This is a genomic window from Streptomyces sp. E-08 (assembly GCF_049913095.1).
Classification (GTDB): Bacteria; Actinomycetota; Actinomycetes; order Streptomycetales; family Streptomycetaceae; genus Streptomyces.
Genome location: NZ_CP183971.1, coordinates 6,853,267 through 6,906,128, shown reverse-complemented (window position 1 = coordinate 6,906,128; position 52,862 = coordinate 6,853,267). Strand labels below are relative to the sequence as shown.

Sequence of the window (52,862 nt, the reverse complement as noted above, 5' to 3'; positions counted from 1 at the left end):
GCCGACGTGGCGGGCGGGGTCGATCTCGGGGTGACCGAGCCGCTTCAGGAGGGCTGTGGTGGTGGCGCGGGCGGCGCGGGTACGGACGAAGCCGGCGGTGGTGGGCTCGTGTCCGAGGTGGACGTTCTCGGCGACGGAGAGTCCTTCGACGAGGTCGAGCTCCTGGTAGATGGTGGCGATGCCGAGGCGGACGGCGGCGCTCGGGGAGCGGAGCCGGACGGGTTCGCCGTCCCAGGTGATGCGGCCGTCGTCGGGCTGGTGGGCACCGGCGAGGACCTTGATGAGGGTGGACTTTCCGGCGCCGTTCTGGCCGAGGAGGCAGTGGACCTCGCCGGGGGTGACGTCGAGGTTCACGCCGTCGAGGGCGCGGACGCCGGGGAAGGTCTTGGTGATGCCTTCCATCGTGAGCAGGGGTGGGCGTTGTTCTGGGGCCATGACGAAGTTCCCCTCGGCGGGTGCGGGCGGCGGGCGGCCTCCGGCGGGCGCGGGTGTGCCTTGGCGGTGGGGTACGACGGTGGGGCGCGGGGTCGGGTACGACGGTGGGGCGCGGGGTCGGGTACGACGGTGGGGCGCGCGACGGTGGGGCGCGGGGGTGGTCGGCGGGCGCGGCCCGGTGGGCACGCGTCATCGACCGAGGGGGCGAACCGCGCGAGCGTGTTACGCCGGCGAGAAGAGGTGGTCGCTGATGAGGCGGGCCGCGCCGGTGACTCCGGCGGTCTGGCCCAGTTCTCCGAGGACGATGGGGAGGTTGCCGGTGGCCAGGGGCAGGGACTGCCGGTAGACCTGGGTGCGGACACTGGCGAGGAGGTTGTGACCGAGGCCGGTGACTCCGCCGCCGATCACCACCAGACCGGGGTTGAAGAAGCTGACGAGTCCGGCGATGACCTGCCCGACCCGGTTGCCGCCCTCGCGGATGAGGGCGAGCGAGGTGGCGTCGCCCGCGGCGGCGGCCGCGGCGACGTCGGCCGCGGTGAGGTGTCCGGCCGCCGCGAGGCGGGCGGCGAGCTCCTCGGACCGGCCGGCGCGCGCCGCGTCCTCGGCGTCGCGGGCCAGGGCGGCGCCGCTGAAGTGGGCCTCCAGACAGCCGTTGTTGCCGCAGGCGCAGGGGCGGCCGTCGGGTTCGACCTGGATGTGTCCGATGTCGCCGGCGCTGCCGGTCGTACCGCGGTAGACCTCGCCGCCGACGACGATGCCGCAGCCGATGCCGGTGCCGATCTTGACGCAGAGGAAGTCGCCGACGGAGCGGGCGACGCCGGCGTGCTGCTCCCCCATGGCCATGAGGTTCACGTCGTTGTCGACCATGACGGGGCAGCCGAGTTCCTGACTGAGTGCCTCCCGTACGGGGAAGCCGTCCCAGCCGGGCATGATCGGGGGTGCGACGGGGACGCCCTCGGGGAAGCGGACGGGGCCGGGGACGCCGATGCCGGCGCCGTCGAACCCTTCCGCGATGCCCGTGGAGCGGAGCTTCGCCGCCATCGACAGGGCCTGTTCGAAGACGGCGACGGGGCCCTCGCGGACGTCCATGGGGTGGTTGAGGTGCCCGAGCACCTCCAACTCGGCGTTGGTGACGGCCACGTCGATGGACGTGGCGCCGATGTCGACGCCGAGGAAGCGGAGTTCGGGCGCGAGGCGGATGTTGTGCGAGCGGCGGCCGCCCCGGGAGGCGGCGAGGCCGTCGGCGACGACGAGGCCGGTCTCCAGGAGCCGGTCGACCTCGACGGCGAGCTTGGAGCGCGAGAGGTCGATCTGGTCTCCCAGCTGTGCGCGGGAGTTGGGTCCTCCGTCGCGCAACAGCCGGAGGAGTCGCGCCTGGTGCCGGTTGGCAGGTCGTGCCGTCATGCGCCTCACGCGCCCCTCCCTCTCGTACACGCTCGTGTGCGGGCTTTCGAGGGGAACGTAGCAGTGGCGTACCGGGGTGGGAAGAAGTCGAGCAGGAATCCGCCCCTACTTTTTCCCGGTCGAGGACAAAGACGGGGGTAGCTGGGGAGAAGGGGTGGTCAGCGCACCTCGACGAGACGGGCCGAGACCACCACGTTGCCGGCGTAGCCGCTCTCCTCGGTGAAGGTGCCGCCGCAGGTGATGAGCCGCAGCTCGGGGACGCCGGCGTCCCCGTAGACCCGCTCGGCGGGGAATCCCTCCTTCGGGACGACCTCGACCCCGTACACGGCGAAGACCGCGGTCCTGCCGTCACGGCGGTCGATCTCCACCCGGTGCCCCTTGCCGAGGGCGCCGAGGTCGTAGAAGACGGCCCGCCCGCCCGGGGTGTCGACATGGCCGACGACGACGGCCGTGCCGCGCTCGCCGGGGGTGACCGCGCCGGTGAACCAGCCCGCGAGCCGCTTCTCCCCGGGCGGCGGGGCCTCGATCCAGCCGTCGGCGTCGAGCCCGACCCGGGTGACGGGCGCGTCGACGCGGACGGCGGGCACACGGACCCGGACCGGGGGCGAGGCGGGCAGCGGAGCGGGTGCGGGGAAGGGAGCGAGGGCGGAGAGGCCGGCCCGGGTCCCGTCGGGCGCGGCGGCGGCGAGGGGCTGGGGCGGGCCGGCGGCCTGGAGCTCCCCCGTACCGCCGCGTACGAGGTGCACCCCGATGAGGAGGACGACGGCGACGACACCCCAGGCGCCGCGCCGTCCGGTACCGGGAGAGGAGCCGGCCTCGGCACCGGCGTCGGTGCCGATGGCGGTACCGGTCGCGCTGTCGTCCACCCGCTCCCCCGCCTCCTGCCCGTGCCTCACGTCCACTGCCCTCCTCACGCCGCTGCGGCGGTGCGTCCCGCCCCGCCGCCGCTCACCCCATGCTGGCGCCCCTCCGCCCCGGACCTCGTCACACCGGGGCGGAGGGGCCGTTTCGGACGCCCCGGGGTCCCGGCCGTCAGGCGCGGCCGCCGGCGCGGCGGCGGGTCAGCACGACGGCGGCACCGAGCGCTCCGGCGATCAGCAGGACGCCCGTGACGGCCTGGGTCACCCCGAGCCCGGCGGTGTCCGTGCCGGCGGCGGTCCCGTAGCCGGCCTTCACGCCCTTGTGCGCTCCGGTGTGCGTGCCGGTGTCGCCGCCCTGGGCGATGGTGAGCGGGGCGGTGCCCCGTTCGCCCTTGCAGTCGAAGGTGATCTCGTACTGGGCTCCGGCCTTGGCGTCGACGTCGACGGTCGCGGTGCCCGGGCGGCCCTCGTTGAGGGTCACGGTCTCGAACACGCCGGAGGTGACGGTCACGGACGGCACTTCGCAGCCGTCCGAGGTGAGGGTGACGGTGCCGCCGGGGGCGATCGTCGCGGGAGTGACGGAGAAGCCGAACGACGTGATGTCGTGGTTGCCGTCGCCGGCCGCCAGGGCCACGGGCGCGACCGCGACGACGGCGACGGCGCTGAGCAGGGCGGCGGAAGCGGCACGTATCGCGCGCATGGCGGTCCTCCAGATCACGGGAGGGCCCCGGCCGCGGAGCGATTCCGCGTCGGGAAAGGGACGACCCTCACCGCGATCGAAGCTAGGTCCGCCCCCGGCGTGCCGCCACCGGGCTCCGCCGAACGGGGCACGGCGGACCACGGGACTACGGGACCCGGATCACCTGACCGGCGTAGGACAGGTTGCCGCCGAAGCCGAAGAGGAGGACGGGGGCACCGGAGGGCAGCTCGCCGCGTTCGACCAGCTTGGCCAGGGCCAGGGGGATGGAGGCGGCCGACGTGTTGCCGGAGTCGACGACGTCGCGGGCGACGACGGCGTTGACGGCGCCGATCTTCGCGGCGAGCGGCTCGATGATCCGCAGGTTGGCCTGGTGCAGGACGACACCCGCGAGGTCCTCGGGGGCGATGCCGGAGCGCTCGCAGGTCTGCCGGGCGAGGGCGGGCAGCTGCTGGGTGGCCCAGCGGTAGACGGACTGGCCCTCCTGGGCGAAGCGGGGCGGGGTGCCCTCGATGCGGACGGCGTGGCCCATCTCCGGGACCGAGCCCCACAGGACGGGGCCGATGGCGCCGGTGTCGGTCTCCGTGGCCTCGACGATCGCGGCGCCCGCCCCGTCACCGGTGAGGACGCAGGTGGTGCGGTCGGTCCAGTCGGTGATCTCGGTCATCTTGTCGGCGCCGATGACGAGTGCGCGGCGGGCCGCCCCGGCGCGGACCGCGTGGTCGGCGGTGGCGAGCGCGTGGGTGAAGCCGGCGCAGACCACGTTGAGGTCCATGGTGGCGGGCGAGCCCATGCCGAGACGGGCGGCGACCCGGGCGGCGGTGTTGGGCGAGCGGTCGATCGCGGTGGAGGTCGCGACGAGGACGAGGTCGACGTCGGCGGCGGTGAGACCGGCTGCGGCGAGGGCCTTGCCGCCCGCGTGGGCGGCGAGCTCGTCGACGGGTTCGTCCGGTCCGGCGACGTGCCGGGTGCGGATGCCGACCCGGCTGAGGATCCACTCGTCGCTCGTGTCGACCAGCTCGGCCAGGTCGTGGTTGGTCAGCACCTTGGCGGGCTGGTAGTGCCCGAGCGCGGCAATGCGAGTGCCCGTCATACTCGGGACCCCCTAGGTGGTTCGTTCGTCCGGCAGGATCCCCCAGTCTTGCCAGCGACTGATCAGTAACCGGTGACGTAAACCACCAACATTCCCCCGAATCGCTTGGCCGACCGTGACAACGGGCCTGGCGGGAGCGGGTGCGCGCACGGGCGCGCGCGTGGCGGAGAATGGGGCGGTCAGGGCCTTCCCGGCCTTCCCTGCGGAGAGAATCGAGTGCGGTCACGATGGGACGGGTCACCGAGCGACGGCGTGTCCTGCGGATCCGGGGCGGTGCGGTCACCACGCGGCCCGACACCCTGGTGGCGGAGGAGCCGCTGGAGATCCGGCTGAACGGACGGCCGATCGCGATCACCATGCGCACTCCGGGCGACGACTTCGCGCTCGCGGCCGGTTTCCTGGTGAGCGAGGGGGTCCTGGCGGCGGCGTCGGACGTGCGGAACATCGTGTACTGCGCGGGCGCCACCGAGGACGGCCGGAACACGTACAACGTGGTGGACGTGCAGCTCGCGCCAGGCGTGGAGGTCCCGGACATCTCGCTGGAGCGGAACGTCTACACGACGTCCTCGTGCGGGCTGTGCGGCAAGGCCAGCCTCGACGCGGTCCGCACGACGGCCCGCTTCCCGATCGCCGACACTCCCCCGGTCCGGCTGACCCCGGGTCTCCTCTCGCTGCTCCCGGAGCGGCTGCGGGCGGCGCAGCGGGTCTTCGACTCGACGGGCGGGCTGCACGCGGCGGCGCTGTTCACGGAGGACGGCGAGCTGCTCGACGTACGGGAGGACGTGGGCCGGCACAACGCGGTGGACAAGCTGGTCGGGCGGGCGCTGCGGGAGGGGCTGCTGCCGCTGGAGCGCGCGGTGCTGCTCGTGTCGGGGCGGGCCTCGTTCGAGCTGGCGCAGAAGGCCGTGATGGCGGGGATCCCGGTGCTCGCCGCGGTGTCGGCGCCGTCCTCGCTCGCCGTGGACCTGGCGGCCGAGACGGGCCTGACGCTGGTCGGCTTCCTGCGGGGGCCGGACATGAACGTGTACGCGGGCGAGCACCGGATCGACGTGAGGACGTCCTAGGCCGGCCTGATCGGCAGGCCCCCTAGTTCTTCGGCGGGTCGATCATCTGGAGGGCGAGGGTGGCCGGCGGCGGGCTGACGCCGGGGCCGCCGGCCTCGGTCCAGGCGAGGACCTCGTCGAGGCAGTCGTCGTCCGCGCTCCAGCCGATCCAGGCGGCCCGGCCGCCCCGGCGCCGTCCCTCGGTGGAGGGCTGGACGACGAGGACGTTGGCCTGGGCGCAGGGGCCGAGGCAGTCGCTGGTACGGACGATCAGGCGGCCCCCGGAGGCCGCGGCGGCCGCGCGCAGGCGGGCCAGCTGGCCCGCGTGGTCCATGCCCGGGTTCTTGCGGGCGTCGCCGCAGCAGCAGCCCCGGCAGACGACGAGGGAGCAGGGCCGGGCCCCGTACCGTATCGGCACCGGGGTCACTCGGCGCCGTCCAGGGAGATCTCGGAGACGGGGGCGACCGTGCCGAGGCGGGGGAAGTCGAGGTCGACGGAGGCGCGGTGCTCGTCGGCGGTGAGGGCGGACATGGCGTCCTCGGCGAAGACCAGCTCGTAGCCCAGGTCGCAGGCGGCGCGGGCGGTGGACTCGACCCCGAGGTTGGTGGCGATGCCGCCGAGGACGAGGGTGGTGGCTCCGAGTCCGGAGAGCAGTTCGTGGAGTCCGGTGTCCTGGAAGCCGCCGATCGTGCGCTTGACGACGACGGGGTCTCCGTCGTGGACGAGGTCCGGGACGAGCTCGCTGCCGGGCGGCTGGGCGTCGACGTTCGGCCGCTCGACGCGGATGTGGACGACGGGCGCGCCGGCGGCCCTGAAGGTGTCGGCGAGCCGCGCGGAGGCGGCGAGGACGTCCGTGCCGGGGCGGGGGGCGAGGGGCAGCGCGACGATGCGTTCCATCAGGTCGACGAGGACGAGCGCGGTGCTGCCGGGTGCGAGTGCGGGCATGGGAGCACCGTAGCGGCCCGGATGATCATCACGTGCCGGGAGTGGACGTGATCCGGCCGACAGACCGCGCACCCGGTCACGTGCCGGTCGACGGGACCTCGGGGGCGTGTACGGGGGCGGCGGCGGTCGCGGGTGAACGGGCGGGCGCCGGGTCCTCCGGGTCCGCCGGGTCCGCCGGGTCCTCCGAACGGCGCTTCGCGAGGACCGCGCAGACCATCAGCTGCATCTGGTGGAAGAGCATCAGCGGGAGCACGGCGAGGGAGGCCTGCGGGCCGAAGAGGACGCTCGCCATCGGCAGCCCGGCCGCCAGGCTCTTCTTCGAGCCGGCGAACTGGATCGCGATCCGGTCGGCCCGGTCGAAGCCCATGCGCCCGGCCCCGTACCAGGTCAGGGCCAGCATCGCCGCGAGGAGCACGGCCTCGACGGCGAGCAGCGCGCCGAGCCGGGCGGGGGTGACCAGGTGCCAGATGCCGGCGACCATGCCCTGGCTGAAAGCGGTGTAGACGACGAGGAGGATCGACCCCCGGTCGACGTGGCCGAGGACCTTCTTGTGCCGGACGAGGAAGCCTCCGACCCAGCGGCGCAGGAGCTGCCCGGCCAGGAACGGCACGAGGAGCTGGAGCACGATCTTCAGGAGCGCGTCGGCGGACAGGCCGCCCGCGCTGTTGCCGAGGAGGAGGGCCGCGAGCAGCGGGGTGAGGACGATGCCGGCGAGGGAGGAGAACGAGCCGGCGCAGATCGCGGCGGGCACGTTGCCCCGGGCGATCGACGTGAACGCGATGGAGGACTGGATGGTGGACGGCACCAGGCAGAGGAAGAGGAACCCGCTGTAGAGCTGGGGGGTGAGGACGCCCGGCACGAGGCCACGGGCGGCGAGGCCGAGGAGCGGGAAGAGCAGGAACGTGGCGCCCAGGACGGTGAGGTGGAGCCGCCAGTGCTTGAGGCCGTCGAGGGCCTCGCGGGTGGAGAGCCGGGCGCCGTAGAGGAAGAAGAGCAGGGCGACGGCCCCGGTCGACGCGCCCTTCGTGACGGTCGCGGCGGCCCCGGAGGCGGGGAGGAGCGCGGCGAGCGCGACCGTGCCGAGCAGGGCGAGGACGTACCCGTCGACGGGCAGCCGGGACGGCAGGCGGAGGGTACGGCGTGCGGTACGGCCGGGCGTACGGGGGGTCATGGGCTCCAGGGCTCCTACGGGGGATCGCGCCCGTCCATCCTGCTCCACGACCCGGTGATCGGGAATCCCGTACAGCGCTCTGACTGTCATCGCGATTCGCGATAACGTCGGGGCGTGTACGAGCCCACCCAGCTGCGCACCTTCCTCGCCGTGGCCCAGACGCTGAGCTTCACACGGGCGGCGGAGCGGCTCGGGCTGCGCCAGTCGACCGTCAGCCAGCACGTGCGGCGCCTGGAGGAGGAGGCGGGCCGTCCGCTGTTCGCCCGGGACACCCATCGCGTGGAGCTCACGGAGGACGGCGAGGCGATGCTGGGCTTCGCGCGGACGATCCTCCAGGCGCACGAGCGGGCGGCGGCCTTCTTCGGCGGGACGCGGCTGCGGGGGCGGCTGCGGTTCGGCGCGTCGGAGGACTTCGTGACGACGCGGCTGCCGGAGATCCTGGAGTCCTTCCGGCGCGAGCACCCCGAGGTCGACCTGGAGCTGACGGTCGAGCTGTCCGGGACGCTCCAGGCCCGGCTGGCGGCGGGGCGGCTCGATCTGATCCTGGCGAAGCGGCGCGGGGCGGAGAGCGAGGGCCGGCTCGTGTGGGAGGACGCGCTCGTCTGGATCGGGGCGCCGGGGCTGCGGATCGATCCGGACCGTCCGGTGCCGCTGATCCTGTACCCGCCGCCGGGGATCACCCGGGCGCGGGCCCTGGAGGCCCTGGAGGCGCAGGGCAGGGCGTGGCGGATCGCGTGCACGAGTTCCAGCCTGAGCGCGAACGTGGCGGCGGCCCGCGCGGGGCTCGGGGTCATGGCGCACACGCGGGGCCTGGTGCCGCAGGGTCTCGTCCCGGTGCCGGCCCGCGCGGGGCTGCCGGAGCTCGGCGACGTGGGGTTCGTGCTGCGCAGGGGGCGCCGGGGCGGGGAGACGCAGGAGGCGGCGGACGCCCTGGCGGAGGCGATCCTGGCGGGCGGCGACCGCCTGCACCGCCCGCGCTGAGACGGGCGGCGACCGGTGGTGACGGGCCCGCTGAGCGGATGGCGAGAAGACGCCACCGTGGCCGGGCGGGGGCGGGGCGTGAGCGGGCCGTACAGATTCCGTGGAGATTCACCCCCGAAGGACGTACCGTCCGGTCAGTAACCAGCCCGAGTCGCGACCGACTTGGCCGGCCAACCCGCCCTGACCTGTGAGAACGCGGAATGTCCCGGCTTGGTGAAGGCCCTCCCACGGGCCGGTCCCGTGGGGTACCGTCACCGGCGCCGTACGGAGTGCGACAACGGGCTTTTCCAGCCACCGGGCCGTCGAAGCCATCGAGCCGTCGAGGAGCAGGTCAGTGCGCGAGTTCACCGTGCCGCCCGTCGAGGCGGCGCCTCAGGTCGGCGGTCTGGCGGACGCCGTGTTCGACCACGCCCTCGCCGAGCCCGGCCGGATCGCCTTCGGCCGCAAGGGCCCGGACGGACAGTGGCACGACGTGACCGCCGCGCGGTTCCGGGACGAGGTCATGGCGCTCGCGAAGGGGCTGATCGCGGAGGGCGTGCGGTTCGGCGACCGGGTCGCGATCATGGCCCGGACCCGGTACGAGTGGACGCTGTTCGACTTCGCGCTGTGGACCCTCGGCGCGCAGCCCGTACCGGTCTATCCGACCTCCTCGGCCGAGCAGGTCTTCTGGATGCTGTACGACGCCGAGGTCACGGCCTGCGTGGTGGAGCACGAGGACCACGCGATGACGATCGGCTCGGTGATCGACCGGCTGCCCCGGCTCCAGCGGCTGTGGCAGCTGGACGCGGACGCGGTGGGCGAGCTGACCGCGGCGGGCGCGGAGATCGACGAGGAGGTCGTGCACCGGCACCGGCGGGCGGTGACCCCGGAGACGGTGGCGACGGTCATCTACACCTCCGGGACTACCGGCCGTCCCAAGGGCTGCGTGATCACCCACGCGAACCTGATGTTCGAGACGGACATGGTGATGGGCCGCTGGGAGTCGGTGTTCCGTTCCCGGCCCGACGAGCAGGCCTCGACGCTGCTGTTCCTGCCCCTGGCGCACGTCTTCGGGCGGATGGTGGAGGTCGCGGCGGTCCGGGGCGGGGTGAAGCTGGGGCACCAGCCGGTGATGGCGGCGGCCGAGCTGCTCCCGGACCTGGCGGCGTTCCGGCCGACGTTCGTCCTGGCCGTGCCGTACGTCTTCGAGAAGGTCTTCCACGCGGCCCGCCGCAAGGCGGAGGGCGAGGGGAAGGCGGGCCCGTTCGACAAGGCCGTGGAGGTGGCGGTCGCGTACGCGGAGGCGCTGGAGCAGAAGGCCTTCGGGACCGGTCCGGGGCCGTCGGCGGCGCTGCGCCTGCAGCACCAGTTCTTCGAGAAGACCGTGTACGTCAAGGTGCGCGCGGCCCTGGGCGGGCGGGTGCGGCACGCGATGTCGGGCGGCTCGGCGATGGCCCGCCGGCAGGGGCTGTTCTTCGCGGGTGCGGGGGTGACGGTCTTCGAGGGGTACGGGCTGACCGAGTCCTCGGCCGCCGCCACGGCGAACCCCCCGGGGCGGACCAAGTACGGCACCGTGGGTCAGCCGGTGCCGGGGACGACGGTGCACATCGCGGAGGACGGCGAGGTGTGGCTGCACGGCGGCCAGGTCTTCTCCGGCTATCTGAACGCGCCGGAGGCGACGGCCGCCGTCCTCAACGACGGCTGGCTGGCCACCGGGGACATCGGCGCCCTCGACGCGGACGGCTACCTGACGATCACCGGGCGGAAGAAGGAGATCCTGGTGACCTCGGGCGGCAAGAGCGTCTCCCCCACCGCGCTGGAGGAGCGGGTGCGGGCGCATCCGCTGATCTCCCAGTGCATCGTGGTCGGCAACGACCGGCCGTACATCGCGGCCCTGGTGACCGTCGACCAGGAGGCCGTGGACCACTGGCTCGCGATGCAGGGGCGGGCGCCGCTCGCCGCGGCCGAGCTGGTGCGCGACCCGGCGCTCGAGACGGAGATCCGCCGGGGGGTGGTGGCGGCCAACACGCTCGTCTCGCAGGCGGAGTCGATCCGGACGTTCCGGATCCTGGCGCATCCGTTCAGCGAGGAGCACGGGCTGCTGACCCCCTCGCTGAAGCTGAAGCGCAAGGCGATCGAGCGGGCGTACGCGGCGGAGGTCGCGGCACTGTACGGCTGACGGAATGCGGGGCGGTCCGTGATCGTTGACGCTGGGAAGTACCCGCGTACCGAACAACCCGTACGACCGCGACGACGTAAGGAACCACCCCACGTGAGCACGGACACCACCGTTCCCTCGATCACCCTGAACAACGGCGTGAGCATGCCGCAGCTGGGCTTCGGCGTCTGGCAGGTGCCGGACGACGAGGCGACGGCGGCCGTGACGACGGCCCTGGAGGCCGGGTACCGCTCGATCGACACCGCCGCGATCTACGAGAACGAGCGGGGCACCGGCCGCGCCCTCGCCGACTCGGGCATCGCCCGCGAGGAGCTGTTCGTCACCACGAAGCTGTGGAACAGCGAGCAGGGGCACGACTCGACGCTGCGCGCCTTCGACGCCTCCCTGGACAAGCTGGGCCTCGACTACGTCGACCTGTACCTGATCCACTGGCCGGTGCCGGCGAAGGACGCGTACGTCGACACCTACCGGGCGTTCGAGAAGATCCTCGCGGACGGACGCGCCAAGGCCATCGGCGTCTCGAACTTCCTCCCCGAGCACCTCGACCGGCTGATCGGCGAGACCTCGGTCGTGCCGGCCGTCAACCAGATCGAGCTGCACCCCCAGCTGTCCCAGGCGGAGTCGCGCGAGGCGCACGCCCGGCACGGCATCGCGACCGAGGCGTGGTCGCCGCTCGGCCAGGGCAAGGGGCTCCTGGACGTCCCGGCGATCGTCGCGATCGGCCGCAAGCACGGGCGGACGCCGGCCCAGGTGGTGCTGCGCTGGCACCTCCAGCTGGGGAACGTCGTGATCCCGAAGTCGGTCACCCCCTCGCGCATCCGCGAGAACATCGACGTCTTCGGCTTCGAGCTGGACGCCGAGGACCTGGCGGCGATCGCCGCCCTCGACGAGAGCCGCCGGCTCGGCCCGAACCCGGCGGAGTTCAACGTCGGCGCCTGAGCCAGGACGGGGCGCACGAGCGAGCACGGAGGGGCGCCGCGCGGGCGGCGCCCCTGTCGCTCCCTGGCCTTCGCAGCCGTCTCAGTAGCCGTCGACCCCGAGCTCGGTGATCGAGGCGAAGAGGTGCTCCCAGACCTCGGCGCCCGGTGCGCCCTCGGCGAGGGCCCCGGCGTCGACGGCCTCCATCGCGCGGAGGAAGTCCCGCACGCCGTCCTCGCCCGGATACGGGTCCCAGCAGGCGCCCATGTACCGGCGGACGCCCTCCAGGAACCGGACGAAGGACTCCAGGTCGCGGACGAGCGGGAACGCGGCGTCGCCGCCGGGGCCGTGGCTGCCGTCCGGCTGGCGCAGGCGGACGGCGCCGGTCGCGGGGTGGACGAGGACCTCCCCGGGATCGCAGTACCTGAGGTCGAACGCGCCGACACGCAGCAGGCCCTCCGGGCCGGGGGCCAGGAACGGGTCGGCCACCTCGAAGGACGTCACGCCCGCGCCCCAGTGGCGGGGCAGTCCGGCTTCGGTGAGCAGCGTCCGGGTCGGTGCGTGCGTGAGCGCGTCCGGCAGGCCGGCCGCCGGGACGCGTACGACCCCTGAGGGGCCGAAGACCGCGTCGAGCCGGGCCGCGGTGAGCGGACCGTCCACCTCCCTCGTGCCGGGCCGGAACCACGGCCGGGCATCCGGAACGGGGCCGGAGGGCGCGGCGTCGCCGGTCGGCCAGTCGGCGAGGGCCGCGTCGTTGCACTCCACCACGGCCACCCCGCGCGCGTCGTGGAAGACGTACCGGCCGCCGTCCAGCGGGACGGGCTCCTCCCAGGAGTGGGGGGCGTGCAGGGCCCAGGACGCGTCGTCGGCGTCGAACAGCCAGGGTCCTTCGGGCTCGGACTCCTCGTACGGTTCGGTCTCGCTCTCGGCGGGGGCGGGCCGGGGCCGGCCGGTGGCCAGGTCGAACCAGACGTCCTCGCACCACAGGGCCCAGACCTTCAGGAGCTCGGCGCCCCCGGCCTCGTACACCTCGGCGGAGCGGTCCCCGCTGAGGTTCGGCGCGGCCTCGTGGGCGCCGACCGGCCGCCACCAGGCCCACACCGTCCGCCATGGAAGCTCCGGTGCGGCGGCGGCTACTTCTCGGGCGTACTCCTGGTGACCGAGGACGGTCGCGGCGAAGTGCAGCCAGGAGGCGAACTCGGCGGGTGTCACCGGCGCCTGCCCGAACACCGCCTCGGCCTGGCTGAACACCTCGCGTCCCACGCCGCCGTGGTCCTCCGGCAGGGCGTCGAGGCGGGCACGGAGCTCGGCACGGTCGTGGCGCAGGACCCGGGCGGGGTCGTCGAGGAGGGTGAGGAGTTCGGGATCGGTCACCGGCCCATCGTGCCAGGCGCCGTGCGGGCGGGGGGTGGTGGGCACGGGCCGCGTCCCGGCCGTTGTCGTACCCCGCGCGTAGAGTCGGAGACGGACCCCGAGGGGTGCGTGCGGCGGCGTCGGCCGCGCTGTCCAACTGCCGGGCGAGGAGAAGGAGTCGGTACGGTGAGCGGTGCCCCGGAACCTGTCGAGGCGGGCCTCTACCGGGTACGGAACGTGGCGAGCGGACTGCTCCTGGAGGTGTACCGGGGGTCGGGCCGCAGCGGCGCGAAGGTGCAGCAGGGCACCGGGAACGGAACTCCCGGGCAGCACTGGCACATCACACCCGTGCCCAACGGCGGCGGGCTGTACCACCTGGTCAACGCGGCGAGCGGCAAGCGGCTCGACGTCGCGAACGCGTCCACGGAGAACGGCGCCGAGATCCAGCAGTGGAGGGCGAACAACTTCGGCGCACAGGAGTGGATCATCGAGCAGGACCTCCAGTCGCCGGGGACGGTGGCCCTGGTGAGCTTCGTCAGCGGCCTCTTCCTGGAGATCGCCGACGAGTCGCTGGAGGACGGGGGGAGCGTCCGGCAGTGGGAGGACACCGACTCGCCGTTCCAGTGGTGGCGGCTGGAGCCGGTGTCCTGACCCGGGGGTGTTCAGCCCTTGCGCGCGGTGTGGACCGTGTGGGCGGTCAGGTGGAACAGGTCCGCGCGGTGGTGCAGGGAGAGCGGGTCGGCCGTGTCGAGCAGCCGGTCGAGCGTCTCCTTGTCGTCGGCGTCGAGCCGGGCGGCCAGACCGTCCCGCAGGCGGCCGTAGTGGGCGAGGACCAGTTCCCTGACGGCCGGGGAGACGGGCGCGGGCACGTCGACGAGGAACGTGCGGGTGCCGGCCGGGGTGAGGCCGGCCGCGGCGAGCAGCGCCCGCCAGTCGTCCGGCTCGTCCTTGGACTCCGGGAGTTCGGCGCGCATCTCGCCGAACCACGTGGCGTGGGCGGCGTCGAGCCGGGCCTCCAGGCCGGGCCTGCCGATCCCGATGTGCTGGGGCAGGTGCCGTCGGGGCAGGCCGCCCTCGACGAGGACGAGGAGACCGCCGGGGTTCAGCCGGCCCGCGAACTCCGTGAGCGCGGCGCCCTGGTCGCCCATGTGGTGCATCGAGTTGCCCGCCCAGATCAGGTCGGCGTTCCCCAGGGAGCCGATGTCCGCCGGGAGTTCGGCGTGGAGGGTGGAGACCCGGGCGCCGAGGCCTCGGGCCTCGGCGCGGGCCCTGGCCCGGGCGAGGAGCTCGTCAGCACCGTCGACGGCGACGGCCTCGGCGGCGGGGAACGCCTCGGCGAGCAGGCCGGTCACGACTCCGGGGCCGCTGCCCACGTCGAGGATCCGGCGGACGCCCTGCACCGGCACGAGGGTGCCCAGCCAGGCGGCGGCCTCCGCGTAGGCGGGGCTGGCGATCTCGGCCTGCCGCTCCAGGAGCGGGGCCATCTCGTTCCAGTCGAGCTGGGTGCCGCCGTGGTGGTGACCGTGACCCTGCTGGTGTCCTTGACCCTGCTGCGGGCCGTGGCCCTGCTGCGGGCCGTGGCCTTCGCCGTGCGAGGGGCCGGGGTGGGACGCGTGATGCTGGCTCATGGTCCCAGAGTGCGACGACCCGCCGGGGAACGCGAGAAATGTTGCCGGTCCGGCAACATCGCGCGGGGCCGTCAGCCGCGCCCCCTGTGCTCCTGGGGGCTGATGCCGCGGACGCGTTTGAAGGCGGCGCTCAGGGCGAACGCCCCGCTGTAGCCGACCTGCCGGGCGACGGACTCGACGGTGGCGTCCGTCTCGCGCAGCAGGTCGGCGGCGAGCGCGAGCCGCCAGTCGGTGAGATACGCCATCGGCGGCTCCCCGACGAGCTCGGTAAACCGGCGGGCGAGCGCGGCCCGGGACACGCCCGACTTCGCGGCGAGCGAGGCGACGGTCCACGGGTGGGCGGGGTCGTTCTGGAGCAGCCGGAGCGCCCGGCCGACCACCGGGTCGCCCATGGCGCGGTACCAGGCGGGTGCCTCGGCGCCCGGCCGGGAGAACCAGGCGCGGACGGCCGCGATGAGCAGCAGGTCGAGGACGCGGTCGAGGACGACGCTCTGGCCGGGTTTGTCGCGGGAGATCTCCTCGTCCAGGAACGGCATGAGGGGGCAGTTCCACACGTCGGCGGGCAGGTGCACCAGGCCCGGTAGGGCGTCGAGGAGCCGGCGGCCGACCTCACCGTCCATCAGGTAGGTGCCGACGAGCACCGTGGTGCCGCCGTCGGGGGTGTTGCCCCAGGTGCGGACGCCGAGCCGCATGGACTGGGAGAGCGGCTCCCCGGAGAGGGTGGTGCAGCAGCCGTCGGGGCCGATCCGGGCGTGGGGCGGGGCGTCGGGGGTGTGGGCGACGGTGTACGGCTCGGGGCCGCGGGCGATGGCGATGTCCCCGGGGCGCAGGAGGACGGGCGCACCGGTGTCGGGGACGATCCAGGCCTCGCCCTCGGTGACGCACATGAGGCAGATCGGGGCCTCGTCCTCGATGCGCACGGACCACGGCGGCTCCATGATCATGCGGAGCAGGAAGGCGCCCTTGGCGCGTGGCCCGTCGAGGAGTCCGGCGAGTGCGTCCATGGTGCGCAAGCCTAGGGGGTGTCCTTCGGACCAGGCCGGGCACAGGGTGCGGAGGGCTGAGACGGAGGCGTAGGGAGGTGAGACTGCGGAGCATGGGCGGGAGGCGCTCGGGGCGGGAGTCTTGAGCCATGACGACGAACACGAACCACAGCGAGAACACGACGATCCTGGTGACGAGCGCCACCGGCAAGACCGGGCGGCGGGTGGCCGAGCGGCTGACCGCCCGTGGGGCGACGGTGCGGGCCGGCTCCCGGAGCGGGGCGACCGTCTTCGACTGGGAGGCCCCGGAGACCTGGGCGCCCGCGCTGCGGGGCGCGGACGCCGCGTACGTGGCCTACTACCCGGACCTGGCGGCCCCCGGCGCGGTCGAGGCGATGGACGCCTTCGGCCGGCTCGCGGTGGAGAACGGGGTCCGGCGGCTCACCCTCCTCTCCGGGCGCGGGGAGCCCGAGGCGGTCGTCGCGGAGGAGGCGCTTCGGGCGGCGGCGTCCGGGGCCGAACTGACCGTCGTACGGGCCTCGTTCTTCGCGCAGAACTTCTCCGAGGGGCTGCTCGCGGAGGGCGTCGCCGAGGGTGCGGTGGTCTTCCCGGCCGGTGACACGGCCGAGCCGTTCATCGACGCCGACGACCTGGCGGACGTCGTGGTGGAGACCCTGACGGCGGACGGGCACGCGGGGCGGGTGCACGAGGTGACGGGTCCGCGGCCGGTGGGCTTCGCGGAGGTGGCGGCGGAGATCGCCCGCGCCTCGGGCCGCCCGGTGGTCTACCAGCCGGTGTCGGAGGCCGAGTACGCGGGGCTGCTCGGCGGGTTCGGGCTCCCGGCCGGCGAGGCGGAGTGGCTCGCCGGGCTGTTCGCGACGCTCCTCGACGGGCACAACGCCTCGGCGACGGACGGTGTGAAGAGGATCCTGGGCCGCGAGCCGCGGTCCTTCGCCGCGTTCGCGGCGGAGGTCTGGGGCGGGCCGGCGGCCTGACGGCTGCCCTCCGTGCGTACCGGCGGGTTCCCCTCAGGCGTACCGGCGGGCCAGGGTCCGCACGGTCGAGGCGATGCGGTCGCGGAGGTCCTCGGGGGCGAGGACCTCCACCTCCGCACCGAGCCCGAGGAAGGTGTCGTGGGCGTGTTCGGGCGATTCGACGGGGAGCACGGCGCGGGTCCAGCCGTCGGGTTCGGGGGTGCCGGTGGCGGCGAGTGCCCGGGCGGCGGCCCCGGTGAGCCGGGCGGCGCCGCGTGCGGAGATCCGTACGACGGCCTCGCCCTGGTGGAGCCGCCGGTGGAAGTCGGTCCGGCTCGCCCGCCAGTGCGCGGCGAGGTCGAAGCCGGCCGGGATCGCGGCCTCCTCGTCGGTGACGGTGAGGGCGAGGATCTGGTCGACGCGGTAGGTGCGCGGTCCGGGTCCGGCGACCAGGTACCAGCGGCCGGCCTTGAGCACGAGACCGTACGGTTCGAGGCGCCGGTCGACGTCGGTCGGTTCCTTCCAGCGCCGGTAGCGGACCTCCAGGACGCGTCCGGTGCGGACCGCGTCGGCGACCTCGGGCAGGAAGGGAACCTCGTCGCCCTCGTCGTACCAGCCGGGGGCGTCGATGTGGAAGCGGGCGGCGAGCCGGTCGACGTGTTCGCGCAGGGCGGCCGGGAGGGCCGTGCGGAGCTTCAGCCGGGCGTCGGCGAAGTGCGGTCCGAGTCCGAGTCCTTCGGCGGCCCCGGGCATGCCGGAGAGCACCAGCGCCTCTGCCTCCGGGGCGAACAGGCCGGTGAGCCGGGTGCGGCTGCCGGGCAGGAGCTGGTAGCCGCCGCGGTGTCCGGCGTCGCCGTAGAGGGGCACGCCGGCGGCGTGCAGCGCCTCGATGTCGCGGTAGACGGTGCGGACGGAGACCCCGAGTTCCTCGGCGAGCCGGCCGGCGGTCGTCCGGCCGCCGGTCTGGAGCAGCAGCAGGATCGACAGGAGGCGGCTGGACTTCACTGACACAAGATGTCAGTGAAGCGTTCCTACAGTCCAGCCATGGCTTTCGCAGAGAAGAACCTCCTCGCGCTGCCGCCGGTCGAGATCGCCGGGCGGCACCTGAAGCGCTACCACGTCACCTCCGGTTCCGCCGGCATCGAACCGGAGGTGGAGGAGGCGGCGTACGCGCTGCTTCCGGAGCTCCTGCCGGAGCCCGACGGCACCCCGGCGGCCGGCTTCGTGGTGCTGCACCGGGGCGGTGACAGCGGCGCGTACCTCAACGCGTACAGCTGGGTGTGGGACAACGTGCTCCACTTCGGCGGCGGGGCCGCCGGTCAGCCCGTCCTGGACTGCCCCGACACCGATCCGGCGCACTTCGTCCGGGTCGACCGGTCGTGGATCGGCTGCGTGTGGGAGCTCGCTCCGCTCGGGCACGAACGGGACGCCTGGGTGCGGCACGTGCTGGCCGCCGAGACGCCGGACCTGGCGGGTTACCTCGCGGACGCGCTGCCCTCCGGTCCGACGGGAGGCCGCGCGTGACCGCCGGAGACCAGCGCGAGGACGCTGAACCGGTCCCACGGCTCCGGACGAACCGGGTGATGGAGTTCAGCCGCGCCTGACGTAACTCGCGAGCCGGTAACGGGGGTCGGCTCGGGGGCTGTCCTGGTCCGGGAGTGCGGTCAGGGCGGCGGCGAGCGTCTCGGTCGCCGCCGGGTCGCCGTCGAACCAGGAGGCGAAGTAGCCGGCGCGCAGCTTGCGGACGGTGTCGCGCGGGGTGGCGCCCTGGCCGTGCCCGGTGAAGCGGGTGCCGGGGGCGGGGTCGAGGCCGTGGGCCGCCGCGCTCGCCGTGATCAGGTCGGCGCGGTCGGAGGCCGCGGCGGCGGAGCGGCGGGGGCGGAGGATCGCGTCGATGTCGCTGCCGACGTCGTGGGCCGCGTCCTTGTCGACGGTGACGACGAGGACGCCGCCGGGGCGGAGCACCCGGGCGGCCTCGGCCACGATGTCCGCCGCGAAGGGGACGAGGTGCAGCAGCCACACGGCCGTGACGGCGTCCAGGGAGGCGTCGGGCAGCGGCAGCCGCCGGGCGTCGGCGCGTACGGCGCGTCCGGGGGCGCGGCCCGCGGCGACCCGCGCCATGGCGTGGGCGGCGTCGGCCCCGTAGACGCGGAGACCGGGCCGGCCGAGGCGTTCGGTGACGAGGCCGGTGCCGCAGGCGAGGTCGAGGAGGGTGCGGGCGCCGGGCGGCACGAGGCGGAGGACGGCCTCGGCGGCCGCCTCCGCGCGGGGCACGCCGCCGCGGGTCCGGTCGTAGTGCGCTGCCTCTGCCTCGTAGTCGAGCACGGTCTCCGCCATGCCCGCGATCCTAACGATCGGTCAGTTCGCGCCGTGGCCCGGGGCGATCCGTTCGACGCGGTCGGCGAGTTCGAAGTCCTTCTCGGTGACGGCGCCGTCGGCGGAGTGGGTGCTGACGGCGACGGCGACCGTGTTGTAGCCGAGGGTGAGGTCCGAGTGGTGGTCGAGCTCCTGCTGGATCTGCGCCACGTGGACGACGAGCGCGGTGGCCGCGAAGTGGTCGCCGAGCCGGTAGGTCCGGGTGAGCCGGTCCGCGTCGACGGACCAGCCGGGAAGCTCCCGCAGGCGGTCCTCGATCTCCTTCTGCGACAGCGGCTGTGTGGGCACGGCGGTGCTCCCTCCGGTCGGGTGGTGCGCGGGGTGACGGTCAGGGGCCCCGGGGGAAAGCTACCCGGCGTCCCCCTCTGGGATACCGTCTGGCCATGACGACTGTCGCGACCGACACGGGCGTGGGGACGCTGCTGCGCGGATGGCGTGAGCAGCGACGGCTGAGCCAGCTGGAGCTGGCGCTGCGTGCGGACTCCTCGGCGCGGCACATCTCGTTCGTGGAGACGGGCCGCTCCCGGCCGAGCGAGGACATGGTCCTGAAGCTCGCCGAGCACCTGGACGTGCCGGTGCGCGACCGGAACGCGCTGCTGCTGGCGGCGGGTTACGCGCCCCGGTACGCGGAGTCGCCGCTGGACGCGCCCCGCCTGGAGACGCTGCGCTGGGGCATCCAGCAGCTGCTCGACGGATACGAGCCGTATCCGGCGCTCGTGGTCGACGGCACGTACACGGTGGTGGCGGCCAACCGGGGGATCGAACTGCTGCTCGGCGGCCTTCCGGAGCATCTGCTGACGCCGCCGATGAACGCCATGCGGCTCACCCTGCACCCGGAGGGCCTGGCGCCCCGCATCCGGAACCTGCGGGAATGGCGGGGCCACCTCCTCGCCCAGATGGACCGTCAGATCGCGCTGGCCCGTTCGGAGCCGCTGCGGGAGCTGTACGAGGAGGTGGCGGCGTATCCGCTGCCGGAGCGGATCGACCCGGAGGACCGTCCGGACGCGGAGCCGTACCCGTACTTCGCGCTGCCGCTGCGGATCGAGCACGAGGGCCGGGTGCTGTCGTTCGTGTCGTCGATCTCGACGTTCAACACGCCGATGGACGTGACCGTCGCCGAGCTGGCCATCGAGACGTTCCTCCCGGCCGACCCGGAGACGGTCGCGTACCTGCGGTCTCTCGCCGCGTCGCCGTCGGGCGGCTGAGCCTCAGCGGGCCGCGGACGCGGCGGCCCTGAGGGCGGCCCACTGGAGTCCGGCGAAGCCGGCGACGGTGGCGGCCTGCATCGGGGTCCACAGGAGTCCGGCGGTGGTCGGCTCCAGCCAGGCGACGAGGGCGACGACGCTGAGGACGGCCCAGATCACGTTGGCGTCGACGACGAGCTTCACGGCGAGGGCCGGGGGCTGCGGCCGGCTCGCGAGCCAGGCGACGCCCGCGGCGAACGCGGTGAGGAAGAGGCCGAGTTCGAGGAGCAGCCCCGCGTCGACGCCGAGGAGTTCGCCGAGGGGGCCGGAGGCGGCGAGGTAGGCGATCCCGTTGGCTCCGGTGACGACGGCGTCGAGGGCGAGGAAGCGGCGCACCGCGGACTGGGGCCGGGTGGTGCGGGCGAGGCCGGCGAGCAGGGTCTGGGACATGGCGGTTCACCCTCCATGGGGGACGTTCGTGCTGGTGGTGGGCCCGGAGCCCGAGCGGAGTGCGCCGCCCGGGTTCCGGTGTCCATGAGCATGCCGGGCGGTGCGCGGGGGGTCGATTACGCCCGAGGTAATGCCGGAGGCCGTGAGGGAGGTCGTGACGGTCTCCGGACAGCCGTGCCGCCGGTCCGCCGGGGTGAGTAGTCTTCGCGCCGGGGTGGCCGGAACCGGGGCCCCGAAGGGGGAGAACGCGCATGGCGTGGAACAGGGAACGGGCCGGCATGGTGGCCACCGGGGACGATCACAAGGTGACGCCCGCGGAGCTCTTCTTCGACCTGGTGTTCGTGTACGCGATCACGCAGGTCACCGCACTGATGGCGGAGGCGCCCTCGCCGCAGCGGATGGTGGGCGCGATGGTCGTGCTCGCTCTGCTGTGGTGGTGCTGGTGCGCCTTCGCCTGGCTGGGCAATGTCGTACGGGCCGATTCCGGCGCCCTGTTCGGCGTTCTCGTCACCGTCATGGCCGTCGTCCTGATCGTGTCCTTCGCCGTGCCCAGGGTCTTCGCACACGGACCGGTCGGGCTGTCGGCACCGCTGGTGTTCGTGCTCTGTTACGGCGCCGTACGCATCCTGCACCTGACCTCGTACTGGCTCTCCAGCCCCGGGGACACCGCGCTGCGGGTCACCCTGCGCCGTACGGCCCTGGCGTCCGTGCTGCCGCCGCTGGTGCTGCTGCTGATCGGCTGCGCGTACGACGGCCGGGTCCAACTCCTGTGGTGGCTGGGGGCGGTGGCCGTCGACTACGGCGGGATCTACGTCACCGGCTCCTCCGGCTGGCGGGTCAACTCCCCCGGGCACTTCGCCGAGCGCCACGGTCTGATCGTGATCATCGCGCTCGGCGAGTCCATCGTGGCGATGGGCGTCGGCGTGTCCGGCTTCCCGCTCACGTACGCCGTCCTCGGCGCCTCGGCGGCCGGCCTGCTGCTCTCGGCCGGGCTGTGGCGGCTGTACTTCCGTCAGCTCGGCGAGGCCGCCGAGCACCGCCTCACCGGGCTCGACGGCGACGACCGCACCCGCTTCGCGCGGGACGTCTACACGTTCCTGCACCTGCCGCTGGTCGCGGGGGTCGTGCTCTGCGCGCTCGGGATGAAGAAGGTCCTCCAGCAGGTCGCGGACACCGGGCACTACGGCCTCGCGGAGCCCCTGCACGGGGCGGTGGCCTGGTCACTGACCGGGGGTGTCGGCGTCTACCTGATCGGCGCCGCCGCGATCGTGCTGCGCACCTCGGGGCGGCGGCCGACCGCCCTGGCCGTGGGCGGGGTCTGCTGCCTGGCGGCGGGCCCGCTGGTCGGCCTCGTCCCCGCCCTGGTGGCCCTCACGGTCCTCGCCGCGACGGCGGCGGTCCTCGTGGGCCTGCACACCCGGCGGAGCGGGCGGACCTTCACAGCGGTGGAGGCGGCCTGACGGGGTGACCGGGGCGCGGGTACGGGGTACGGCCGCGGGCACGCATGCCGTGGCGCGGGCCGCGGTGTGCGGGGCCGTGCCGGTGACGGTCGGCGGGGCCCGGGCGGCGGTGGGCTTCTCGCTGCCGGCCGACGAGGAGGGGCGTCTGGAGGAGACGGCCCTGCGGCTGCGGGGGCGGCTCGAACGGGTGCTGACGGACCATGCCCTCGTGGTGCGGGCCTGACGCCGGGCCGCCTGGTCAGTACGCGGCGCGGCGGGCGGGTGAGCGGGGGCGGGAGCCGGTGCCGGGACGGAGGGTGTCGAGGGGGTCGGAGGCCGGGCCGGACGCGGGTCCGGCGGACCGATCGGGGCTGGTGTTCCGGTCGGTCGAGGTCATCGGATCAGCCTCGTACGTCCGGACGCCCGTCTGCAATCGGGTTATCCCCCGGGCCCGCGCGTGCCGTCCGACGGCCTCCCGGAGACGCGCTCCGGGGAGGCCGGACCCGGAGGTCAGCGGAGGGGGCCCTCCCGGTGTCCCGGATCCTGTCGGTGCGCGGGCGGTTCGGGCGCGGCGGCGGGCGCGGGTGCCGGGGCCGGCGTCTCGTGGACGGTGCGCTCCGTGCGGCGGGCGCGGGAGGCCTCGGCGCGCAGAAGGGCCTTCAGGACGGCGTACGGGTCGACGGGCATGACGGAACTCCTCGTGGTGCGGGGGGGTGAGGTGACTGCGGGGAGGCGGGGCCTCTCAGCAGCGCATCACCTCGCACCGGAGCGCGTCGCCGTGCGGGGCGGGTGCGGGGGCGGGGGCCGGATGCCGGTGGCCCCGGGGCCCGTGGGCCCGGGGTCCGGGCCCGGCGGGGCGCAGACCCGTGCCGGGCCGCCGGGTCCGGCCGGGAAGTCCGGCCTCGGTGCCGGCCGGGTCGTGGGTCTCGCCGCCCGGGTCGGAGGCCGGGGCGGCCGCCGAGGCGCGCGTCTCGGCGACCGGGAGCGCGGTGGCGGCCCCGGCGCCGAACAGCGCGGCGAGGACGAGGAGGAGCGCGATCCACCGGTGCCGGCCCCGGTCCGGGCGCGCCCGGCGCCCCGCCGGGGTGGCGGGCGCGGCGGGCGTGGGACGCGCGGGGCTCATGGAGATCCGTACTGCCCCGCCGTGCGCCCGGCACGGCGCCCCCGGCCCGAGATCCGCCCGGGCGGCCTACGCGCCCGCCCCCGGATTCACCCCCTGGGCGGCAGCGCGCTGCTTGCGGGCGGCCATCCAGGCGTAGACGAGCACGCCGACGAAGAGGAACAGGACGCCCTGGTAGACGGCGGCGTAGCCGGAGCCGGCGACCAGCCAGAGGGAGAAGCCGAAGGCGGCGACGGCGAGGACGCCGTCGCGGGCGAGCCGCGCCCGGGACACCTTCTCGGACTGCCCCGAGAGCAGGAAGTAGATCTGCGCGGCCGTGGACAGCAGGTAGGGCACGGTGGCGGTGAACGTGGTGACGAGGACGAGGATCTCGAAGACGCCCTTCGTGCCGGCCGTGTAGTTGTAGACCGTCAGGAGCGAGGCGAGGACGACGGTGACGAGGACGCCGGCCGTCGGCACCCCGCGCCGCTTGACCGTGAAGACCTTCGGGAAGAGTCCGTCGCGGGCTGCGGCGTAGGGGGCCTGGGCGCTCAGCAGGGTCCAGCCGTTGAGGGCGCCGAGGATGCTGACCATGGCCATGCAGGCCACGACGGTGCCGCCCCAGGAGCCGCCGAACATGGCGTTCGTGGCGTCGGAGAAGGGTGCGGTGGAGGTGACCAGCTCGTCGTGGGCGACGGTGCCGAAGACGGAGAGGGTGCCGAGCAGGTAGACGGCGGCGGCGCCGAGGGTGCCGAGGACGGTGGCGCGCCCGACGTTGCGGCGGGGGTCGCGGACCTCGCCGGCGCTGACGGCGGCGGACTCGACGCCGAGGTAGCTGAAGAGCAGGATCGCGGCGGAGGCGGAGACGGCGCCGAGCGCGCTCCCCCCGCTCGGGTGGAACGGCCCGAGGTTGGCGCTGTCGAAGAAGAACAGGCCGCCGACGGCGACGAGGATCAGCGGGACGAACTTGAGGACGGTCGCGACGATCTGCACGGCGCCGACGTAACGGGTGCCGGCCAGGTTGGCGAGCGCGGGCAGCCACTGGAAGGCCAGGGCGGCGGCGATGGCGGCGGGCTTGGACGCGTGGACGGGCACGAGGACGTCGAGGTAGCCGACGGCGGCGACGGCGAGGGCGGCGTTGGAGACCCAGGCGGTGATCCAGTACGACCAGGCGGCGAGGAAGCCGGCGAAGTCGCCGAAGGCGGCGCGGGCGTAGACGTAGGGTCCGCCGGTCCGCGGCAGGCGGTGGGCGAGCCGGCCGAAGACGAGGGCGAGGGCGATCGCGCCGAGGGTGAGGACGCCGAAGGCGACGAGGCTGATCGTGCCGTAGGGGGCGACGGAGGCGGGGAGGAGGAAGATTCCGCCGCCGATGATGTTGCCCATGACCAGGGCCGTCGCGACCGGGAGCCCGAAGCGTCGGGTGTGCCGGGTGTCCTCCTGCTGTGCCGCGTCCCGCTGTGGAGTTGTGGTGGCCGTGCTCATGGGGTGGTGCGCCTTCCGTCGTACAAATCCGGACCATCGTCCGGTAACGGCGAACAGGCGTCCAAATCAGCGGTTTTTGTCCGGTGTGACCGGGCCATCAACCGCAAGAAGTGATTCCGAAGCGTCCTCGGACGGGGAAATCTCCAGGGGGCCCAGCGGTACCTGCGGACCCGAGGACTCGCGCAGCCAGCGCCGCAGCACCCGGTGCACCTGCTCCGCCCCCACCAGCTCCTCCCCCGCGCCGACCGGCGGCGAGAGGTCCGGCGGCGACAGCAGGAAGGCGTGCGACTGCTCGCCGCCGAGACCGCCGTGCGAGCCGATCTGCTCCTCGAAGGCGTGCACGGTACCCGTCGCCGGGTCGTACATGGAGTTGACCATGATGTCGGCGACGTGCGGGAACCCGTCCGTGCGCCGCACCGCCCGCGCCGCGCCCGGCCCGAAGACCGCGAGCGGCCCGTCGTCCGCGAGCTCGGCCACCGGCACCTCCGCCCCGTCGCGGGACAGCACCACCGAGCCGTGCTCGGCGCTCGCCACGAGCACGAAGCCGACCCCCGGATGGTGCGCGAGGGTCCGCAGCAGCGCCGGATGGCGGCGGTCGATCTCCTCCCGGGTCATCCGGTGCGGCACGTCGGGGAAGGAGACGAGCCCCAGGTTCCCCGAGGCGAGGACCACCGGCTCGGAGGGCCGGGCGGGCAGCTCCCGCGCCGTCTCGCCGCTCTCGTCCACCGTCCGGTGCAGCGCGCTGCGCAGCGCGTCCCTGGCCGCGTCCCGCGCCTCCGACCCTCCCCCAGACTCCGTCCGGGGGTGCCCCCAGCGGGTACGTCGCACCCGGCGCGGCACCGGGAGCCCGCACCCCGCCCGTACAAGGTCCTTGAGGGTCAGCCCGTACGCCGACTCGAACGTCTCGCCGGGGCTCTGCCCGTGGTCGGAGAGGAGCACGATCCGGTACGGGCGGGGGGCGTGCTCGGCGACCGTGGCGATGAGCGCGATCGCCCGGTCCAGGCGCTTCAGGACCTGGTCGGTGTCCCGGCCGTGCGGTCCCGAGTGGTGGGCCACCTCGTCGTACGCGACGAGGTCGGCGTAGACCGCGGTCCGCCCGGCCAGCATGTCCCCCATGACGGCGGAGACCACGACGTCCCGCTCGACGACCGTCGCGAAGGCGCGGACGAAGGGGTACGTGCCGCCGCGCGAGACCCTCGGGGTCTCACGGCGCAGCCGCGCCCGGGTCGACTGGTACATCTCCCGGAAGCACTCGGTGACGAGCGATCCGGCGGTGCGGACGGCGTTGGCCGGGTCGGAGAAGTACGCGAAGTAGCCGGCCCGGGAGCGGTTGCGGCGGCCGCGCCGGGCGGCCACCGACAGGACCAGGGCGAGCTGGTCGGCCCCGCCGCTGAAGAGGTTCCCCCGGGAGGCCCCGTCCAGGGTGAGGAGACCGGCGTCGCCGGTGCGGCGCACGGCCCGGCGCTGGAGCTCGACGGCGCTCGCCGGGCGGTTCGACACCATGATCCGGCCGGTGTCCTTCTCGTACCAGCGGAAGGCGGGCACGTCCTCGTTGGAGCCGTGCAGGATGCCGAGCTGGCTGGCGCCGGTCTGGCTGGACCAGTCCGTGCGCCAGGGGGTGAGCCGGTGGCCGGCGTCCAGCCAGCCCGCGACGGTCGGCATGAGGCCGTCGGCGACGGCGCCGCGCAGCACGTGGTGGCCGACGCCGTCGAGCTGGAGGAACACCGTGCCGGGCACGGCCCCCTCCGTGTCGCCGGGATCGCGGGGGCGGGTGCGGCCGGTGAGCCGGTAGAGCCGGCGCCGGTAGGCGTCGTCGTCACGGACGGCGAGGGCGGTGGAGGTCGCGGAGGCGACCGCGGACATCACGGCGGCGACCACGACGGCGGTCTCGGGGTTCGCGGCACCGCGGCCGTCGGGGATCAGCCACAGCGCGACGAGCAGCAGCGAGCCGTTGAGGAAGAAGCCGAGCAGACCGAGGACGAGGGCCGGGACGAGCAGCAGGGCCCGCACGATCAGCGGCCACACGAGCGCGCCGAGCAGACCGAAGGCGCCCGCGGCCCAGGCGGCGGTGAGCGCGGTCCTGGTGAAGCTGTCGCCGTCGGCGGACTGGAGCTGGAAGTCGGGGAGCAGCCCGGCGAGGAGGAGCAGGGTGAGTGTGGCCACCGCCCACACGACGACCATCCGCCACAGCGCTCTGCCCGCGGACCGCCAGCGGTCGGCGCCACCCCATCGCCCGTCACCCACGCCCGCATCACCTTTCGCCCGTTTCCTGCCTCAAGCGTGGCACAACGGCCACGATCGGGCGGGGCTCAGGATCCGTCGTATCCGGCCGTGGGCATCGAGAGGCGACGGTGGACCCCCGCCTTCGCCGCCGTGTCGTACGGGGGTTCGTCAAGTCCGACGGTCTCCACCCGCACACCGCGCCGCTCGCACTCGGCGCGGAAGCCCGGCACGGAGGCCAGCGCGCGGGCGAGGACCCGCTCGCTGGGGGCCACGAAAAGGTCCACCGTGCCGGCCTCCACGTCGGCCCACAGCTCCGCGTGGTCCGGGCGGATTCCGTAACAGAACAGCTGGCGGGCGAGCACGTACCCCTTGTCGAGGGCCCATCGGGCGCACAGCGCGTGCTGTCCGCGCGTGTCGACAAGGAAGGGGTCGCTGTCCAGCTCTTCGAGCGGGGTGAGGCTGGCGATCGCCGCCACCCGAACGTCGTCCATGGGCCGACCCTACTGCCGGAAGGTGACGCCCGAACATCCTCCGGAGCATGCTCCGGACATTTACTCTCGTTACGGAACGAGCACGGACGACCGAGAGCAGAAGGGCGGCATGCCGGTGGAGGTCACCTGGTGGGGGCACGCGACCTGCACGGTCGAGGACTCCGGGGTCCGCTTCCTCACCGATCCGCTGTTCGCGCGGCGGCTCGCGCACCTGCGCCGCCGGCGCGGCGCCCTGCCGCCGCCCGAGGCCGCCCGCGCCGAGGCCGTCCTCGTCTCGCACCTGCACGCCGACCACCTCCACCTCCCCTCGCTCGCCCAGCTCCCGCCGGGGACGCGGGTCCTCGTGCCGCGCGGCGCGCCCGCCGCCGTACCGGGGCTGCGCAGGCTCGACCGGGGCGGGCTGCGGCTGACCGAGGTGGAGCCGGGCGACGCGGTGACGGTGGAGGGCGTGACGGTACGGGCCGTCCCGGCGCTCCACGACGGGCGGCGGCTGCCGGTCGGGCCGCACCGCTCCCCCGCGCTCGGGTACGTCGTCGAGGGCGAGGCGCGCACGTACTTCGCCGGGGACACCGGCCTGTTCGACGGCATGGCGGACGCGGTGGGCCCGGTGGACGTGGCCCTGCTGCCGGTCGGCGGCTGGGGACCGTACCTCGGGCACGGTCACCTGGACGCGGGCCGGGCGGCCGAGGCGCTCGCCGCGCTGTCGCCGGCGGCGGCGGTGCCGGTGCACTACGGCACGTACTGGCCGATCGGGCTCGACGGGGTCCGGCCGCACGAGTTCCACGCGCCGGGCGACGAGTTCGTCCGCCACGCGGCCCGGCTCGCACCGAAGGTGGCGGTCCACCTCCTCGCCCACGGCGACCGGGTGCGGCCGGAGGTCGCCCGGTGATCGGTGGGCTCACCGGCATGGTCACGGCGGTGCGGGAGCTGCCGCCGGAGTCGACACAGCAGGCGGTCGGCTACCCCTCGCTCTTCCTGCTCGTGGCGCTCGGCGCGCTGGTGCCGGTGGTACCGACGGGCGCGATCGTCAGTTCGGCGGCGGTGGTCGCCTTCCACCAGTCCTCGCCGTTCTCGCTGCTCTACGTCTTCCTGGTGTCGGCGTCCGCCGCGTTCCTCGGGGACACGGCGCTCTACTGGCTCGGGCAGCGCGGGGTCCGCTCCCGCAACGGCTCGCGGTGGCTCGCCGCGCTGCGGTCCCGGGTGACGCCGGACCGGCTCGCGCACGCGCAGGAACGGCTCGACACGCACCAGGTGTCGGTGCTCGTGCTGTCCCGGCTCGTGCCGGCCGGGCGGATCCCGGTGATGCTGGCGTGCCTGCTCGCGGAGATGCCGCTGCGCCGCTTCGCCCGGGGCGACATCGCCGCGTGCCTGGCGTGGGCGGCGACGTACCAGCTGATCGGGATCCTGGGCGGTTCGCTCTTCCCGGAGCCCTGGCAGGGAGTCGTGGCGGCGGTGGGCCTGACGGTGCTCGTCAGCGCGGCCCCGGCGCTGTGGCGGCGGGTCCGGGGCACTCCCGGCAAGGCCCCGTCAGGGCACCAGCACCCGTGAGGCGCCGACCGGCAGGTCCCACAGGTCCTCGCGGGGCAGACCGGCCTTCTCCCAGGCGGCCCTGACGCGGGTGAGGGGTTCGAGAACGGGCTCGGAGGACAGCACGAACGTGGCCCAGTGCATGGGCGCCATCCGCCGTGCGCCGAGGTCCTGGTGGGCGCGGACCGCCTCCTCGGGATCGGTGTGGACGTCGCTGAGCCACCAGCGGGGGTCGTAGGCGCCGATCGGAAGCAGCGCCAGGTCGATGCCGGGATAGCGGCGGCCGATCTCGCCGAACCAGTGGCCGTACCCGGTGTCCCCGGCGAAGTGGACCCGGCGCCCGGTCCGGTCGGTGAGCACCCAGCCGCCCCACAGCGACCGGCAGGTGTCCAGGAGGGTGCGCTTGGACCAGTGGTGCGCGGGGACGAAGTCGAAGCGGACGCCGTCGAGTTCGGCCGCCTCCCACCAGTCGAGCTCGGTGACGCGGCTGAAGCGGCGGCGGGTGAACCAGCGGCCGAGCCCGGCCGGGACGAAGACCGGGGTGTGCCGGGGCAGCCGTCTGAGGGTGGGGCCGTCGAGGTGGTCGAAGTGGTTGTGGCTGATGACGACGGCGTCGACGGGCGGCAGGTCCTCCCAGCGGACCCCGACCGGGGTGAGCCGGGCCGGCGTGCCGAAGATGCGGCGGGACCAGACCGGGTCGGTGAGGACGGTGAGTCCGCCGACGCGCAGGATCCAGCTGGCGTGCCCGGCCCAGGTGACGGCGAGGGTGTCGGGTCCCGCGGTCGGCAGCGGGCCTGGTTCGAAGGGCAGCAGGGGGATGTCGCGGAGCCCCTCGGGGCGGGGGCGTACGGCTCCTTCGCGGGCGAGGCGGGCCAGGGCCCGGACGCCGGGGAGGGGCGCGGTGAGCCGGTCGGCGAAGGTGCGGGGCCAGTCGTGCCGCAGCCTGCCGAGGGGCTGGACGACGGGGGCGGGGACGGGGGGCGCGCCCTGGCCGGGGTGGTACGGGGCCTGTCCGGCCCGGGCGGGGGGTGCCGTCCGTTCGGTCATCTGCGGACTCCGTTCCGCTCGTGCTCGGCGCTGCGTGGAGTGGCCGTGGGATGCCTGCGTACGCCCGGGGTCGTAGTCGTCGCGGCCGTCGTCGCCGTGGTTGCCGTCGTCGCCGTGGCCGTAGCGGTTGCCTTCACCGTCATCGGAGTTCCTCCAGGGCTCCCCCGAATTCCTCCAACGCACGTACCACATGGGGCGGTTCCACCGGGTCCTCCGCCGCGAGGGTCTCGGCGCGCTCCTCCTCGCCGGCGCCCAGGAACATGCCGGTGCCGAACCTGACGCGCAGTGCGCCCAGTTCGTCGCCGAACCGGTGGCCGCCGGTCGCCGGGGCGCCGAGCCGCGCGGTGAGGTGGCTCTCCAGTTCCAGGGAGTCGGTGACGCCCCGGGCGGCGAGCCCGGCGCGCAGCGGGCCGAGGTCCGCGTAGAGGTGGCGGCCGGCCTGCGGGGGCCGGGCGAGGGCTCCGGCTGCGAGGACGGTGCGGTGCGCGGCTCCGGCGAGGCGGCCGTGGACGCCGGCGGCTCGCCGGGCCCGTTCGGTGACGTCCTCGGGTTCGTCGAGGGCGTGGGCCATGGCCGGGGCCACGGGGCCGGGGACGACGGCCCCGAGCGCGGTGAGCACGTCGAGCACGCGGGCCCTGCGGTCGGTCCAGCGGTCGGCGCGGGACGGGTCGGTGGGCGGGAAGCGGGCGACGGCACAGGGCCAGGCGGCGGGGGTGAGGGCACCGCCGAGGTCGGCGAGGACGGTGACGTCGTCGGGGCACATCTCGGCGGGGCTGAGGAGCACGGTGTCGCGCGGGTGGTGGAGGGTGTCGCGCCAGGTCTCGTCGCTGATGACGTGGAGGCCCTCGGCGACCGCGGCCTCGCAGGCCTCGCGCACCAGTTCGGGCGCGGCGACGGTGGCGGTGGGGTCGTCGGCGACGGAGAGGAGCAGGACGCGGGGGTCGCCGCCCTCGGCGCGGATCCGCCGGACGGTCTCCAGGAGGGCGTACGGGTCGGGGACGCCGCCCGCCTCGGCGGGCGTGGGCACGTGGTAGGCGGGGCGGCCGAGGAGCCGGGCCTGCGGGGTCCACCAGGCGGGACAGGGGCGGGGCAGCAGGAGGTCGCCGCCGTGGGCGGCGAGCAGGGCGAGGAGGAGTGCGGGGGCGCCGGGGGCGGCCACCACGTCCTCGGGGTGGGTACGCAGGCCGCGGCGCCACCAGTAGCCGGCGGCGGCCTCGCGCAGGACGGGCCCGCCGCCGGGCGGCTCGGGGGCGGTCCGCCCGGCGGCGGCGGCCAGGAGCGCGGCGAGCCCGGGCAGGACGGGGAGGCCGGTGTCGGGTGCGGGAGGCCCGTAGCGCACCGGGCCGCGGCCTTCCGGAGCCGTCTGCCGCATGTCCCGTACCTCCTGAGCGCGCGGGGGCGCCGGGCAGGCGCCTCCGTGCCCTTTATACGAAGGTTCGAGCGTTTCCGCCCCTTCAAGTGCCCCGTTCCGGGAATGCGCCCCTCCCGTCAGCACTCGACCGGCGGTTCGGTTTCGGCCATGTTCCCACAGGTAACTCCCGTAAAAGTAACGGCAGTTGCTAGGTTCCCTCGCAACGCGGACAGCAGGGGGCGGGACGCATGCCGAGGTACGCCGAACCATCCGGAGCAGACCCGTCGCACCTGACCGTCGGGGCGGGGAGATGAGTACACCCACGCCCGGCGCCACACAGCTGCCGGGCCAGGGGCGCGCTCCCGCTACACCGGCCTTCCCGACCCCGGCGGCCCAGCAGTCACCGGCCCCTCCCGGCGCGGCGGCGGCCCCGCCGACGGGCACACAGGGGCCGCCGCCCATGCCTCCGCCCGCCCCGCCCGTGGGCCCCATCGTGGTGAACGGCGTCCTCGACGTCACCCCCACGCACCTGTACCAGGTCACGGACGCGCTCGCCGTCGAGCAGCACTCGTTCCACACCGTGGCCGACCAGCTGGTGCAGGCGCTCGCCTCCTACACGCGGGTGGGCGGCAAGGGGAGCGCGGCGGTGGAGTTCTCCCAGGAGTACCTGGCGCTGGTCGGGATCTTCCTGGAGATCCACGCGAAGACGGTGGTCGCCATCGGCGGAGCCGCCGTCGGCTTCAACGAGACGGCCAACAACTTCGCCGCCGCGGACGCCGCCACCCATCCGCAGGCGCCGCCGTTCACGCCCCGGGGGCAGCCCGCCATCAGGTTCTCGGAGCCGCAGTACGGGCCTGTCACTCCCCTCGGCGACAGCGGCGCGAACCCCGTCGACGACTTCCTCGACGTGCTGGACGGCACGATCGCCGGGGACGTCGTCCGCGCGGCCGTCGAGCACGCCCTCCGGGCCGGCCGGGCGCTGGAGATCCTGCCGCTGCCCAACTACCTGCACGTCCGCGACGTCGCCCACATCTGGCGCAACTACGTCTTCACCGCGGGCATGGTCGACGGGCAGCTGATCCAGACCGTCGCCTCCGTCACGGACACGTCGCAGGGACCGTGGTACGACGCGATGCGCTGGTTCTGCAGCTCGCTCTGGGGCACCACGAGCTGGGGGCAGCCCCGGTTCGGCAACTCGTGGGCGCACGACACCTCGACCGGCGGCGGCATGAACCATCCCGTGCTCGGGGTCCTGACGAAGACCGCGTCGGAGCTCGACAAGGCGCTCGTGGAGTACGCCAGGGCCGCGGAGGCGGTACGCACCACCCTGCGGAACATCCTCCACAAGGCGATCACGGACGCCCTGCAGGTCATCGACCCCGACAAGAGCATCTGGGACAACATCAAGAAGGTGGCCTCGGCGCTGGGCACCCTCGGCGTGCAGGTCCTCACCCAGATCCTGGCCAACATCGACGTCTCCAAGGTCAACGCCGCCATCGACGACTACGAGTTCGTGATCCGGAACCAGAAGGGGGTCATCAGCGCCCAGCGCGAGGCCCTGGAGGAGGCGCGCCGCTCCGTCCCCACCTTCCAGTCGCAGATGGCCCGAGCCGAGGCGTTCGGCGCCCGGGCCCTGTTCGAGTTCAGCCCGAAGTTCCTGCCGATCGACGAGAACGCCCAGACGACGAAGCGCCGCTATCCGATCGAGCTGGCGTCGATGGAGGGGGTCGGCGACGCCCACACCATCGACAAGCACGTCGGCCTGACCCCCGACCAGCTCGCCGCGCGGCTGCGCGACCAGGCGAAGCCCGGAGGCGGCCTCCAGGCCCCGGCCTCCACCTTCGAGAACCTCTATTCGGCGCAGAGGTTCACCCAGGCCGCGCTCGACGACACGCAGATGGGCAGGAAGATCAACGCATGGCTGAAGAACCAGCGGGACAGGTGGGCGGCGGACCAGGAACGGATAGCCCGGGGGGAACCCTCGACCTACGACCCGGCGACCAGCATCTACAACGACGACTTCGCCTTCCAGGAGGTCACCGGGACGTCCCTGTCCGTCGGTGACACCGCCCCGCAAGAGGTCAAGGGCATCCACTTCATGCTCAGATTCGACCCGACCACCCAGCAGTTCGTCGTCATGAGCTCCTACCCGAACCCGGCCCGTACGTAATATGCGACCCGTGACCGATCACAGCGAAGCGCTCTTCGACGCCGGACCGATCGGCAGGGTGCTCGACCTGGCGATCCTCGCCCAGGCACCCGACGGGCCGCGTCTCGAAGACCAGTTGGACCGCTTCTGCCGCGTCGTCCGCGACTCCTCCGTGGCGTCCTGGGTCATGCCGCTGGCCGCCGTGTCCGCGCTGCTCGACCAGCTCGCCGACCTGGTGGCCGAGGCGGGAACCGCCTCCCTGCCGGCCTTCGCGCGCGACAAGCTGGCCCGTGCCGCGGGCGACGACTGGCCCGTGGTCGACCTGCTGCGCTTCCTGGCCGACTACACCCGGGACGAGGACTCCGAGCCGTCGCCGGACCCGTCGCGCCTTCCCGAGTCGTCCTGGGAGATCTGGATCCGCTACTCGACGATCAACATGTTCTCGGCGCCCTTCGTGTCGGGCGAGTACACGGTGGCGGAGGCCGCGCGGGCCTCGGTCGCCGGCCGGCACCCCGAGGAGTGCCACACGCTGACGGCCGCCCTGGCCGGTGAGATCCAGAGCGCCCTGCTCGCCTACCGCACCCCGGCGGAGCTCGACGCCAACCTGGGTTTCTCCATCCCCTGGGCGACCCACGGCACGCTGAAGGAGCTGCTGCGGGCGGTCCTCGACCACTTCGCCGAGGCACACGGAGACGGAACGGAGGGAACGACATGGTGACCGGCGCCGACCTGGACGTGTCCGACGAGGACCTCGACCGGCTCGCGGGCGAACTGGACGCGATGCAGCAGCACCTGGACGGCCAGGTGAGGCGGATGGACGCGCTCGTCGACCGGGCCGAGGCCCGCTGGAGGAGCGAGGCCGCCACCGCGTACCGCGCGGTGCACCGCAGGGTGGCCGAGGACGCCGTACGCATCAGGGAGATCCTCGCCGTGCTCGAACAGGCCGTCCGGTTCAGCCGCGACGGGTTCACCCGGCAGGAGCTGGACACGCTCCAGCGCCTGCGCAGGGCCCAGCAGTCGGTGGACGTCGCCGCCGAGGCCCGGGACCTGTCGGGCGACGGCCCGCCGGACGCCGCCCCGAACAGCAGGATCCTCGGCATCTAGACCGGCCCGGCATCCACGTCAGGACAGGAGGACCGCACCATGCAGGACGGCTCCATATCCGTCGACCTCGGCGCGCTGCGCGACATCGCGAACGAGCTGGAGGACATCCTCGGCAAGCTGAACGCGCGTCTCGAAGACCTCTACGCCCGCACCGAGCCGATCGTCCTCGCCTGGAAGGGAGAGGCACGCAGCGCCTTCGTCGACGAACTCGACGCGTGGGACCGCCAGATGCAGGACCTCCAGGCCGCCCAGACGTGGCTGCACTCCCTCGTCAGCACCGGACACGCGAACTACTCCGCCGCGCAGCAGGCCTCGGTCCGCGGCTGGACGGGAGGCTGACATGACCACCGAGAGCACCCTCCCCAGCTCGGCCGCCCGGGCGAACAGGGCCGCGAGCTACCCGGACCGGGAGACCGCGCAGTGGGCCACGCAGCAGGTGGTCACCCGCAACGAGCAGGTGATCCACCAGTGGCTCGCCCAGGACATCCGGCGTCGCCTGACCATCGAGGCCGCCTGGCCCTCCCGGACCGAACCCGTGGGCCACGTCCTGCTCCAGGCGATGATGCTCGCGGGGCAGGAGCCCCTCGGCGTACGGGCCGCGCGCGTCGTGCTGAAGCGGGACCCGGAGGCCCGGAACGGCTTCACCGTGCACGCCACCTTCCCGATCTACCTCTAGAGGCTCCCCATGTCGCTGAAGCCCGCCGAGCACGACCGGAAGTACGGCGAACTCGACCAGGTCCTCCGCGCCCACCTCGGGTGCGGCCCCCGCGCACCGCACGCCCTCACCGGGTACCTCCGCCACACCTGGCGCACCCGCCCCTGGGCGATCGCCGTCGCCGAGCAGCAGCTCCGCGACTACGCCGCGAACCCGCCGGGCCGACTGCGCGTGCGCCTCGGCGAGTTCTACGCGCCGCCGGACCTCGGGCTGCCCGACGAGGAGCTCCACGACTGGCTGGTGCAGCTCGCCGACCGCCTCGCGGAGAACCTGGAGAGCGGCCAGGCCCCGCCGCCCTCACCGCCCGTCACCCGCTGGGAATGGCACGCCCGCTTCCCCGAGCTCGCCCAGCTCCTCGGCGGCTGGTTCTCCCAGGACATGCCCGACGAGTTCGCCGACCACGCCTCGGCGCTCGCCGACTACCTCGACGGCACCGACCCGGGCCTGGTCGCCCGGCTGACGGGAGAACTGCACGACCTGCTCGCCCTCCCCCTGGAGGAGGGCGGGCTCGTCCTCGGCCTCGCCGAGCTCGGCATGGAGGTGGACCCGCCGGCCCCCTACACCCCCGGCGCCTGGATCAGCGCGCTGGCCGCCCGGATGCGCGCCACCGGCTGAGGGCGAACACCGGTTGAGGGCGGCCACCGGTTTGGGCCGCCACCGGTTGAGGGCGAACACCGATTGAGGGCCTCAACCGATTGGCGGCCGCCACCGGCGGCGGCCGGGGCACAATGCGGCATGCCCCTCCGTGAAGCTCTTCCCGAAGACGCCGCCGCCCTCGCGGCCGTGCACGTGCGGTCCTGGCAGGCCGCCTACCGCGACCTGGTCCCCGGTCCGTACCTCGACGCCCTGGACGTCGAAGAGCGTGCCGCCGTCTGGCACGCCCGTCTCACCGCCCCGGACCGGCCATCGGTGCTCGTCGCGACGGACGACGGCGGGCGGCCGGTCGCGTTCTCCTGCTTCCGGGCCTGCCGCGACGAGGAGTTCGCGCCCGGGACCACGGCCGAGCTCGCCGCGCTGTACGCCCTGCCGGAGGTCTGGGGCACGGGCGTCGGGCGAGCGCTCCTGTCGGCGTCCACCGAGGCGCTCGTCGCGGGCGGGTTCCGGTCGGCGGTGCTGTGGGTGTTCGCGGGCAACGCGCGGGGGCGGAGGTTCTACGAGGCCGCGGGCTGGCGGGCGGACGGCACCTCGGCGCGGGAGGAGACGGGCGGCCGGGTCCTGGAGGAACTCCGGTATCGGCGCACGCTGTTCAGCTGACGGGGCCGCCCGCCGACTGTCCACATCTCAAGACATGGGTCTCATCATTCGGCCACGATGCGTACGGTGGAGGCACGCACCCACACCGAGGGAGTCGCTTCGATGACGCACGCCTCCGCGCAGCCCGCGGCCCACGAGACCGCCGTCTACACGCACGGCCACCACGAGTCCGTCCTGCGCTCGCACACCTGGCGGACCGCCGCCAACTCCGCCGCCTACCTGCTGCCCGAACTGCACAAGGGCCTGGACGTGCTGGACGTGGGCTGCGGCCCCGGCACCATCACCGCCGACCTGGCCGCGCTGGTCGCGCCGGGCCGGGTGACGGCGGTCGACGCGGCCGAGGACGTCCTGGCGAAGGCCCGCGCGGTGGCGACCGAACGCGGCCTGGAGAACGTCGAGTTCGCGGTCGCCGACGTCCACGCCCTGGACTTCCCCGACGACTCCTTCGACGTCGTCCACGCCCACCAGGTGCTGCAGCACGTCGGCGACCCGGTCCAGGCCCTGCGCGAGATGCGACGGGTGTGCCGGCCCGGCGGGGTCGTCGCGGCCCGCGACAGCGACTACGGGGCCTTCGCCTGGTACCCCGAGCGGCCCGCCCTGGACGGGTGGCTGGACCTGTACCACCGGGTCGCCCGCGCCAACGGCGGCGAACCGGACGCGGGACGGCGGCTGTTCTCCTGGGCCCGCCGGGCCGGCTTCACCGAGATCACGACGACGGCCGGGACCTGGTGCTTCGCCACCCCCGGGGAGCGCGCGTGGTGGAGCGGTCTGTGGGCGGACCGTACGACCTCCTCCGGCTACGCCGACCTGGCCGTCGACGGCGGGCACGCGACCGCCGGCGAACTGGCGTCGATCGCGGAGGCCTGGCGGGAGTGGGGCGAGCAGGACGACGCCTGGTTCATGGTCCCGCACGGCGAGATCCTGTGCCGGGTGCCGTGATCGCCGAGTGTCCCGATCTCCTGGTGTCCTGATCCCCTCGTGTCCTATGCCCTCGCGTCCTGATCGACGGACGCCCCGCCCCCCTTCCGCCCCGTGGCCCTCCCCGCATCCCCGGCGCGGAGGGCCACGGGGCGTCGGCGTCTCAGCTCGGGCGCATCCGGAACTCGTAGGCGTCCGGCAGTGGTTCGTCGGTGAGCTCCGCCCAGACCTCACCGAGGATCTCCGCTCCCTCGCGCAGGTCCGCGACCTCGAAGCCCGCGTCGAAGACGGCACGTGCCTCGCCCGGCCTTCCCTCGGCGAGCAGGATCCGGATCTCCAGGAAGCGGAAGGCGCCCCTCGTCCGGACCTCGTCCGGCAGCCGCGCCCACAGCTCCCGGGCACGGCCGGCCCGGCCCGTGGCGAGCAGCGCCGTCGCGGCCTCTCGCCCGAGGGCGGCCGCCACGACCGCGCCGCCTTCGTGGCCCTCGTGGTCGGCGAAGGCCTCCTCGAACCGCTCCGCGGCCCGTTCCGGGTGGCCGTCCTCCCGGTCGGCGACGGCCAGGCAGTACAGCAGCGGCCAGCGCACCTCGGCCCTGCGCAGTCCGCGCTCCCAGCTCCGTACCGCCTGGGCCCGGTCCCCGGCGTGCCACTGGGCGACGCCGAGGTGGTACTCGGTGGACGGATCGGCCGGGGCGGTCTCCAGCATGTCCCGCCAGGGGGCGGCGACCAGCGGCGCGCCGGGTCCCGCGCCCTTCGCCGGGGGCGGCAGGACGCCGGTGCGCAGGAGTTCCCGCCACGGTTCCTGGTCCGGGCCGAGCGTCGACTCGGGGAAGGGCGTGCCCGGCAAGGCGTAACCCCCGCGCAGGACTTCGAGGGCTCCCCAGCCGGATCCCGCCGCGAGGACGGTCTCCGGCTCGGCGTCGGCCGCGCCCTCCCGCCAGGCGGCGTACGCGGCGTCGACGGCGGCTCGGGGCAGCGCGGCTTCGAGGTTCCCCTCGACGTCCGCGCGGGCCGCCGTCCAGTCGTCGCCGAGCGCCGTGCCGGGGTCGGCGGCAAGCGGTCCGTACGCCTCCAGCCAGCTGAACTCCGCCTCGCCCGCGAGCTCCAGGTGTTCCAGCTGGGTGCGGGCGAGTCCGGCCTGTATCTCGGCGTAGCCGGGGGTGCCGGGTTCGGTCAGCCACTCCTGCCAGCGCCGGCCGCCGCGCTCTGTGCCCCAGAGGAAGAGCTTGCGGCCGCGCAGCGGGTCGGTGGAGGTCTGGACGAGCCCGTGGCCGGCCGCGTCGAGGGCGGCGATCCAGCGGCGCTGCCCGTCGGGCAGGTCGTAGAAGAAGTCGGCGGCGTGGGAGCCGTTCAGCGGGTACGAGCGGTCGGTGCCGTCCTCGGTGACGGGCACGGGGAGCCGGTTCAGGCCGCGTTCGTAGCCGTGGTGCCAGGCCGCGTCGGCGGGCGCGAGGACCCTGCGCTCCTCGGGGACGGCGATGTTGGACCACCAGTAGGCGGGGACGGTCCGCTCGTGGGGGTTGCGGATGCGGACGCCGACGTACAGGAAGTCGGAGTCCTCCGGGAGCCACAGGTCGACCTGGAAGGGCAGGTCGCGCAGGCGCTCCCACTCCCACAGGCGGAGCATCGGGCCGCCGTCGGGGGCGGGCACGGTCGCCGCGTGGAGGGGCGAGCAGGAGAGCGTGGTGTGGCCGGTGGCCCCGATGTTCCACTCGATGCCGCCGGAGAACCAGGCGCCGTTGAGGGCGAAGGCGGCGGGCTGGAGGACGGGGTTGCAGTAGAGGAGTTCGCGCCCGGTGGGCTTGTGGTGGAGGGAGTGGACGCGGCCGCCGAGGCCGGGCAGCACGGTCACCCGGAGCCGGTCGTTCTCGATCACGATCGCGTCGAGGTCCGCGGGGGTGCGCTCGCGGCCGTAGCCGTCGCGCACGGGGGCGGGGAGCAGGCTGCGCAGGGGCGCCCGTCCGATGCCCCGGGCCATGTCGCGCGGCAGCTCCGCGAGGGTCCGCGCGTCGACCGCGTGGGCCCCGGCTCCGGCGGGGGCCCGCAGTGCGGGGAGAGGGTTGTCCGGGCCCAACGGGGCCGCGGGCAGCGTCAGTACGGCACGTCGTACGGTCGTCATTGATCCATGGAACACGCCGGAGCCGGTCCTGACCAGGGGTTCTCCACGGTTCTCCACGTCAGGCTTCGGCAAAGGGCGCCGGGGGCCGGGGGCCGGATATTCCGGGCGGCGGCGGAGGCCGCCGCCGTAGTGTGGAGGGCCGGTCCGCCGTCGTGGCGGCCGGGGACCATGGCACAGGGAGTACGAGGAATGGGTACGCAGCACACCTACCGGGTCATCGTGCGCGGGACGTTCGACGGCCTGTCGGAGGAGAGCCGGACCCGGCTGCTCGCCGAGGTGGACGCGCACGGACTGACGGCGATGCAGTTCACGGAGGAGGGCTCGCTGACCTACGACCGGACGCTGAAGCACTTCTCGTACCGCCTGGTCGTCGTCTCGGACGCCGAGGACGGCGACGAGATGGCGGGGGCGATCGCGGAGGACCGGGTCGAGACGGCGCTCCGCGAGCTGGGCCACGGCCACAAGGCGCTGCGCTCGACGGTGACGGACCTTGACACGATGAAGATCAACTACAAGCGCTAGGGGGTGTCTTGTCGATCGAGCCCGGCCTGATCGGCAAGCCACCCCCTAGGGGGTGTCGGGCGCGGTGATCGCCCAGCGTTCGTGGTCGCGCCAGGCGCCGTCGATGTGCAGCATCGCGGGCGAGAAGCCCTCCAGGCGGAAGCCGGCGCGGCGGACGAGGGCACGGGAGGCGGTGTTGCCGGGCTGGATGTTCGCCTCCAGGCGGTGCAGTTCCAGGGGGCCGAAGGCGTGCTCCAGGACCAGTCCGAGGGCCTCGGTCAGGAGACCGCGTCCGGCGGCGTGCGTGAAGGCGCCGTAGCCGAGGGCGCCGCTGCGGAAGGCACCGCGGACGATGTTGTTGATGTTGACGAAGCCGGCGATGGCGCCGTCGGCGCGCTCGCAGACGAGGAAGCCGGCACGGGCCGGGTCCTGGATGAGCCCGCCCGCGTAGACGGCGTACCCGTCGTGCGTGCACGGCGGGAAGAGCCAGGGGCGGTGGAGCTCCCGGCTCTCGCGGGCACGGGCGGTGAACTCGTCGGCGTCGGCCGGGGAGAAGGGGCGCAGGCCCACACGGGGCCCGGAGGCGAGGTACGTACCGGGGTCGTCGAGCATACGGAGCAGGGTATGCGGCGGGGGCCCGCCGTGTTGTGGGCACGCGTACCGCCGGGGCGGAACGCGTGGGCGCACGGCGCGTGGGGCACGGCCCGCCGGAGGTGCGGGCCCGCCGGGGCTCGGGCCCCCGTCAGCGGCGGGCGTCGCGGACGCGCGGGGGGCAGGTCTCGCCCTTCCGTACGACTCCGATCATGACCGTCGTCCTCCGGTCCAGCTCCGTGCCCGCCGCCGGGTACTGGGTGCAGACCTGCCAGCGCGGCGGCCACAGCACCCGCCGGTCGCGACCGCTCACGTCGTGGACGTCGAGCCGGGTCCGGCGGTCCAGGTGGGTGAAGACCCGCCACAGACCCCCGTCGAGGAAGTCCGGCATCGGCCGGGTCCCGGCCTCGTCGACGGGATCGGCGGTCTCCTCCGCCGAGGAGGCGGCGACGGCCGCCAGCGCGAGGACCGCGCCTCCGACGACGACGGCGACCCGTCTCACTTCCGCCTCCGGGCCACGAAGGAGCAGCCGTAGGCCGCGCCGAGGAGGGCGGTCGCCAGCAGGGCCGCGTAGAGCGCCGGGGCGACTTCGGGGACCAGCGGGCGGATCCCGGCCTCGCGGGTGTTCTCGAAGATGAAGACCAGCGTGAAGACCAGCGTGAGGACCGCGACCGCGATCATCGCGATCCGGCCCGGGGTGAAGGCTCCGGCGAACCGGGACGTGTATTCGCCCGATGTCCGTGGCGTCTGCTTGGGACTCATGCCCGGCCCTCTCCTCCGTCGTGCCGTCGGTCGTACCCGGCCACAGCTGTGGGACCAGAATGGGACGAGCGGCGCCTCCCCGTGACGGCGAGGAGGGCCGAACGGGTGACTTGTCAGACAACGTGGGCCGACTACCGTGGTGCGAGGACCGGCGGAGATCGGGCCGGGAACGAGACGAGGAGGGGCCGTGGCGGTCAGCGGACAGCGGCGGCGACCGGTCGTGGCGCTCTACGAGCGGATCGCGGACGCCGTCCACGACGGCACCTACCCGCCGGGCTCCACGCTCCCCTCCGAGCCTAAGCTCGCCGCCGAGCTGGGCGTCAGCAGGCCGGCCCTGCGCGAGGCGCTGCTGCTGCTCCAGGAGGACGGCGTCCTGACGGTGCGGCGCGGGGTGGGCCGTACGGTCAACGACCGCCCGCCCCGGCGCGGCTTCGAGCACGTCCAGCCGCTGGAGGAGCTGATCGGCACGGGCGCCCCGCTGCGGGTGCGGGCGCTGCTGAGGACCTCCGAGGAGCCGACCGACTTCACCACCCAGCACCTGCTGGCCCCCGCCCGCGCCGAGCTGCGGTTCTGGGAGTCGGTCCTGACCGGGGAGGGCGCGGCGGCGGCGCTGAGCCACGAGTGGGCGGCGCCCGACGAGCTGCTCGACCGGGTGCACCCGGAGTTCGCCCGGGGCCTGCGGGAGGCGGAGGGCGGCACCGCCGAGGCGGTGTCGATGCTGGCGGTCCTGGTCGCGGCCTCGCGGGAGACGGCCCTGCACGCCCACAGCGGGATCACGGCGACGCTGCTCGGGCGGCGGCGCGGGGAGCAGCTGGGCCGCCCGGCGGACACCCCCGCGGTCCTGGTCACGCAGGTGGTGCGGGTCGGTGAGACACCGGTCCTCGCGGCGAAGCACATGCTCCCGACGGGAACGCCCGCGCTGCCGGTGCTGCAGTCGCACTGACGGCGGAGGGCCCGACCCCGACATCCCCTGCCGTGCGCCCCTGCCTCCACCCCGCGGCCCGCCGGAGAGGCGCCGACCCGACCCGCGGGGGCGAGCGCGCGCACTGCGTTCCCGGCCCTGTCAGGGGCGTCACAGCGGCCCGTACCGCCGTGGCGTACACTTCCCGGCCATGCACTTGTCTGACAACCCTGTCACGCCTGCCGCCCCTACCGTCTCCGAGTGGATCCGCCAGGCCCCCAAGGCCGTCCTCCACGACCACCTCGACGGCGGGCTCCGCCCGACGACCATCGTCGAGCTGGCGCGCGCCTGCGGCTACACCGCGCTGCCGACCGAGGACCCGGCCGAGCTCGCGGTCTGGTTCCGGGACGCCGCCGACTCCGGTTCGCTGGAGCGCTACCTGGAGACCTTCGCGCACACCTGCGCGGTCATGCAGACCCGCGAGGCGCTCACGCGCATCGCGGCCGAGTGCGCCGAGGACCTGGCCGCGGACGGCGTCGTCTACGCCGAGATCCGCTACGCCCCCGAGCAGCACCTGGAGGGCGGCCTCACCCTCGACGAGGTCGTCGTGGCGGTCAACGACGGCTTCCGTGAGGGCGAGCGCCGCGCGGGCGGCCGGATCACCGTCCGTGCGCTGCTCACCGGCATGCGCCACACCGACCGCTCGCTGGAGATCGCGGAGCTCACGGTCGCGCACCGGGACAACGGCGTGGCGGGCTTCGACATAGCGGGCGGCGAGATCGGCAACCCGCCGGCCCGCCACCTCGCGGCCTTCCAGCACCTGAAGCGGGAGAACTGCCACTACACGATCCACGCCGGCGAGGCCGTCGGCGCGGAGTCGATCCACGAGGCCGTGCAGGTCTGCGGCACCGAGCGGATCGGCCACGGCGTGCGGATCACCGACGACATCGCCGAGGACGGCACCCTGGGCCGGCTCGCCTCGTACGTCCGGGACAACCGCATCGCCCTGGAGGTCTGCCCGACGTCCAACCTCCAGACGGGCGCCGCGAAGGACTACGCCTCGCACCCGATCGACGAGCTGCGCCGCCTCGGCTTCCGGATCACGCTGAACACGGACAACCGGCTGGTGTCCGGCACCACCATGAGCGAGGAGTTCCAGCACATGGTGGACGCCTTCGGTTACGGGCCCGAGGTCTTCGAGGAGTTCACCGTCGCCGCCCTGGAGGCCGCCTTCCTGCCGCTGCCGGAGCGGCAGCGGCTCGTCGACGAGGTCGTCCGCCCGGGGTACGCGGCGCTGTAGGCCCGGCCGGTCCGTCCGGATCGCTTCCGCCGGCCCGGGTCGTCGTCGACGATGTCCGTGTGACTCACCGCATCAGCGCTCTGATCTCGGCCTTCGGCGTCCTTGCCGGCGGGATGCTGCTCGTTCTCGCCGTTCGCGAGTACCGCTCCGGGGCACCGGCCCTCTGGATCGTCGCGGGAGCCGCGATCTTCCTCGGCACGTTGCACACGCTCGTGCGGGACGTACGGCGACTCCGGACCGGGCCGACCGCCTAGACTTGTCCGGCCGATCATGTGGCTGCTTCGTGGTCGTTGATGTGGACATGGGGCGGAGTGATCTGGGGGATGCCGAGTGGGAACGGCTGCGTCCGTTCCTGCCGGTGAGCAACCGTCCCGCCTCCGCCTCCGGCTCCGGGGTCAAAGGGGGCCGCAGGGGTGGAACACCAGGACGAGACGCCGTGGCAAAGTCTCGTCGCCCGCCTGGTGGAGGTGGTGCTGGAGGTGAGGGCCTGGGCCGCTCGCGCGGCGGCTTCACCACCAGACTCCACCTCAGCGCGGATGGCCGCTGCCGCCCCCTGTCCCTGATCGTCACACCGGGCCAGCGGACAGACTGCACGCCGTTCAAACCGGTCCTGGAGACCCGCGTCCCGAAACTCGGGCCGGGCAGGCCCCGCAGGAAGCCGGACAGCGTCGCGGCCGACAAGGCCTACAGCAACGGACCGTGCCGCGAGTACCTGCGGCGCCGGGGCGTCCGGCACACGATCCCGGAGAGCCTGATCGGCGGACAGGCTAGTCGGCGACGACCCCCGTGTTCTGGCAGGCGGTCAGCAGCCAGCGGCCGTCGGCTTGCTTCGAGATCACGTACAGCGGGGCGCCCTCGCTCTCCTCGCCCGGGGCCAGGTAACGCTGACGGACCTTGACCGCCGCGACGTCGGGGCGGATGAAGAGCACGTGGACCACCTCGTAGGTGACCTTGCCGTCCCAGTTCGCCGCGGGGAGGACCTTGCGGGTGAACTCCGAGATCGCGTCGAGGCCGATGAGGACCTTGCCGTGGGCCGTCGTCCATATCGCGTCCGGGTGGAAGAGGCCGAGGAACTCCTCGGGGTCCTTGTTCTGCTGGGAGTGTTCGACGGTGGCGACGAGCCGGCTGATTGCTTCGATGTCTGCCGCGTGGGATGTGGATTCCGTGGTCATGTGGATCATCGTCACACCTCAAGCGTGATTGAGGTCAAGCGTGTGATCGCATGGTGATGTTGAGGATGCCCCGGTTGCGGCGCTCGGTGCCCCGGTTGCGGCGGACTCCTCGGCACCGGCACCGGCGGCGGCGAGGGCGAGCGGCCCGGCGAGCGCGGCCGTACCGGCCACGAGCGCGAGCGTGTCATCACACCGTCAAGGCGCCCGAGGCAGGTTGTTGACGGAGATTCAGTGAGGGGCGCGCCTCGCGCACCGGCGGCCGGGTCCCGCGGCTCGCACCGCCTTCCTCGATGGGAGAATGGCGGCATGACAGGCGCTGAGGAGTTCAAGCCCGAGTCGGAGCGGGTGACACGTGCCCTGCGCGATCAGATCATCGACGGGACCCGGGCACCCGGCAGCAGGCTGGTGGAGCGCGAGATCGCGGCCGAGCTGGACGTGAGCCGGCTGCCCGTCCGCGACGCCCTGCGGGACCTGGTCGCGGAGGGTCTCGTGACGCCCCGTCCGCGCACGTGGGCGGTGGTCCGCGAGTTCAGCGCCTCCGACATCTCGGACCTGGGCGAGGTCCGGTCCGCCCTGGAGATCCTCGGCTTCCGGCTCGCCGCACAGCGCCGCACCCGGGCGGGGCTCGCCAAGCTCCGCGCCGACCTCGACGCCGAGCTGGCCGCCGCGGCCAAGGGCGACGGCCAGGCCGCCCGGCGGGCGGCGGCCGACTTCCACGAGACCGTCACGGAGCTGGCGGACAACGCCCTGCTCAGCGAGCTCAACGCGACGCTGCGCAGCCGGATGCGCTGGATGCTCGGGCAGCACGACGACTTCACCGTCGTCGCCGAGGAGCACGCGGAGCTGTACCGGGGGATCGAGGCGCGGGACGTGGAGCGCGTCGAGAAGCTGGCCCTGCGTCACCTGGAGACCAGCCGCGACGAGGCCGCCGCGCACCAGCGCAGGACGGCGCCGGAGTAGGAGCCCCCGGGGGGCGGGGCGGGACGGGACCACCTTCGGATGATCGAACGGTATACCGAAGAGACGGTCGTGCGCCCGCCCCCGCGCGAGGCCCTCACTCCCCCACGCACACGACTCCCCCGGGCACGTCCGCCCGGATCTCCGTGCCGACGCGGCGCGCCATCAGGTCGTCGAGGCGCTCCAGCGGCCCGATGAGGGTGCGTCCGCCCGCGCGGGCGACGCGTACGGCCGCGTCGACCTCGGGCTTCATCGAGCCCTCGGCGAAGGCGATCTCCGCGAGGCCCTCGGACGAGGCGGTGAGGATGTCCCGCTGCTCGGGGGTGCCCTGGTCCCGGCTGACGAAGTCGCCGTCCGTGAGCATGATCAGCATGTCCGCGCCGAGGTCGGCGGCGAGTGCCGCGCTCGCCGCCTCCTTGTCGACGACGGCCTGCATGCCGATCTGGCGGCCCTTGGAGTCGGTGCGCACCGGCACGCCGCCGCCCACGCACACCACGAGCGTTCCGTTGCCGAGGAGCGTGCTGACCAGCGGCGCCTGCATGATGCGCAGCGGCTCGGGCGACGGCACGACGCGGCGAAAGGCGCCGCCGTCGCGGGCGATGCTCCAGCGGTACTCGGCCGCGGCCTCGGCGGCGTCCTGCGCCGAGTAGGTGGGGCCGATCAGCTTGGTGGGGCGCTCGAACGCCGGGTCGGCCTCGTCGACCTCGGTCGTGGTGAGGACGGCGGCGACCTCGCGCTCGCCGGACAGGGCGTGGGAGAGCTCCTGCTGGATGACGTAGCCGATCATGCCCTGGGTCTCCGCGCCGAGGATGTCCAGCGAGTAGGCCGCGACGTCCTGGTAGGCGAGGTTCTGGAGCGCGAGGAGGCCGGCCTGCGGGCCGTTGCCGTGGGTGATGACGACCTCGTGCTCACGGGCCGGACCGGCCAGCACCTGGCAGGCGCCCCTGACGTTGGCGCGCAGCCGGTCGGCCGTCATCGGTTCCCCGCCACGACCTGGGCGCCGTCTTCTCGTACCAGGGGGTGGGCGGGGACACCACGCTCGCCTTCGGCGCCGCGATCTCCATGATCATGGCGACGTTCGCCGACTCCGGCACGATGACGGTGACTTCACCCGCTGGTCGCGGAACGGCCGGCAGGCCGTCCCCGCCACTGTCAGCGCCTTCCCCGTGGCCGGCGTGATCGCACAGGTCACGGGTGGTCTGGTGGTCGCCGCGGGCGCGGTCGCCGCACCGGCGACCGCGGGCGGCGACCTCCTGCCGATCCTCACCGGGGAGGGAGCGCCGCTCCTGAACGTCCTCGCGGCGGTCTTCGTCTTCGTCAACCTCGGCTCCGTGTGCAGTCACTCCCTCTACAACGGCGCCCTGGGCCGGTCGCACCTGACCGGCCGGACGATGCGGCTGATGACGGTCGTCCTCGGTGTCGTCGGCACGGTCGCCGCGCTCGCCGGGGTGTGGGACCACTTCCTGGACTGGCTCGTGATCCTGAGTCCCGCCGCTCGGCGGCGTCCTCATCGCCGACCAGTTCTTCGCCCGCGGCGGACGCGGCGCGATGGACCGCCGTCCGACCGCGACGGTGCGGCCCACGGCCTTCCTGGCCTGGGCGGTGAGCGCGGCGGGCGCGGGCCTGGCGCACTGGTTCGCCCCGCAGCTCTCCGACGCGGTCACCGGCCTGGTCGTGGCGATCGTCGCGTACGCCCTCCTCGAACGTGTCGTGGTGCGACGGCAGTCCGGCGCCGAGGCCGCGGCGGGACAGGGCCCGCGGTCCCGCCCCTCCGAGGGGACGCGCCCTCGCCCCGCACCCCGGGACGGGGGCGTGTCCGCGTCGTACGGGGGCTTCCACCGCTCAGCGCAGGGCCGGTACGTCCAGGGTGAGCGTGCACGTGTCCGCGTCGAGCGCGGCGGGCAGGCCGAGCGGCAGGGTGAGCGCGGTCGGGCTGTGCCCGAAGCCCATCTCCTCCACGACGGGCACCCCGAGCCCGCCGAGGCGGTCGGCGAGGACCGCCCGGACCCCCTCGTAGGGACCGCACTCCTCCCAGGAGCCGAGACCGATGCCCGCCACGCCGTCGAGCCATCCGGAGCGCAGGAGTTGGGTGAGGATGCGGTCGAGGCGGTACGGCTCCTCCCCGACGTCCTCCAGGAGCAGCAGCCCGCCGCGGGCCGAGGGCCGCCCCTGCGGGGTGCCGAGGTCGGCGGCGAGCAGGCTGACGCAGCCGCCCAGCGTCACGCCCCGGGCGCGTCCCGGCACCAGGGTCCGTGCCGTCTCCGGGCCGAGCGTCAGGACGGCCCCGGGCTCGAAGAGGGTGGCGCGCAGCGACTCCTGGGTGACCGGGTCCGAGAGGAACGTGGCGGCGGCGACCATCGGTCCGTGCAGGGTGGCGAAGCCCGCGCGGACGGCGAAGGCCTCGTGCAGGGCGGTGACGTCGCTGTAGCCGACGAAGGCCTTGGGCCCGGCCGCGCGGATCGCCGCCCAGTCCACGAGGTCCACCATGCGCTGGGCGCCGAATCCGCCGCGGGCGCAGAGCACCGCGGAGACCGAGGGGTCGCACCAGGCCTCGGTCAGGTCGCGGGCCCTCTCCCGGTCCCCGCCCGCGAGGTACCCGAGCGCGGGGTGGGTGTCCAGGACGTGCGGGGCGACCACGGGTTCGAGGCCCCAGCCGCGCAGGATGGCGAGCCCGGCCGCGAGCCGCTCCTCGGGCACGGGCCCGCTGGGGGCGACGACGGCGACCCGCGCCCCGGGCCGGAGCCGCTCTCCCCGGGTGAGGGCGTCCACGGGGCTCACGTGCGGAACTCCAGGGCCGGCACGTCCGTACGGTCGATGCCGAAGGTTCTGACGTACAGGGCGAGTTCGGCCTCCAGGGCCCGGACCATGGTGTCGGCCCTGCGGAAGCCGTGGCCCTCGCCCTCGAAGGCGAGGTAGGCGTGCGGGACGCCCCGGCCGGCCGTGCGGGCGAGGAAGCGCTCGGCCTGCGCGGGAGGGCAGATGACGTCGTCGAGGCCCTGGAGCAGGAGGAACGGGACGGTGACGCGGTCGACGTGCTCGATCGGCGAGCGTTCCTTGTAGCGGGCGGGCACCTCGTCGAGCGGTCCGATCAGTCCGTGGAGGTACTGGGACTCGAAGTCGTGGGTCTCGTCGGTGGCCCAGCCGCGCAGGTCCAGGATGGGGTAGATGATCGTGCCGCAGGCGTACACGTCGGTGGAGACGAGGGACGCGGCGGTCGTCCAGCCGCCCGCGCTGCCGCCGCGCACGGCGAGCCGCGACGGGTCGGCGGTGCCCTCGGCGGCGAGGGCCGCCGCGACGGCCGCGCAGTCCTCCACGTCGACGACGCCCCACTGCTGGCGCAGCCGGTCCCGGTACTCCCGGCCGTAGCCGGTCGAGCCGCCGTAGTTGACCTCGGCGACGCCGATGCCCCGTGAGGTGAAGTAGGCGATCTCCAGGTCGAGGACGAGCGGGGCGTGGCCGGTGGGTCCGCCGTGCGCCCAGATCACGTAGGGCGGCAGCTCGCCCTCGGGCCCGTCGTACCGGGGGTGGTGCGGCGGGTACACCTGCGCGTGGATCTCCCGTCCGCCGGGTCCGGTGAAGGTGCGGGCGCGGGGTTCGGGGAGGTGGGCGGGGTCGACGGCGTCGGTGTGGGCGGCGGCGACCACGCGGCTGCGTCCGGTGCGGGTGTCGAGCTCGACGAGCTCGTGGGAGCGGTGCGGACCGGCGGCGACGCCGACGACCCGGGTGCCGTGCGCGGCGAGGGTGGCGGCCCATTCCGTGCGGGGCCCTCCGGCGTCGACGAGGGCGCGGCGGTCGGGGTCGAGGATGCCGAGCGTGGTGGTCCCCCTGCCGTGGACGACGGCGATCAGCCCGTTCTCCAGGGGGGTGAACCAGCGGAGTCCGATCTTCCAGAGCGGGCCGCCGAACTCCTCGGCGCGGGGGCAGAGCGCCTCCGGCTCGGCGAGGCCGCCGTCGGCGCCGACCTGTGCGCGGTAGAGGTTCCACCAGCCGGTGCGGTCGCTGACGAACAGCAGCCGGCCGGCCGCGTCCCAGTCGGCCTGCGGGATCGACTCGGCGGTCCCCCCGGCGACGGTCCGGGCCTCGCGGAAGGTGCCCTCGGGGGTGACCTCGGCGAGCCGGACCTCGGTGCCGTCCCAGGGCATCCGGGGGTGGTCCCAGGCGATCCAGGCCGCCCGGCGGCCGTCAGGGGAGAGCCGGGGGCCGGTCACGAACCGGTGGCGCCCGTCGGTGAGTTCACGGACGGCCCCGCGGTCCTCGGCGGCCGAGCCGTCGAGGGGTACGGCGGCGAGGACGCGGCGCACATCGGTCGGCGCGGGTCCGGTGAACTCCTCCAGGACGCACCACACCTCGCCCCGGTCCGGGTGGATCACCGGGTCCACCCAGCGCAGTCCTCCGCCGACGGCGGAGACGGGGGTGAGTGGCCGCGGCTCCGTGCCGGGGGCGGCGTCGGGTTCGTACCCGTAGAGCCGCTGGTCGGGGAAGTGGCAGAACACGGCGAGCGGTCCGCCGGCCGGGCGCGCGACGGCCGCCCAGGGCTGCCCGCCGTACTCGATCACCCGGCTCCGGACGTTCCACGGGGGCGGCAGGAGGCTCTCCTCGGTGCCGTCGGCGCGTCGACGGACCAGGGCGCGCCGGCCGCCCTCCGCGGGGCGGGGCGCGGTCCACCACAGCTCGTCGCCGACGGCGCCGAGGTACTCGGGCCGCCCGTCGTGCGCGGCGGCGAGCCCGGCGCTCACGGGTGACGGCCAGGTGCCGTACCCGGCCGTGGTCGTGGTCGTGCCCATCCCAATCTCCCCCTGTCACGGGCCTACGCGGACTTCAGATAGTGGTCGAGCACCCGGACGCCGAAGTGCAGGGCGTCCACCGGGACGCGCTCGTCGACGCCGTGGAACAGCGCCCCGTAGTCGAGGTCCGGGGGCAGCCGGAGCGGCGAGAAGCCGTAGCCGGTGATGCCGAGCCGGGAGAACTGCTTGGCGTCGGTGCCGCCGGACATGGTGAACGGCACGACGTGCCCGGCGGGGTCGAAGCGCTCGACGGCGGCCCGGAGCTTGGCGAAGGTCGGTGAGTCGACCGGGGCCTCCAGGGCCACCTCGCGGTGGTGGAACTCCCACTCCACGTCGGGCCCGGTGAGCAGGTCCATGGTCGCGGCGAACTCCTCCTCCGCGCCCGGCAGCATCCGCCCGTCGATGTAGGCGACGGCCTGTCCGGGGATGACGTTGACCTTGTAACCGGCGTCGAGCATCGTCGGGTTGGCGCTGTTGCGGACGGTCGGCGCGACGAGGGCGGCGGCCGGGCCGAGCTTGTCGAGGAGGACGTCGACGTCGAGGTCGCGGGCTCGGATGTCGATGTCGATGCCGTAGAGCGCGGCGAGCTCGGCGAGGGCGGCGCGGACGGTCGTGGTGAGGCGGACGGGCCAGGTGTGGCCGCCGATCCGGGCGACGGCCGAGGCGAGGCGGGTGACGGCGTTGGCCGTGTTCACCTTGGAGCCGTGGCCTGCCCGGCCGTGGGCGGTGAGCTTGAGCCAGGCGGTGCCCCGCTCGCCCGCCGCGATCGGGTAGAGGGTGGTGCCGGGCTGCGGGTGGAAGCTGAACGCACCGGACTCGCTGATGCCCTCCGTACAGCCGTCGAAGAGGGCCGCGTGCCGGTCGGCGAGGAAGCCGGAGCCGTCCTCGGCGCTGGCCTCCTCGTCGGCGGTGTAGGCGAGGACGATGTCCCTGCGGGGCCGGATGCCTTGGCGGGCCCAGGAGCGGACGACGGCCAGGACCATCGCGTCCATGTTCTTCATGTCGACGGCGCCGCGCCCCCACACGACCCCGTCGCGGACCTCGCCGGAGAACGGGTGCACGGTCCATTCGGCGGGGTCGGCGGGCACCACGTCCAGGTGGCCGTGGACCAGGAGCGCCTCGGCCGAGGGGTCGGTGCCGGGGATCCGCGCCACCACGTTGGTGCGGCCGGGGGTCCGCTCCAGGAGGGTGGGTTCGATCCCGGCGTCCGCGAGCCGCTCGGCGACGTACTCGGCGGCCGGCCGCTCGCGGCAGTCGCCGCCGCCGCGGTTGGTGGTGTCGATGCGGATGAGCTCGGAGGTGAAGGTGACCACCTCGTCGAGCGCCGTCGTGTCCGGGCCCCGGACCTCCTCAGCCATACTGCTCCTCCACCGCGGCCGAGACGATGGTCGTGACCGCCTTGAACGTGCGAATTGCCTCGTACATCGTCTCGCTCGTGTACGCGACGCGCCGCTCGCCGCCCCGCGCCACGCCGGGAACCACCGTTGCGGCGGCGCCCAGGTGGTCCGCGTCGAACTCGAGCTCCACGGTGAAGGGGCCGCCCCGGACCGGCTCTCGCCGGACGGCGAGCGCGGCACCGGTCTTCGCCGCGGCGCGGATGTCCGCGGCGGTCCTGGCCGGGGGGCGGCACACCGCCGCGTACCGCGAGACGTGGTCCTTGACGGCGACCTTCGGCGCCTCCGGCGCGTACCCGAGGGCGTCCTCGCAGGTCAGGTCGTCCCCGGTGACAAGGACGACGGGCACGCCGTACTCCGCGACCACATGGGCGTTGAGGAGGCCCTCGCTGGCCCGCTCGCCATTGAGCCAGACCCCGGTGATGGAGTTCGCGAGGTAGGTGTGCGCGAGGACGCCCTCGGTACCGGCGCCCGTGTGGTAGCCGACGAAGGCGATGCCGTCGACGTCGCCGTGCTGCACGCCCTCGACCATCGAGAGGGACTTGTGCCGCCCGGTGAGCATCTCGGCCCGCTCGTCGAGCCGCTCCAGGAGCAGGTTCCGCATGGACCAGTGCGCCTCGTTGATGAGGACCTCGTCCGCGCCGCCGTCGAAGAAGCCGAGCACGGCGGCGTTCACGTCGGAGGTGAACATCGCGCGGCACCGCTCCCACTGGGGCGTGCCGGGCAGCACGTCGGCGGGCCAGGTCACACCGGTCGCACCCTCCATGTCGGCGCTGATGAGGATCTTCATGCCTGGCACCGTACGCGCCGCCCGGTCGCCCTACCACCCCTGTGGATAACCGCCGTTGGAGTGGACCACTGGCGCCCACCGGACGGCGGTACGGATCACCGGCGGGTTCCGGATGCCTCCTGGGGTCCTCCTCCGTGAA

General features: G+C 74.2%; 59 protein-coding genes and 1 pseudogene (1 of these 60 running past the window's edge). 26 read left to right on the top strand and 34 right to left on the bottom strand.

Features of this window, described 5'->3' with window-relative positions:
* The 5 genes from ACN9MM_RS31790 to ACN9MM_RS31770 form a co-directional block, all read right to left on the bottom strand.
* A protein-coding gene (locus tag ACN9MM_RS31790; RefSeq protein ID WP_426367161.1) for a sugar ABC transporter ATP-binding protein crosses the window boundary here: on the bottom strand, positions 1–435 show its start. The gene continues 1,086 nt to the left of window position 1, outside the view; 435 of the gene's 1,521 nt are visible here — the first part of the coding sequence; its start codon is at positions 433–435; its stop codon lies beyond the left edge, outside the window.
* Positions 436–657: 222 nt separating this feature from the next.
* Positions 658–1,839, bottom strand: coding sequence for an ROK family protein (locus ACN9MM_RS31785; protein ID WP_426367160.1), 1,182 nt, complete (start codon positions 1,837–1,839; stop codon positions 658–660).
* Positions 1,840–1,997: 158 nt separating this feature from the next.
* On the bottom strand, positions 1,998–2,678 hold the full coding sequence (locus ACN9MM_RS31780) for a class F sortase (protein ID WP_426368875.1): 681 nt from the start codon (positions 2,676–2,678) through the stop codon (positions 1,998–2,000).
* A gap of 193 nt (positions 2,679–2,871) precedes the next feature.
* Positions 2,872–3,399 carry a hypothetical protein gene (locus ACN9MM_RS31775; RefSeq protein ID WP_426367159.1) on the bottom strand — a complete coding sequence of 176 codons (528 nt, stop codon included), beginning with the start codon at positions 3,397–3,399 and terminating at the stop codon, positions 2,872–2,874.
* Positions 3,400–3,544: 145 nt separating this feature from the next.
* Positions 3,545–4,489 carry a beta-ketoacyl-ACP synthase III gene (locus tag ACN9MM_RS31770; protein WP_426367158.1) on the bottom strand — a complete coding sequence of 315 codons (945 nt, stop codon included), beginning with the start codon at positions 4,487–4,489 and terminating at the stop codon, positions 3,545–3,547.
* Positions 4,490–4,716: 227 nt separating this feature from the next.
* On the opposite strand from ACN9MM_RS31770, the gene fdhD reads away from it, so the two are divergent.
* Complete coding sequence (fdhD, locus tag ACN9MM_RS31765) at positions 4,717–5,553, top strand: formate dehydrogenase accessory sulfurtransferase FdhD (RefSeq protein ID WP_426367156.1); 837 nt, start codon at positions 4,717–4,719, stop codon at positions 5,551–5,553.
* Between the two features lie 22 nt (positions 5,554–5,575).
* Here fdhD and ACN9MM_RS31760 read toward each other — a convergent pair whose 3' ends face one another.
* From ACN9MM_RS31760 to ACN9MM_RS31750, 3 genes are all read right to left on the bottom strand, one after another.
* Entirely contained in the window at positions 5,576–5,959 is a 384-nt protein-coding gene (locus tag ACN9MM_RS31760; protein WP_426367154.1) for a (2Fe-2S) ferredoxin domain-containing protein, read from the bottom strand.
* Complete coding sequence (locus ACN9MM_RS31755) at positions 5,956–6,477, bottom strand: isochorismatase family protein (RefSeq protein ID WP_383695910.1); 522 nt, start codon at positions 6,475–6,477, stop codon at positions 5,956–5,958. The genes ACN9MM_RS31760 and ACN9MM_RS31755 overlap by 4 nt, the downstream gene beginning before the upstream one ends.
* A gap of 76 nt (positions 6,478–6,553) precedes the next feature.
* A complete protein-coding gene (locus tag ACN9MM_RS31750; protein ID WP_426367153.1) occupies positions 6,554–7,648 on the bottom strand; it encodes a bile acid:sodium symporter family protein in 1,095 nt (364 codons plus the stop codon).
* Between the two features lie 114 nt (positions 7,649–7,762).
* Here ACN9MM_RS31750 and ACN9MM_RS31745 point away from each other — a divergent pair, with 114 nt between their 5' ends.
* From ACN9MM_RS31745 to ACN9MM_RS31735, 3 genes are all read left to right on the top strand, one after another.
* Positions 7,763–8,629, top strand: coding sequence for a LysR substrate-binding domain-containing protein (locus ACN9MM_RS31745; RefSeq protein ID WP_426367152.1), 867 nt, complete (start codon positions 7,763–7,765; stop codon positions 8,627–8,629).
* 334 nt (positions 8,630–8,963) lie between these two features.
* Positions 8,964–10,787 (top strand): AMP-dependent synthetase/ligase, encoded by a 1,824-nt coding sequence (locus ACN9MM_RS31740; protein WP_426367151.1) that lies wholly within the window; start codon positions 8,964–8,966, stop codon positions 10,785–10,787.
* 144 nt (positions 10,788–10,931) lie between these two features.
* Positions 10,932–11,726, top strand: a complete 795-nt coding sequence (locus tag ACN9MM_RS31735) for an aldo/keto reductase (RefSeq protein ID WP_426368874.1) — start codon at positions 10,932–10,934, stop codon at positions 11,724–11,726.
* An 81-nt stretch (positions 11,727–11,807) separates the two neighbouring features.
* Here ACN9MM_RS31735 and ACN9MM_RS31730 read toward each other — a convergent pair whose 3' ends face one another.
* Positions 11,808–13,079 carry an SUKH-4 family immunity protein gene (locus tag ACN9MM_RS31730; protein WP_426367150.1) on the bottom strand — a complete coding sequence of 424 codons (1,272 nt, stop codon included), beginning with the start codon at positions 13,077–13,079 and terminating at the stop codon, positions 11,808–11,810.
* A 165-nt stretch (positions 13,080–13,244) separates the two neighbouring features.
* Between ACN9MM_RS31730 and ACN9MM_RS31725 the strand changes: the two genes are divergently transcribed.
* Positions 13,245–13,709: an RICIN domain-containing protein gene (locus ACN9MM_RS31725; protein WP_426367149.1), complete on the top strand. Its 465-nt coding sequence runs from the start codon at positions 13,245–13,247 to the stop codon at positions 13,707–13,709.
* 11 nt (positions 13,710–13,720) lie between these two features.
* On the opposite strand, the gene ACN9MM_RS31720 is transcribed toward ACN9MM_RS31725, so the two are convergent.
* Complete coding sequence (locus tag ACN9MM_RS31720; RefSeq protein WP_426367148.1) at positions 13,721–14,686, bottom strand: class I SAM-dependent methyltransferase; 966 nt, start codon at positions 14,684–14,686, stop codon at positions 13,721–13,723.
* Between the two features lie 71 nt (positions 14,687–14,757).
* On the bottom strand, positions 14,758–15,690 hold the full coding sequence (locus tag ACN9MM_RS31715) for an AraC family transcriptional regulator (protein ID WP_426367147.1): 933 nt from the start codon (positions 15,688–15,690) through the stop codon (positions 14,758–14,760).
* Positions 15,691–15,818: 128 nt separating this feature from the next.
* On the opposite strand from ACN9MM_RS31715, the gene ACN9MM_RS31710 reads away from it, so the two are divergent.
* Positions 15,819–16,664: an NmrA family transcriptional regulator gene (locus ACN9MM_RS31710; RefSeq protein ID WP_426367146.1), complete on the top strand. Its 846-nt coding sequence runs from the start codon at positions 15,819–15,821 to the stop codon at positions 16,662–16,664.
* A 33-nt stretch (positions 16,665–16,697) separates the two neighbouring features.
* Here the strand turns inward: ACN9MM_RS31710 and ACN9MM_RS31705 are convergent, their stop codons facing one another.
* Positions 16,698–17,648, bottom strand: a complete 951-nt coding sequence (locus ACN9MM_RS31705) for a helix-turn-helix transcriptional regulator (RefSeq protein ID WP_426367145.1) — start codon at positions 17,646–17,648, stop codon at positions 16,698–16,700.
* A gap of 39 nt (positions 17,649–17,687) precedes the next feature.
* Here ACN9MM_RS31705 and ACN9MM_RS31700 point away from each other — a divergent pair, with 39 nt between their 5' ends.
* Positions 17,688–18,167: a hypothetical protein gene (locus ACN9MM_RS31700; protein WP_426367144.1), complete on the top strand. Its 480-nt coding sequence runs from the start codon at positions 17,688–17,690 to the stop codon at positions 18,165–18,167.
* 66 nt (positions 18,168–18,233) lie between these two features.
* Here the strand turns inward: ACN9MM_RS31700 and ACN9MM_RS31695 are convergent, their stop codons facing one another.
* Both ACN9MM_RS31695 and ACN9MM_RS31690 read right to left on the bottom strand, forming a co-directional pair.
* Positions 18,234–18,968 (bottom strand): class I SAM-dependent methyltransferase, encoded by a 735-nt coding sequence (locus tag ACN9MM_RS31695; RefSeq protein ID WP_426368873.1) that lies wholly within the window; start codon positions 18,966–18,968, stop codon positions 18,234–18,236.
* A gap of 33 nt (positions 18,969–19,001) precedes the next feature.
* On the bottom strand, positions 19,002–19,307 hold the full coding sequence (locus tag ACN9MM_RS31690) for a 4a-hydroxytetrahydrobiopterin dehydratase (protein WP_426367143.1): 306 nt from the start codon (positions 19,305–19,307) through the stop codon (positions 19,002–19,004).
* Between the two features lie 95 nt (positions 19,308–19,402).
* On the opposite strand from ACN9MM_RS31690, the gene ACN9MM_RS31685 reads away from it, so the two are divergent.
* Entirely contained in the window at positions 19,403–20,224 is an 822-nt protein-coding gene (locus ACN9MM_RS31685; protein WP_426367142.1) for a helix-turn-helix domain-containing protein, read from the top strand.
* Positions 20,225–20,227: 3 nt separating this feature from the next.
* Here the strand turns inward: ACN9MM_RS31685 and ACN9MM_RS31680 are convergent, their stop codons facing one another.
* Positions 20,228–20,653, bottom strand: a complete 426-nt coding sequence (locus ACN9MM_RS31680; protein WP_426367141.1) for a hypothetical protein — start codon at positions 20,651–20,653, stop codon at positions 20,228–20,230.
* A 251-nt stretch (positions 20,654–20,904) separates the two neighbouring features.
* On the opposite strand from ACN9MM_RS31680, the gene ACN9MM_RS31675 reads away from it, so the two are divergent.
* Both ACN9MM_RS31675 and ACN9MM_RS31670 read left to right on the top strand, forming a co-directional pair.
* Positions 20,905–22,113 carry a low temperature requirement protein A gene (locus ACN9MM_RS31675; protein ID WP_426367140.1) on the top strand — a complete coding sequence of 403 codons (1,209 nt, stop codon included), beginning with the start codon at positions 20,905–20,907 and terminating at the stop codon, positions 22,111–22,113.
* A gap of 4 nt (positions 22,114–22,117) precedes the next feature.
* Complete coding sequence (locus ACN9MM_RS31670; protein WP_426367139.1) at positions 22,118–22,336, top strand: hypothetical protein; 219 nt, start codon at positions 22,118–22,120, stop codon at positions 22,334–22,336.
* A 15-nt stretch (positions 22,337–22,351) separates the two neighbouring features.
* On the opposite strand, the gene ACN9MM_RS31665 is transcribed toward ACN9MM_RS31670, so the two are convergent.
* The 6 genes from ACN9MM_RS31665 to ACN9MM_RS31640 all read right to left on the bottom strand — a co-directional run bounded on the left by ACN9MM_RS31665 (position 22,352) and on the right by ACN9MM_RS31640 (position 27,387).
* Positions 22,352–22,489 (bottom strand): hypothetical protein, encoded by a 138-nt coding sequence (locus ACN9MM_RS31665; protein WP_426367138.1) that lies wholly within the window; start codon positions 22,487–22,489, stop codon positions 22,352–22,354.
* Between the two features lie 113 nt (positions 22,490–22,602).
* Positions 22,603–22,779, bottom strand: coding sequence for a hypothetical protein (locus ACN9MM_RS31660; protein ID WP_426367137.1), 177 nt, complete (start codon positions 22,777–22,779; stop codon positions 22,603–22,605).
* A gap of 55 nt (positions 22,780–22,834) precedes the next feature.
* Positions 22,835–23,215 carry a hypothetical protein gene (locus ACN9MM_RS31655; RefSeq protein ID WP_426367136.1) on the bottom strand — a complete coding sequence of 127 codons (381 nt, stop codon included), beginning with the start codon at positions 23,213–23,215 and terminating at the stop codon, positions 22,835–22,837.
* A gap of 66 nt (positions 23,216–23,281) precedes the next feature.
* Positions 23,282–24,673 carry an amino acid permease gene (locus tag ACN9MM_RS31650; protein WP_426367135.1) on the bottom strand — a complete coding sequence of 464 codons (1,392 nt, stop codon included), beginning with the start codon at positions 24,671–24,673 and terminating at the stop codon, positions 23,282–23,284.
* Positions 24,674–24,739: 66 nt separating this feature from the next.
* Positions 24,740–26,854 (bottom strand): phage holin family protein, encoded by a 2,115-nt coding sequence (locus ACN9MM_RS31645; RefSeq protein ID WP_426368872.1) that lies wholly within the window; start codon positions 26,852–26,854, stop codon positions 24,740–24,742.
* 128 nt (positions 26,855–26,982) lie between these two features.
* Complete coding sequence (locus ACN9MM_RS31640) at positions 26,983–27,387, bottom strand: hypothetical protein (protein WP_426367134.1); 405 nt, start codon at positions 27,385–27,387, stop codon at positions 26,983–26,985.
* A gap of 109 nt (positions 27,388–27,496) precedes the next feature.
* Here ACN9MM_RS31640 and ACN9MM_RS31635 point away from each other — a divergent pair, with 109 nt between their 5' ends.
* Positions 27,497–28,276 (top strand): MBL fold metallo-hydrolase, encoded by a 780-nt coding sequence (locus tag ACN9MM_RS31635; protein ID WP_383694879.1) that lies wholly within the window; start codon positions 27,497–27,499, stop codon positions 28,274–28,276.
* A 17-nt stretch (positions 28,277–28,293) separates the two neighbouring features.
* Complete coding sequence (locus ACN9MM_RS31630) at positions 28,294–28,935, top strand: DedA family protein (RefSeq protein WP_426368871.1); 642 nt, start codon at positions 28,294–28,296, stop codon at positions 28,933–28,935.
* On the opposite strand, the gene ACN9MM_RS31625 is transcribed toward ACN9MM_RS31630, so the two are convergent.
* Positions 28,915–29,961, bottom strand: coding sequence for an MBL fold metallo-hydrolase (locus ACN9MM_RS31625; RefSeq protein WP_426367133.1), 1,047 nt, complete (start codon positions 29,959–29,961; stop codon positions 28,915–28,917). The genes ACN9MM_RS31630 and ACN9MM_RS31625 overlap by 21 nt on opposite strands.
* A 139-nt stretch (positions 29,962–30,100) precedes the next feature.
* The gene (locus ACN9MM_RS31620) at positions 30,101–31,333 is read right to left on the bottom strand and encodes an aminotransferase class I/II-fold pyridoxal phosphate-dependent enzyme (protein ID WP_426367131.1); all 1,233 of its coding nucleotides are present in this window, start codon (positions 31,331–31,333) and stop codon (positions 30,101–30,103) included.
* Positions 31,334–31,772: 439 nt separating this feature from the next.
* Between ACN9MM_RS31620 and ACN9MM_RS31615 the strand changes: the two genes are divergently transcribed.
* The 8 genes from ACN9MM_RS31615 (at position 31,773) to ACN9MM_RS31580 (ending at position 37,473) form a co-directional block, all read left to right on the top strand.
* Positions 31,773–33,482, top strand: a complete 1,710-nt coding sequence (locus tag ACN9MM_RS31615) for an RNase A-like domain-containing protein (protein ID WP_426367130.1) — start codon at positions 31,773–31,775, stop codon at positions 33,480–33,482.
* A gap of 10 nt (positions 33,483–33,492) precedes the next feature.
* Entirely contained in the window at positions 33,493–34,179 is a 687-nt protein-coding gene (locus ACN9MM_RS31610; RefSeq protein ID WP_426367129.1) for a hypothetical protein, read from the top strand.
* On the top strand, positions 34,173–34,565 hold the full coding sequence (locus ACN9MM_RS31605) for a WXG100 family type VII secretion target (RefSeq protein ID WP_426367128.1): 393 nt from the start codon (positions 34,173–34,175) through the stop codon (positions 34,563–34,565). The genes ACN9MM_RS31610 and ACN9MM_RS31605 overlap by 7 nt, the downstream gene beginning before the upstream one ends.
* Positions 34,566–34,604: 39 nt before the next feature.
* Positions 34,605–34,904, top strand: coding sequence for a WXG100 family type VII secretion target (locus tag ACN9MM_RS31600; protein WP_426367127.1), 300 nt, complete (start codon positions 34,605–34,607; stop codon positions 34,902–34,904).
* A 1-nt stretch (position 34,905) separates the two neighbouring features.
* On the top strand, positions 34,906–35,241 hold the full coding sequence (locus tag ACN9MM_RS31595) for an RNase A-like domain-containing protein (protein WP_426367125.1): 336 nt from the start codon (positions 34,906–34,908) through the stop codon (positions 35,239–35,241).
* 9 nt (positions 35,242–35,250) lie between these two features.
* Entirely contained in the window at positions 35,251–35,895 is a 645-nt protein-coding gene (locus tag ACN9MM_RS31590) for a contact-dependent growth inhibition system immunity protein (protein WP_426367124.1), read from the top strand.
* A gap of 120 nt (positions 35,896–36,015) precedes the next feature.
* The gene (locus ACN9MM_RS31585; RefSeq protein ID WP_426367123.1) at positions 36,016–36,534 is read left to right on the top strand and encodes a GNAT family N-acetyltransferase; all 519 of its coding nucleotides are present in this window, start codon (positions 36,016–36,018) and stop codon (positions 36,532–36,534) included.
* A gap of 102 nt (positions 36,535–36,636) precedes the next feature.
* Positions 36,637–37,473, top strand: a complete 837-nt coding sequence (locus ACN9MM_RS31580; protein WP_426367122.1) for a methyltransferase domain-containing protein — start codon at positions 36,637–36,639, stop codon at positions 37,471–37,473.
* A 142-nt stretch (positions 37,474–37,615) separates the two neighbouring features.
* Here the strand turns inward: ACN9MM_RS31580 and ACN9MM_RS31575 are convergent, their stop codons facing one another.
* Positions 37,616–39,571: a DUF5107 domain-containing protein gene (locus ACN9MM_RS31575; protein WP_426367121.1), complete on the bottom strand. Its 1,956-nt coding sequence runs from the start codon at positions 39,569–39,571 to the stop codon at positions 37,616–37,618.
* A gap of 189 nt (positions 39,572–39,760) precedes the next feature.
* Here ACN9MM_RS31575 and ACN9MM_RS31570 point away from each other — a divergent pair, with 189 nt between their 5' ends.
* A complete protein-coding gene (locus ACN9MM_RS31570; protein WP_426367120.1) occupies positions 39,761–40,093 on the top strand; it encodes a DUF6204 family protein in 333 nt (110 codons plus the stop codon).
* 45 nt (positions 40,094–40,138) lie between these two features.
* Here ACN9MM_RS31570 and ACN9MM_RS31565 read toward each other — a convergent pair whose 3' ends face one another.
* From ACN9MM_RS31565 to ACN9MM_RS31555, 3 genes are all read right to left on the bottom strand, one after another.
* On the bottom strand, positions 40,139–40,684 hold the full coding sequence (locus ACN9MM_RS31565) for a GNAT family N-acetyltransferase (protein ID WP_426367119.1): 546 nt from the start codon (positions 40,682–40,684) through the stop codon (positions 40,139–40,141).
* Positions 40,685–40,814: 130 nt separating this feature from the next.
* Positions 40,815–41,165: a hypothetical protein gene (locus ACN9MM_RS31560; protein WP_426367117.1), complete on the bottom strand. Its 351-nt coding sequence runs from the start codon at positions 41,163–41,165 to the stop codon at positions 40,815–40,817.
* Positions 41,162–41,425, bottom strand: coding sequence for a DUF1049 domain-containing protein (locus ACN9MM_RS31555; RefSeq protein WP_426367116.1), 264 nt, complete (start codon positions 41,423–41,425; stop codon positions 41,162–41,164). The genes ACN9MM_RS31560 and ACN9MM_RS31555 overlap by 4 nt, the downstream gene beginning before the upstream one ends.
* A gap of 187 nt (positions 41,426–41,612) precedes the next feature.
* Between ACN9MM_RS31555 and ACN9MM_RS31550 the strand changes: the two genes are divergently transcribed.
* The 4 genes and pseudogenes from ACN9MM_RS31550 to ACN9MM_RS31535 all read left to right on the top strand — a co-directional run.
* Entirely contained in the window at positions 41,613–42,368 is a 756-nt protein-coding gene (locus ACN9MM_RS31550; protein WP_426367115.1) for a GntR family transcriptional regulator, read from the top strand.
* Between the two features lie 169 nt (positions 42,369–42,537).
* Positions 42,538–43,626 (top strand): adenosine deaminase, encoded by a 1,089-nt coding sequence (locus ACN9MM_RS31545; RefSeq protein WP_426367114.1) that lies wholly within the window; start codon positions 42,538–42,540, stop codon positions 43,624–43,626.
* A 59-nt stretch (positions 43,627–43,685) separates the two neighbouring features.
* The gene (locus ACN9MM_RS31540; RefSeq protein ID WP_426367113.1) at positions 43,686–43,880 is read left to right on the top strand and encodes a hypothetical protein; all 195 of its coding nucleotides are present in this window, start codon (positions 43,686–43,688) and stop codon (positions 43,878–43,880) included.
* A 47-nt stretch (positions 43,881–43,927) separates the two neighbouring features.
* Positions 43,928–44,362, top strand: a pseudogene (locus tag ACN9MM_RS31535) (transposase); the annotation flags it as partial.
* Between the two features lie 31 nt (positions 44,363–44,393).
* On the opposite strand, the gene ACN9MM_RS31530 reads toward ACN9MM_RS31535, so the two are convergent.
* The gene (locus ACN9MM_RS31530) at positions 44,394–44,807 is read right to left on the bottom strand and encodes an SgcJ/EcaC family oxidoreductase (RefSeq protein WP_426368870.1); all 414 of its coding nucleotides are present in this window, start codon (positions 44,805–44,807) and stop codon (positions 44,394–44,396) included.
* A 297-nt stretch (positions 44,808–45,104) separates the two neighbouring features.
* Here ACN9MM_RS31530 and ACN9MM_RS31525 point away from each other — a divergent pair, with 297 nt between their 5' ends.
* Positions 45,105–45,758: a GntR family transcriptional regulator gene (locus ACN9MM_RS31525; RefSeq protein WP_382867803.1), complete on the top strand. Its 654-nt coding sequence runs from the start codon at positions 45,105–45,107 to the stop codon at positions 45,756–45,758.
* A 94-nt stretch (positions 45,759–45,852) separates the two neighbouring features.
* Here ACN9MM_RS31525 and ACN9MM_RS31520 read toward each other — a convergent pair whose 3' ends face one another.
* From ACN9MM_RS31520 to ACN9MM_RS31495, 6 genes are all read right to left on the bottom strand, one after another.
* On the bottom strand, positions 45,853–46,731 hold the full coding sequence (locus ACN9MM_RS31520; protein WP_426367112.1) for a carbamate kinase: 879 nt from the start codon (positions 46,729–46,731) through the stop codon (positions 45,853–45,855).
* A complete protein-coding gene (locus ACN9MM_RS31515; RefSeq protein WP_426367111.1) occupies positions 46,664–47,419 on the bottom strand; it encodes a hypothetical protein in 756 nt (251 codons plus the stop codon). Before ACN9MM_RS31515 ends, ACN9MM_RS31520 begins: the two co-directional genes overlap by 68 nt.
* A gap of 178 nt (positions 47,420–47,597) precedes the next feature.
* Complete coding sequence (locus ACN9MM_RS31510) at positions 47,598–48,533, bottom strand: S66 peptidase family protein (RefSeq protein WP_426367110.1); 936 nt, start codon at positions 48,531–48,533, stop codon at positions 47,598–47,600.
* Positions 48,530–50,539 carry a prolyl oligopeptidase family serine peptidase gene (locus tag ACN9MM_RS31505; protein WP_426367109.1) on the bottom strand — a complete coding sequence of 670 codons (2,010 nt, stop codon included), beginning with the start codon at positions 50,537–50,539 and terminating at the stop codon, positions 48,530–48,532. Before ACN9MM_RS31505 ends, ACN9MM_RS31510 begins: the two co-directional genes overlap by 4 nt.
* A gap of 23 nt (positions 50,540–50,562) precedes the next feature.
* The gene (locus tag ACN9MM_RS31500; protein ID WP_426367108.1) at positions 50,563–51,897 is read right to left on the bottom strand and encodes a M20/M25/M40 family metallo-hydrolase; all 1,335 of its coding nucleotides are present in this window, start codon (positions 51,895–51,897) and stop codon (positions 50,563–50,565) included.
* Positions 51,890–52,723, bottom strand: a complete 834-nt coding sequence (locus ACN9MM_RS31495) for a M55 family metallopeptidase (protein ID WP_426367107.1) — start codon at positions 52,721–52,723, stop codon at positions 51,890–51,892. Before ACN9MM_RS31495 ends, ACN9MM_RS31500 begins: the two co-directional genes overlap by 8 nt.
* Between the last annotated feature and the right edge of the window lie 139 nt (positions 52,724–52,862).

What these genes read in the sequence shown, in the direction of transcription:
- ACN9MM_RS31785 (WP_426367160.1), bottom strand. Translation starts at nt 1,839, where the DNA reads ATGACGGCACGACCTGCCAACCGGCACCAGGCGCGACTCCTCCGGCTG.
- ACN9MM_RS31775 (WP_426367159.1), bottom strand. Translation starts at nt 3,399, where the DNA reads ATGCGCGCGATACGTGCCGCTTCCGCCGCCCTGCTCAGCGCCGTCGCC.
- ACN9MM_RS31770 (WP_426367158.1), bottom strand. Translation starts at nt 4,489, where the DNA reads ATGACGGGCACTCGCATTGCCGCGCTCGGGCACTACCAGCCCGCCAAG.
- fdhD (WP_426367156.1), top strand. Translation starts at nt 4,717, where the DNA reads ATGGGACGGGTCACCGAGCGACGGCGTGTCCTGCGGATCCGGGGCGGT.
- ACN9MM_RS31755 (WP_383695910.1), bottom strand. Translation starts at nt 6,477, where the DNA reads ATGCCCGCACTCGCACCCGGCAGCACCGCGCTCGTCCTCGTCGACCTG.
- ACN9MM_RS31750 (WP_426367153.1), bottom strand. Translation starts at nt 7,648, where the DNA reads ATGACCCCCCGTACGCCCGGCCGTACCGCACGCCGTACCCTCCGCCTG.
- ACN9MM_RS31735 (WP_426368874.1), top strand. Translation starts at nt 10,932, where the DNA reads ATGCCGCAGCTGGGCTTCGGCGTCTGGCAGGTGCCGGACGACGAGGCG.
- ACN9MM_RS31720 (WP_426367148.1), bottom strand. Translation starts at nt 14,686, where the DNA reads ATGAGCCAGCATCACGCGTCCCACCCCGGCCCCTCGCACGGCGAAGGC.
- ACN9MM_RS31715 (WP_426367147.1), bottom strand. Translation starts at nt 15,690, where the DNA reads ATGGACGCACTCGCCGGACTCCTCGACGGGCCACGCGCCAAGGGCGCC.
- ACN9MM_RS31710 (WP_426367146.1), top strand. Translation starts at nt 15,819, where the DNA reads ATGACGACGAACACGAACCACAGCGAGAACACGACGATCCTGGTGACG.
- ACN9MM_RS31700 (WP_426367144.1), top strand. Translation starts at nt 17,688, where the DNA reads ATGGCTTTCGCAGAGAAGAACCTCCTCGCGCTGCCGCCGGTCGAGATC.
- ACN9MM_RS31685 (WP_426367142.1), top strand. Translation starts at nt 19,403, where the DNA reads ATGACGACTGTCGCGACCGACACGGGCGTGGGGACGCTGCTGCGCGGA.
- ACN9MM_RS31680 (WP_426367141.1), bottom strand. Translation starts at nt 20,653, where the DNA reads ATGTCCCAGACCCTGCTCGCCGGCCTCGCCCGCACCACCCGGCCCCAG.
- ACN9MM_RS31675 (WP_426367140.1), top strand. Translation starts at nt 20,905, where the DNA reads ATGGCGTGGAACAGGGAACGGGCCGGCATGGTGGCCACCGGGGACGAT.
- ACN9MM_RS31665 (WP_426367138.1), bottom strand. Translation starts at nt 22,489, where the DNA reads ATGACCTCGACCGACCGGAACACCAGCCCCGATCGGTCCGCCGGACCC.
- ACN9MM_RS31660 (WP_426367137.1), bottom strand. Translation starts at nt 22,779, where the DNA reads ATGCCCGTCGACCCGTACGCCGTCCTGAAGGCCCTTCTGCGCGCCGAG.
- ACN9MM_RS31655 (WP_426367136.1), bottom strand. Translation starts at nt 23,215, where the DNA reads ATGAGCCCCGCGCGTCCCACGCCCGCCGCGCCCGCCACCCCGGCGGGG.
- ACN9MM_RS31650 (WP_426367135.1), bottom strand. Translation starts at nt 24,673, where the DNA reads ATGAGCACGGCCACCACAACTCCACAGCGGGACGCGGCACAGCAGGAG.
- ACN9MM_RS31645 (WP_426368872.1), bottom strand. Translation starts at nt 26,854, where the DNA reads ATGGTCGTCGTGTGGGCGGTGGCCACACTCACCCTGCTCCTCCTCGCC.
- ACN9MM_RS31640 (WP_426367134.1), bottom strand. Translation starts at nt 27,387, where the DNA reads ATGGACGACGTTCGGGTGGCGGCGATCGCCAGCCTCACCCCGCTCGAA.
- ACN9MM_RS31635 (WP_383694879.1), top strand. Translation starts at nt 27,497, where the DNA reads ATGCCGGTGGAGGTCACCTGGTGGGGGCACGCGACCTGCACGGTCGAG.
- ACN9MM_RS31630 (WP_426368871.1), top strand. Translation starts at nt 28,294, where the DNA reads ATGGTCACGGCGGTGCGGGAGCTGCCGCCGGAGTCGACACAGCAGGCG.
- ACN9MM_RS31625 (WP_426367133.1), bottom strand. Translation starts at nt 29,961, where the DNA reads ATGACCGAACGGACGGCACCCCCCGCCCGGGCCGGACAGGCCCCGTAC.
- ACN9MM_RS31620 (WP_426367131.1), bottom strand. Translation starts at nt 31,333, where the DNA reads ATGCGGCAGACGGCTCCGGAAGGCCGCGGCCCGGTGCGCTACGGGCCT.
- ACN9MM_RS31615 (WP_426367130.1), top strand. Translation starts at nt 31,773, where the DNA reads ATGCCTCCGCCCGCCCCGCCCGTGGGCCCCATCGTGGTGAACGGCGTC.
- ACN9MM_RS31605 (WP_426367128.1), top strand. Translation starts at nt 34,173, where the DNA reads ATGGTGACCGGCGCCGACCTGGACGTGTCCGACGAGGACCTCGACCGG.
- ACN9MM_RS31600 (WP_426367127.1), top strand. Translation starts at nt 34,605, where the DNA reads ATGCAGGACGGCTCCATATCCGTCGACCTCGGCGCGCTGCGCGACATC.
- ACN9MM_RS31595 (WP_426367125.1), top strand. Translation starts at nt 34,906, where the DNA reads ATGACCACCGAGAGCACCCTCCCCAGCTCGGCCGCCCGGGCGAACAGG.
- ACN9MM_RS31590 (WP_426367124.1), top strand. Translation starts at nt 35,251, where the DNA reads ATGTCGCTGAAGCCCGCCGAGCACGACCGGAAGTACGGCGAACTCGAC.
- ACN9MM_RS31585 (WP_426367123.1), top strand. Translation starts at nt 36,016, where the DNA reads ATGCCCCTCCGTGAAGCTCTTCCCGAAGACGCCGCCGCCCTCGCGGCC.
- ACN9MM_RS31580 (WP_426367122.1), top strand. Translation starts at nt 36,637, where the DNA reads ATGACGCACGCCTCCGCGCAGCCCGCGGCCCACGAGACCGCCGTCTAC.
- ACN9MM_RS31575 (WP_426367121.1), bottom strand. Translation starts at nt 39,571, where the DNA reads ATGACGACCGTACGACGTGCCGTACTGACGCTGCCCGCGGCCCCGTTG.
- ACN9MM_RS31570 (WP_426367120.1), top strand. Translation starts at nt 39,761, where the DNA reads ATGGGTACGCAGCACACCTACCGGGTCATCGTGCGCGGGACGTTCGAC.
- ACN9MM_RS31565 (WP_426367119.1), bottom strand. Translation starts at nt 40,684, where the DNA reads ATGCTCGACGACCCCGGTACGTACCTCGCCTCCGGGCCCCGTGTGGGC.
- ACN9MM_RS31555 (WP_426367116.1), bottom strand. Translation starts at nt 41,425, where the DNA reads ATGAGTCCCAAGCAGACGCCACGGACATCGGGCGAATACACGTCCCGG.
- ACN9MM_RS31545 (WP_426367114.1), top strand. Translation starts at nt 42,538, where the DNA reads ATGCACTTGTCTGACAACCCTGTCACGCCTGCCGCCCCTACCGTCTCC.
- ACN9MM_RS31530 (WP_426368870.1), bottom strand. Translation starts at nt 44,807, where the DNA reads ATGATCCACATGACCACGGAATCCACATCCCACGCGGCAGACATCGAA.
- ACN9MM_RS31525 (WP_382867803.1), top strand. Translation starts at nt 45,105, where the DNA reads ATGACAGGCGCTGAGGAGTTCAAGCCCGAGTCGGAGCGGGTGACACGT.
- ACN9MM_RS31520 (WP_426367112.1), bottom strand. Translation starts at nt 46,731, where the DNA reads ATGACGGCCGACCGGCTGCGCGCCAACGTCAGGGGCGCCTGCCAGGTG.
- ACN9MM_RS31505 (WP_426367109.1), bottom strand. Translation starts at nt 50,539, where the DNA reads ATGGGCACGACCACGACCACGGCCGGGTACGGCACCTGGCCGTCACCC.
- ACN9MM_RS31500 (WP_426367108.1), bottom strand. Translation starts at nt 51,897, where the DNA reads ATGGCTGAGGAGGTCCGGGGCCCGGACACGACGGCGCTCGACGAGGTG.
- ACN9MM_RS31495 (WP_426367107.1), bottom strand. Translation starts at nt 52,723, where the DNA reads ATGAAGATCCTCATCAGCGCCGACATGGAGGGTGCGACCGGTGTGACC.